The 57,671-nt window shown below is 58.7% G+C and carries 51 protein-coding genes, 1 tRNA gene and 1 pseudogene (2 of these 53 running past the window's edge); 31 read left to right on the top strand and 22 right to left on the bottom strand.

Annotation, left to right across the window (positions count from 1 at the left end):
* From K5D32_RS03425 to K5D32_RS03410, 4 genes are all read left to right on the top strand, one after another.
* Positions 1-452: the 3' portion of a D-isomer specific 2-hydroxyacid dehydrogenase family protein gene (locus K5D32_RS03425; protein WP_221599245.1), read on the top strand. 508 nt of this gene lie to the left of the window's left edge; only the last 452 of its 960 coding nucleotides appear in the window; its start codon lies beyond the left edge, outside the window; its stop codon occupies positions 450-452.
* 174 nt (positions 453-626) lie between these two features.
* Complete coding sequence (locus K5D32_RS03420; RefSeq protein ID WP_221599244.1) at positions 627-2,774, top strand: TonB-dependent receptor; 2,148 nt, start codon at positions 627-629, stop codon at positions 2,772-2,774.
* Positions 2,775-2,940: 166 nt separating this feature from the next.
* Complete coding sequence (locus K5D32_RS03415) at positions 2,941-3,105, top strand: hypothetical protein (RefSeq protein ID WP_221575775.1); 165 nt, start codon at positions 2,941-2,943, stop codon at positions 3,103-3,105.
* A 4-nt stretch (positions 3,106-3,109) separates the two neighbouring features.
* Positions 3,110-3,754, top strand: coding sequence for a helix-turn-helix domain-containing protein (locus K5D32_RS03410; RefSeq protein ID WP_221593067.1), 645 nt, complete (start codon positions 3,110-3,112; stop codon positions 3,752-3,754).
* A 23-nt stretch (positions 3,755-3,777) separates the two neighbouring features.
* Here K5D32_RS03410 and K5D32_RS25865 read toward each other — a convergent pair whose 3' ends face one another.
* Positions 3,778-4,281, bottom strand: coding sequence for a hypothetical protein (locus K5D32_RS25865; RefSeq protein ID WP_260407161.1), 504 nt, complete (start codon positions 4,279-4,281; stop codon positions 3,778-3,780).
* Positions 4,282-4,678: 397 nt separating this feature from the next.
* On the opposite strand from K5D32_RS25865, the gene K5D32_RS03400 reads away from it, so the two are divergent.
* Positions 4,679-5,488, top strand: coding sequence for an IclR family transcriptional regulator (locus K5D32_RS03400; protein WP_260407160.1), 810 nt, complete (start codon positions 4,679-4,681; stop codon positions 5,486-5,488).
* Here the strand turns inward: K5D32_RS03400 and K5D32_RS03395 are convergent.
* Together K5D32_RS03395 and K5D32_RS03390 are read right to left on the bottom strand one after the other, a co-directional pair.
* Positions 5,485-6,978, bottom strand: a complete 1,494-nt coding sequence (locus K5D32_RS03395; protein WP_221599243.1) for a class I adenylate-forming enzyme family protein — start codon at positions 6,976-6,978, stop codon at positions 5,485-5,487. The genes K5D32_RS03400 and K5D32_RS03395 overlap by 4 nt on opposite strands.
* Before the next feature lie 2 nt (positions 6,979-6,980).
* On the bottom strand, positions 6,981-8,003 hold the full coding sequence (locus tag K5D32_RS03390) for an alcohol dehydrogenase catalytic domain-containing protein (protein ID WP_221599242.1): 1,023 nt from the start codon (positions 8,001-8,003) through the stop codon (positions 6,981-6,983).
* 111 nt (positions 8,004-8,114) lie between these two features.
* Between K5D32_RS03390 and K5D32_RS03385 the strand changes: the two genes are divergently transcribed.
* The 5 genes from K5D32_RS03385 to K5D32_RS03365 all read left to right on the top strand — a co-directional run bounded on the left by K5D32_RS03385 (position 8,115) and on the right by K5D32_RS03365 (position 15,375).
* Positions 8,115-8,852: an enoyl-CoA hydratase/isomerase family protein gene (locus K5D32_RS03385; RefSeq protein WP_260407159.1), complete on the top strand. Its 738-nt coding sequence runs from the start codon at positions 8,115-8,117 to the stop codon at positions 8,850-8,852.
* Between the two features lie 90 nt (positions 8,853-8,942).
* Complete coding sequence (locus K5D32_RS03380; RefSeq protein WP_221575780.1) at positions 8,943-11,456, top strand: TonB-dependent siderophore receptor; 2,514 nt, start codon at positions 8,943-8,945, stop codon at positions 11,454-11,456.
* A 5-nt stretch (positions 11,457-11,461) separates the two neighbouring features.
* Positions 11,462-12,808: an MFS transporter gene (locus tag K5D32_RS03375; protein ID WP_260407158.1), complete on the top strand. Its 1,347-nt coding sequence runs from the start codon at positions 11,462-11,464 to the stop codon at positions 12,806-12,808.
* A 20-nt stretch (positions 12,809-12,828) separates the two neighbouring features.
* On the top strand, positions 12,829-14,013 hold the full coding sequence (locus K5D32_RS03370; RefSeq protein WP_221593063.1) for an acyl-CoA dehydrogenase family protein: 1,185 nt from the start codon (positions 12,829-12,831) through the stop codon (positions 14,011-14,013).
* Between the two features lie 15 nt (positions 14,014-14,028).
* Complete coding sequence (locus tag K5D32_RS03365) at positions 14,029-15,375, top strand: amidohydrolase (protein WP_221599241.1); 1,347 nt, start codon at positions 14,029-14,031, stop codon at positions 15,373-15,375.
* On the opposite strand, the gene K5D32_RS03360 is transcribed toward K5D32_RS03365, so the two are convergent.
* Complete coding sequence (locus K5D32_RS03360) at positions 15,357-16,613, bottom strand: MFS transporter (protein WP_221599240.1); 1,257 nt, start codon at positions 16,611-16,613, stop codon at positions 15,357-15,359. The two genes, K5D32_RS03365 and K5D32_RS03360, sit on opposite strands and share 19 nt — an antisense overlap.
* A 338-nt stretch (positions 16,614-16,951) precedes the next feature.
* Between K5D32_RS03360 and K5D32_RS03355 the strand changes: the two genes are divergently transcribed.
* The 4 genes from K5D32_RS03355 to K5D32_RS03340 all read left to right on the top strand — a co-directional run bounded on the left by K5D32_RS03355 (position 16,952) and on the right by K5D32_RS03340 (position 20,610).
* A complete protein-coding gene (locus tag K5D32_RS03355) occupies positions 16,952-17,644 on the top strand; it encodes a peroxiredoxin-like family protein (protein ID WP_221599239.1) in 693 nt (230 codons plus the stop codon).
* A gap of 42 nt (positions 17,645-17,686) precedes the next feature.
* Positions 17,687-19,036: an LLM class flavin-dependent oxidoreductase gene (locus K5D32_RS03350; protein ID WP_221599238.1), complete on the top strand. Its 1,350-nt coding sequence runs from the start codon at positions 17,687-17,689 to the stop codon at positions 19,034-19,036.
* Positions 19,037-19,211: 175 nt separating this feature from the next.
* Positions 19,212-19,706: a CesT family type III secretion system chaperone gene (locus K5D32_RS03345; protein WP_221599237.1), complete on the top strand. Its 495-nt coding sequence runs from the start codon at positions 19,212-19,214 to the stop codon at positions 19,704-19,706.
* A 10-nt stretch (positions 19,707-19,716) separates the two neighbouring features.
* Complete coding sequence (locus tag K5D32_RS03340) at positions 19,717-20,610, top strand: hypothetical protein (protein ID WP_221599236.1); 894 nt, start codon at positions 19,717-19,719, stop codon at positions 20,608-20,610.
* A 36-nt stretch (positions 20,611-20,646) separates the two neighbouring features.
* On the opposite strand, the gene K5D32_RS03335 is transcribed toward K5D32_RS03340, so the two are convergent.
* The 10 genes from K5D32_RS03335 to K5D32_RS03290 form a co-directional block, all read right to left on the bottom strand.
* The gene (locus tag K5D32_RS03335; protein WP_221599235.1) at positions 20,647-21,984 is read right to left on the bottom strand and encodes an ATP-binding protein; all 1,338 of its coding nucleotides are present in this window, start codon (positions 21,982-21,984) and stop codon (positions 20,647-20,649) included.
* Positions 21,981-22,652, bottom strand: coding sequence for a response regulator (locus K5D32_RS03330; RefSeq protein WP_221599234.1), 672 nt, complete (start codon positions 22,650-22,652; stop codon positions 21,981-21,983). Before K5D32_RS03330 ends, K5D32_RS03335 begins: the two co-directional genes overlap by 4 nt.
* A gap of 94 nt (positions 22,653-22,746) precedes the next feature.
* On the bottom strand, positions 22,747-22,983 hold the full coding sequence (locus K5D32_RS03325) for a hypothetical protein (protein ID WP_221599233.1): 237 nt from the start codon (positions 22,981-22,983) through the stop codon (positions 22,747-22,749).
* A 234-nt stretch (positions 22,984-23,217) separates the two neighbouring features.
* Positions 23,218-24,057 (bottom strand): taurine dioxygenase, encoded by an 840-nt coding sequence (tauD, locus tag K5D32_RS03320; protein ID WP_221599232.1) that lies wholly within the window; start codon positions 24,055-24,057, stop codon positions 23,218-23,220.
* A gap of 15 nt (positions 24,058-24,072) precedes the next feature.
* Positions 24,073-25,056, bottom strand: a complete 984-nt coding sequence (tauA, locus tag K5D32_RS03315) for a taurine ABC transporter substrate-binding protein (protein ID WP_221593143.1) — start codon at positions 25,054-25,056, stop codon at positions 24,073-24,075.
* Between the two features lie 435 nt (positions 25,057-25,491).
* A tRNA-Gly gene (locus K5D32_RS03310) sits at positions 25,492-25,567 on the bottom strand.
* A gap of 61 nt (positions 25,568-25,628) precedes the next feature.
* Complete coding sequence (gene pgsA / locus K5D32_RS03305; protein WP_095068527.1) at positions 25,629-26,189, bottom strand: CDP-diacylglycerol--glycerol-3-phosphate 3-phosphatidyltransferase; 561 nt, start codon at positions 26,187-26,189, stop codon at positions 25,629-25,631.
* A 32-nt stretch (positions 26,190-26,221) separates the two neighbouring features.
* Complete coding sequence (gene uvrC / locus K5D32_RS03300; protein WP_221575790.1) at positions 26,222-28,045, bottom strand: excinuclease ABC subunit UvrC; 1,824 nt, start codon at positions 28,043-28,045, stop codon at positions 26,222-26,224.
* Between the two features lie 2 nt (positions 28,046-28,047).
* Positions 28,048-28,692 (bottom strand): UvrY/SirA/GacA family response regulator transcription factor, encoded by a 645-nt coding sequence (uvrY, locus tag K5D32_RS03295; protein WP_025260379.1) that lies wholly within the window; start codon positions 28,690-28,692, stop codon positions 28,048-28,050.
* A gap of 269 nt (positions 28,693-28,961) precedes the next feature.
* The gene (locus K5D32_RS03290; RefSeq protein WP_025260380.1) at positions 28,962-29,327 is read right to left on the bottom strand and encodes a helix-turn-helix domain-containing protein; all 366 of its coding nucleotides are present in this window, start codon (positions 29,325-29,327) and stop codon (positions 28,962-28,964) included.
* Between the two features lie 82 nt (positions 29,328-29,409).
* Between K5D32_RS03290 and K5D32_RS03285 the strand changes: the two genes are divergently transcribed.
* From K5D32_RS03285 to K5D32_RS03235, 11 genes are all read left to right on the top strand, one after another.
* Complete coding sequence (locus tag K5D32_RS03285) at positions 29,410-29,643, top strand: DNA-binding protein (RefSeq protein ID WP_221599231.1); 234 nt, start codon at positions 29,410-29,412, stop codon at positions 29,641-29,643.
* A 233-nt stretch (positions 29,644-29,876) separates the two neighbouring features.
* The gene (locus K5D32_RS03280) at positions 29,877-30,023 is read left to right on the top strand and encodes a hypothetical protein (RefSeq protein WP_221599230.1); all 147 of its coding nucleotides are present in this window, start codon (positions 29,877-29,879) and stop codon (positions 30,021-30,023) included.
* Positions 30,024-30,348: 325 nt separating this feature from the next.
* Positions 30,349-31,428 (top strand): 3-deoxy-7-phosphoheptulonate synthase, encoded by a 1,080-nt coding sequence (locus tag K5D32_RS03275; protein WP_221575793.1) that lies wholly within the window; start codon positions 30,349-30,351, stop codon positions 31,426-31,428.
* Between the two features lie 39 nt (positions 31,429-31,467).
* On the top strand, positions 31,468-31,794 hold the full coding sequence (locus K5D32_RS03270; RefSeq protein ID WP_338108982.1) for a peptidylprolyl isomerase: 327 nt from the start codon (positions 31,468-31,470) through the stop codon (positions 31,792-31,794).
* 181 nt (positions 31,795-31,975) lie between these two features.
* Positions 31,976-33,844 (top strand): extracellular solute-binding protein, encoded by a 1,869-nt coding sequence (locus K5D32_RS03265; RefSeq protein ID WP_221575794.1) that lies wholly within the window; start codon positions 31,976-31,978, stop codon positions 33,842-33,844.
* The gene (locus tag K5D32_RS03260) at positions 33,845-34,909 is read left to right on the top strand and encodes a microcin C ABC transporter permease YejB (protein ID WP_221593052.1); all 1,065 of its coding nucleotides are present in this window, start codon (positions 33,845-33,847) and stop codon (positions 34,907-34,909) included.
* Complete coding sequence (locus K5D32_RS03255; protein WP_221593051.1) at positions 34,909-35,931, top strand: ABC transporter permease; 1,023 nt, start codon at positions 34,909-34,911, stop codon at positions 35,929-35,931. The genes K5D32_RS03260 and K5D32_RS03255 overlap by 1 nt, the downstream gene beginning before the upstream one ends.
* Before the next feature lie 27 nt (positions 35,932-35,958).
* Positions 35,959-37,536, top strand: a complete 1,578-nt coding sequence (locus K5D32_RS03250; RefSeq protein WP_221599229.1) for an ABC transporter ATP-binding protein — start codon at positions 35,959-35,961, stop codon at positions 37,534-37,536.
* A gap of 52 nt (positions 37,537-37,588) precedes the next feature.
* Positions 37,589-39,001: a sigma-54-dependent Fis family transcriptional regulator gene (locus K5D32_RS03245; RefSeq protein WP_221599228.1), complete on the top strand. Its 1,413-nt coding sequence runs from the start codon at positions 37,589-37,591 to the stop codon at positions 38,999-39,001.
* A gap of 297 nt (positions 39,002-39,298) precedes the next feature.
* Positions 39,299-40,690 (top strand): GntP family permease, encoded by a 1,392-nt coding sequence (locus tag K5D32_RS03240; RefSeq protein WP_221575799.1) that lies wholly within the window; start codon positions 39,299-39,301, stop codon positions 40,688-40,690.
* 10 nt (positions 40,691-40,700) lie between these two features.
* Positions 40,701-41,462 carry a 3-hydroxybutyrate dehydrogenase gene (locus K5D32_RS03235; protein WP_221599227.1) on the top strand — a complete coding sequence of 254 codons (762 nt, stop codon included), beginning with the start codon at positions 40,701-40,703 and terminating at the stop codon, positions 41,460-41,462.
* 62 nt (positions 41,463-41,524) lie between these two features.
* Here K5D32_RS03235 and K5D32_RS03230 read toward each other — a convergent pair whose 3' ends face one another.
* Entirely contained in the window at positions 41,525-42,691 is a 1,167-nt protein-coding gene (locus K5D32_RS03230; protein ID WP_221599226.1) for a PilT/PilU family type 4a pilus ATPase, read from the bottom strand.
* Between the two features lie 96 nt (positions 42,692-42,787).
* On the opposite strand from K5D32_RS03230, the gene K5D32_RS03225 reads away from it, so the two are divergent.
* Entirely contained in the window at positions 42,788-43,063 is a 276-nt protein-coding gene (locus K5D32_RS03225) for a peptidylprolyl isomerase (RefSeq protein WP_025260390.1), read from the top strand.
* A 54-nt stretch (positions 43,064-43,117) separates the two neighbouring features.
* On the opposite strand, the gene pgm is transcribed toward K5D32_RS03225, so the two are convergent.
* The 5 genes from pgm to K5D32_RS03200 all read right to left on the bottom strand — a co-directional run bounded on the left by pgm (position 43,118) and on the right by K5D32_RS03200 (position 51,914).
* Positions 43,118-44,764, bottom strand: a complete 1,647-nt coding sequence (gene pgm / locus K5D32_RS03220; protein ID WP_221593047.1) for a phosphoglucomutase (alpha-D-glucose-1,6-bisphosphate-dependent) — start codon at positions 44,762-44,764, stop codon at positions 43,118-43,120.
* A 102-nt stretch (positions 44,765-44,866) separates the two neighbouring features.
* A complete protein-coding gene (locus K5D32_RS03215; protein ID WP_409339068.1) occupies positions 44,867-47,194 on the bottom strand; it encodes an ATP-dependent DNA helicase in 2,328 nt (775 codons plus the stop codon).
* A 105-nt stretch (positions 47,195-47,299) separates the two neighbouring features.
* Positions 47,300-48,706 (bottom strand): PLP-dependent aminotransferase family protein, encoded by a 1,407-nt coding sequence (locus tag K5D32_RS03210; RefSeq protein ID WP_221535874.1) that lies wholly within the window; start codon positions 48,704-48,706, stop codon positions 47,300-47,302.
* A gap of 97 nt (positions 48,707-48,803) precedes the next feature.
* The gene (locus K5D32_RS03205) at positions 48,804-50,306 is read right to left on the bottom strand and encodes a hypothetical protein (RefSeq protein WP_221599225.1); all 1,503 of its coding nucleotides are present in this window, start codon (positions 50,304-50,306) and stop codon (positions 48,804-48,806) included.
* 585 nt (positions 50,307-50,891) lie between these two features.
* Complete coding sequence (locus K5D32_RS03200) at positions 50,892-51,914, bottom strand: zinc-dependent alcohol dehydrogenase family protein (protein ID WP_221575805.1); 1,023 nt, start codon at positions 51,912-51,914, stop codon at positions 50,892-50,894.
* Positions 51,915-52,225: 311 nt separating this feature from the next.
* On the opposite strand from K5D32_RS03200, the gene K5D32_RS03195 reads away from it, so the two are divergent.
* From K5D32_RS03195 to K5D32_RS03180, 4 genes are all read left to right on the top strand, one after another.
* On the top strand, positions 52,226-53,140 hold the full coding sequence (locus K5D32_RS03195; protein WP_260407142.1) for a LysR substrate-binding domain-containing protein: 915 nt from the start codon (positions 52,226-52,228) through the stop codon (positions 53,138-53,140).
* A 311-nt stretch (positions 53,141-53,451) separates the two neighbouring features.
* Positions 53,452-53,862, top strand: coding sequence for a thiol-disulfide oxidoreductase DCC family protein (locus K5D32_RS03190; protein ID WP_221555583.1), 411 nt, complete (start codon positions 53,452-53,454; stop codon positions 53,860-53,862).
* Complete coding sequence (locus K5D32_RS03185; RefSeq protein WP_221599224.1) at positions 53,859-55,397, top strand: cryptochrome/photolyase family protein; 1,539 nt, start codon at positions 53,859-53,861, stop codon at positions 55,395-55,397. The genes K5D32_RS03190 and K5D32_RS03185 overlap by 4 nt, the downstream gene beginning before the upstream one ends.
* The gene (locus tag K5D32_RS03180) at positions 55,394-55,534 is read left to right on the top strand and encodes a DUF2256 domain-containing protein (RefSeq protein ID WP_221555580.1); all 141 of its coding nucleotides are present in this window, start codon (positions 55,394-55,396) and stop codon (positions 55,532-55,534) included. The genes K5D32_RS03185 and K5D32_RS03180 overlap by 4 nt, the downstream gene beginning before the upstream one ends.
* Before the next feature lie 135 nt (positions 55,535-55,669).
* Here the strand turns inward: K5D32_RS03180 and K5D32_RS03175 are convergent, their stop codons facing one another.
* Together K5D32_RS03175 and K5D32_RS03170 are read right to left on the bottom strand one after the other, a co-directional pair.
* Entirely contained in the window at positions 55,670-56,083 is a 414-nt protein-coding gene (locus tag K5D32_RS03175; protein WP_221575817.1) for a cyclophilin-like fold protein, read from the bottom strand.
* 218 nt (positions 56,084-56,301) lie between these two features.
* Entirely contained in the window at positions 56,302-57,531 is a 1,230-nt protein-coding gene (locus K5D32_RS03170; RefSeq protein WP_409339069.1) for an MFS transporter, read from the bottom strand.
* An 80-nt stretch (positions 57,532-57,611) separates the two neighbouring features.
* Here K5D32_RS03170 and K5D32_RS03165 point away from each other — a divergent pair.
* Positions 57,612-57,671: pseudogene (locus K5D32_RS03165) on the top strand (LysR substrate-binding domain-containing protein); its annotated part runs 132 nt beyond the window's last position; the annotation flags it as partial.

Genomic DNA, 57,671 nt, shown 5'->3' with positions numbered 1-57,671 from the left:
TTGGCCGACCAGACCAGCCGCTGACCGAGTTGCCACAGATCGAAGTGGCTGAAAACCTCCATCACCTGTTTGCCGAGTCCGACCATCTGGTGCTGGCTGCGCCCCTGACCTCACAGACCCGTGGCCTGATCAATCGTGAAGTACTGGCCAGCTCCAGGCCCGGTCTGCACTTGATCAATATTGCCCGTGGCGGGTTGCTCGATCAGCAGGCGCTGCTTGAAGCTCTTGAAGCCGGCTGGATTGGCCGCGCCACACTGGACGTGACCGAACCCGAGCCACTGCCGGCCGGCCACCCGCTGTACAGCGACCCTCGGGTGTTTATTTCACCGCATACCTGCGCGCTGTCCACCGATGGCATTCACGGCTTCGTCAACGATTTCGTCGAGAACTTCAAGCGCTACCGCCAAGGCCTGCCGCTGAACAACCTGGTGGACCACCAGCGCGGTTACTGACGTTTGCCAAAAACCAGACCACCCCATAAAAAATACTGCCCATTTACAGACTGACCGACCCCGACCCGGCGGAGGCACAGGATTCCTGCACCCTCCCCGGCTCTCGTGCGTTCCCGTGGACGGTTGCAGGTTGCACACACCAACCGAGCATGTTGACCGTCAGGAACTTTGTCCATGGCCAAACCGACCTTGCGTTACAGTATTTCCCCGCTCCTGCTGTCCTTGCCCCTGAGTGCCTTCGCCGCCAGCGACCCGCTGCCGGAAGAGCGCCTGCCCAGCGTTACCGTCACAGCCGAACACCGCCAGGAAAACCTGCAGAAGACGCCGCTGGCCATCAGCGCCTTTGATGAAAACACCCTGCGCGACCAGCAGATCAACAATATCCGCGACCTCTCCGGGCGGGTGCCGAACCTGACCCTCAGCCGTCAGTCGATCTCCTACAGCGCACAGACCTACGGCATTCGCGGCATCGGCGAAACCGATCCGATCCAGGAAGCGGCCGTCGCGGTGTATGCCGACGACCTGTATATCCCCCGAGCGATTTCCTCGATGCTCGACTTCAACGATGTCGAGCGCGTCGAAGTGTTGCGCGGCCCGCAAGGCACGCTGTATGGCCGCAACAGCGCGGCCGGTGCGATTCGGGTGATCACCCGTGATCCGACTCAGGAAACCCGTGGTTTCGTCGAACTGGGTGCCGGGACTTACAACGCTCAAAGCAGCCGACTGCTGATCAGCGGGCCGTTGGTGGACAACACCCTGTTCGGCAGTTTTTCCGCGCTGCGCCTGAGTCGCGACGGCACGGTACGCAACCGCACTCGCGATACCGATGTGAACAATGTCGATATCCAGTCCTATCGCGGCAAGCTGCGCCTGGCACCGCTGGACTCGCCCTGGGACACGCAACTGACTCTGGCGGGCACCTTCGACCGTGGCGACACCACCAGTTACACGCCCTTCGACCCGGCCACCGGCCGCTTCGACAAGTTCAAGACCTACAGCAGCCTCGATCCGAAAAACCGCCTCGATCAGGGCAGTGCCGTACTGCGGTCCATCTACACCTTTGACGATCACCTGAACTTCAAGTCGGTCACCGGCTGGTCGGCCTTCGATCAACCCGTGGACTACGACAATTCCGGCGAAGCCAACAGCGGCAATGCCGCGCCGGTGCAGAACAACCTGATCCACTACAAACAGCGCTACGCCATTCAGGAATTCCAGCTCAATGGCGATTACGAGCGCTTCAACTACACCTTGGGCGTCTACCTGTACAAAGAGCGCTTCCGTGCCGAACGCGACAGCCTGACCTATTCGGTCGCGGCTGATCGGGTCAATGCCAGCGGCCAGTACAGCACCACAGACACCGAAAGCTACGCGCTTTATGGCCAGGGCAACTACAAGCTGACCCCGCGCCTGTCGCTGACCGCCGGCCTTCGCTATACCAAGGAACACAAGAACTTCGATTACAAGAACTACCGGATCACCACCGAACGAGACATCACCGGGCTCAACTTCAGCGCAGAAACCAGCGATAGCTGGGCCTCTGTGAGCCCGAAAGTGGGTCTGGAATATGCCTGGAGCGACAGCCTGACCCAGTACGGCTATGTGGCCAAGGGCTTCAAGGCCGGTGGCTTCGACAACCGCGCACCGACCCTAGCCGCCGCCCAGCAGGGTTTCGAGCCGGAAAACGTGATCACCTATGAAACCGGCTTCAAGGGCGATTACCTCGGTGGCCGCCTGCGCAGCAACGTCGCAGTGTTCTACAACGACTACCGCGACCTGCAGACCAACGCCTGGGACCCGGCCATCAGCGCCAACCTGCGCACCAACGTCGGCAGCGCCCACAGTTACGGCATCGAGCTGGAAAACACCGCACTGCTCAACCGTGACCTGACCCTGACCGCCAACCTGGGTTACCTCAAGGCTCAGTACGACGACTTCAAGAACGCGGCGGGCGCAGGCGTGGATGCCGATGGCAACTGGATGGTCTTTGCCCCGCGCTGGAACGCGTCGCTGGGCCTGAACTGGACTGTGCCGGTGAATGTACCTGGCGCTCTGGTAGCGGGCACCGACTGGCAGTTCCAGACCAAGTCCTATGCCAACGCCGTGAATGGCGATATCTACGAAGTCCCTCAGCAGAGCTTCTGGAACGCCAACACCAGCTACAGCAGCGGCGACGGTCACTGGACCACCACCCTGGCAGTGAAGAACCTGCTCAACCGCGCCTATCCCCAAAGCATCGCCTATTCGGCGGCCAGCAGCACGGCGTACTACGCGGTCAACGACCCACGCACCCTCACCCTGAGCGTGCGCTACGACCTGTAATGGCAAGCGAGGTCAGCCTGTATCGACACAGTAAATGTCGATGCAGGCATCGGGGAAAATCTCTTATTCCAGAATCGAATCAACACATGAAAACAAAGTATTTATCGTTCTATAAAAAAGCCCTTAGTCTCAACCCATGCCCAGCTTCGCAAACAAGGATTTCCCCATGAGCCACTCCGCACAGATCGTCGACTTAAGCCTGTTCCGCAAACGCAAGCATGCACAGCAGCTGGGCCGTCTGATGTGGGCGATGTACGCGCATCAGGCAGGGATTGCGACGCAACCGGGGAGCGATGGCCTCGCGTCGCCGAAAACACCTCGCCAAGCGTAACGCCATGACGACATCGGACCGTTTTCTGGCAACATCGATTGACACCCCACTGGACCTTGCACAAGAGACGGCCACCAACGAAGACGACCTTATCGGTTCGCGCGTCGCACAGAATCTGCAACGCCTGCGCAGCAAGCGCCAGTTGTCACTGGATGCCCTGGCAAGATTGAGCGGGGTCAGCCGGGCAATGCTGGCGCAGATCGAATCCGGGCGCAGCGTGCCCTCGATCAAGGTACTGTTCAAGATCGCCAAGGGTGTCAGGGTTTCGGTTGCAGCCTTCCTGGAAAACCGCGAATGTGAAGGTGTGACCGTAATGCCGGCGCGCGACAGCAAGCGTCTGGTCAGTCCCAGCGGCGATTTTGTCAGCCGGGCGCTTTACCCGTACGACACATCACGTCACGTTGAATTCTATGAGTTGCGGATCAGCCCGCTGGGGGAGGAACATTCCGCCGAGCATGGCCCGGGCGTGCAGGAGAATCTGGTGGTCGCGCAGGGTGCGCTGGAGATCAGTGTGAACGAAGAGCGTTTCCTGCTCTCAACGGGTGATTCGATCATGTTCTATGCCGACCAGCCCCACCGCTACCGTAATCCGGTAGACAGCGAGGCTGTGGCTTATCTGGTGGTTACCCACCCCGAGCGCCGCGACTGAGGTTCGCGGCGTCCCGCATCAGATCAGCAGGTGCAGCACATCATCGGCATGCCGTTGCAGCTCATCATCATCGGCATGCTGCAATCGTTCATCATTTTCATCATCAGCATGCAGCAGTTGTTCATCATGTCCATGCTCATGCCAGCCATTGGCATCATCTTGCAGGTCATGCCGTCAGCCATCATGGTGCATTCCATCATGCACTTCATCATCGGCATGCCCATCATCGGCATCGACATCCCCATCATCGGCATGTTCATGGACATTGCCATGGCCGCTTCGGACATGCACATCATCGACATGTTGGCGCACTGCATCATGACCGGCATGCCGCAGTTCATCATCATCTGCATCATTTCGGCGTTGTTCTTGAACATGGCCATGTCCATGCCAGCCGCCGGCTTCATGGTACACATCATGCCGTCTTCGACCATTTTGCAAGTCATGGTCGCCATCATCATCGGCATGCCCATCATTGGCATCATCGGCATGTTGGCGCTCATTGGCATCTGCATCGCGTTCATCATGGTGAAATCCTCTTCAATTTGACGATAGGGTGTGGAGCTGATGGGTGCCGATTCTAGGCTCAAGCATGCGCACGGCAAGATGCTGGCAAAACAGCACCGGATGCTGCCAGGGCAAACGGTTTTGCGCCGATTACCGGCGCTTGAACTGTAGCAGCAGATAAATGAACGTCATTGCATCTGATGATTACTTTTTAACGACAGATTCCACGCAATGGATATCGCCACAGGTTCCATGCTCATAACCCAAATGCATATTTGATCTAAACGCTTCGCAAATAAATGCTCAGGCAGCACCTGGTACAAAGCCCGGTCAACGTCAGTTGGCACTTCACCCCGCTTCCGATCACAGCTAACCTTGGCGACCGGTCAGGCCAACATTTCGCGCCAGCCGATCAAAATGCTCTCGGAAAACACTGCCACGATGGATATCTCTTCGACTCACCCCGCACTCAACAGCAGCAAGGAAAACGCTGGCGGCGGGCGCGTTCAGGTCATTGACCGCTCGATTGTTCTGCTGCGCACCCTGGCTGGCCTGAAGAACGGTGCCAGCGCGCTGGACCTGGCGCGGTTGACCGGCATCGATCGCTCCACCATCCATCGTCTGCTCAAGACCCTGACCTACTGGAGCCTGATCGAATCCCAGGGCGCAACCTACCGCATCGGGCCTGAGAGCCTGATCTACTCGGCGGCCTATCTGAACCGCATGAACCTGCGCAAAATCGCCCTGCCCTATGCCATCGAGCTGCAACGGGTAATCGGCGAGCGTCAGGCAATCGTCTCGCTGTCGGTGCCGGTGGGTGACCAGGTGGTGCTGATCGAGCGGATGTGGACACCCACCACGCCGCTCAACGTCATCGTCGATCTGGCCGATCAGTACCCCATCGATGGCAGCCCCAGTGGCCGCGCCGTGTTGTCCACCTACAGTGAAGAAGCAGCGCTGAACATTCTGGGCCAGGAACGCTACGCCAACGTGTTGCCCGCACTGGAGAAGATCCGCAGCCAGCAAGACTTCGCCTTCGGTCATGGCGAGTTCAAGCCGGGTCTGTCGTCCGTGGCCTTTCCGATCCGCCTGGAAGCCGGTCTGGCCCTGGGTGCCGTGGTGGTAGCGGGCCTGGCGATGGAGGATGAAACCCATCCCGCCTCGCCATTGGCCAGCCATGTGCGTCGCGCCTGCGAAGGCATTGCCGCGCAACTCGGCAATCTTTAAACCGGCAACTGCGGCCCCAGTGCCGCAAGCAGGCGGTTCTTCTGCACCTTGCCGTAGTGGGAACGCGGCAGCTCATCGATGAAGTAGATCTGTCGCGGAACCTTGTGCCGCGACAGGCTGGCGCGACAATGCTCGGTCAGTTGCTGCAACGATGGCGGGCTCGCCGGATCGACTACCACTGCCGCGCAGACCTGCTCACCCCACTCGATATCCGCCAGACCGAACACATGGGCTTCCTTGACGCCGGGGTAGCTCAGCAGGCTTTGCTCGACTTCACCGGGCTGCACCGACTTGCCGCCGCTGCGAATGATGTCCTTGCAACGGCCAAGCACGACCAGTTGCCCGTCGTCACGAATCCGGCCCAGGTCGCCACTGCGCAACCAGCCGCTGTCCAGCACTTCGGCACTCTTGGCTTCCTGCTGCCAATAGCCGCTCATCAATTGCGGCCCGCCCAGCAGAATCTCGCCCATGCCAGTGGCATCCGGCTGGTGAATGCGGATTGCAGCAGAGAATAATGGTCGCCCCACAACGCCTTCAGCGCTTTCTCCAGCACTGCGCAGCGCAGCCATTTGCGCGGCGGCGAGGTAGCAACTCCAGGGCGCTTCGGTCATGCCGTAAAGCACACTGATTCGCCCGCTGAACACACTGAAAGAGCCTTCAAGCACTTCACCGGTCAAGGCTGCTGCGCCGATATCCAGACTCTTGAAGGCTGGCAACTGCGCGGGCTCACTGCCGTTCTCACGCAACAGCCGCAACAGTTGAGTCGGCACCAGAGAACTGAAGGCAACCCGCTGCTCGCTCAACTGCGCCAGAAAGGTCTTGCTGTCGAAACGACCACCCAGCACCACGTGCCCGCCACTGAGCAGATGCGCCAACACCGCCACCGCCGCAATCGGCCATAACGGGCGAACATTGAGCAGCACGTCGCCCAACGCCGCACCACGGCCCATCACGATGTTCTGCAAAACGGCGCAGAGGCTGGCATGCCGATGCATGACAGCCTTGGGCACGCCGGTGGTGCCGCCGGTGTAGTTCAGGGAAGCCAGGGCCTGGGCCGGTTGCGCGGCGCGTGGCGGGATATCGGCAGGCGCTGTTTCGATAACCGAATCCAGAGCACGACAGGCAATACCCGCCAGCGTCAGGCCTTCGGCAACCGCCGCGTACTGCTCGGAAAACAGCAGCATGGCCGCACCGGCATCGCGTAGCTGGGCCAACAGTTCATCGGGTGCCAATGCGGGATCGAGGGGCACACGAACGCGTCCGTTGGCCATGCAGCCGTAGTCAGCGATCAGGTAATCGATACTGGCGTCGGCCAGCAACGCCACCCGCGCACCCGGCGCGATATCGAGCCGGTCAAGCACTTGGCCGAACGCGGTAAGGGCGCGGTCGAGCTCAAGAAAACTCAGGCTGCGAGCGCTGGCCGGCTCGCTCAGTGCTGGCAGATCAGGCCATTTACAAGCTGCCTGCGCCAACAAGGTACTGATGTCCATATCTACCACCCACTCAAAACGATACGTCCATTGACCTGACGCGACTCCAGCAGCGCATGGGCCTCGCTTACTTGCTGAAACGGCAGCACCCGGTCGATCAATGGCCGCACCTGCCCGCTATGAATCAGCGCCAGAGCAACCCGCAGTTCTTCAACGGTGGCACTGCCCGAACCCTGAACCTTGAGCCGTCGACCGATCAGCAAGCCCGGCGGAATCGGCACACTCCCCGGCTGGACATTGCCCAGCACCACCACACGACCGCCAAGGGTCATGCTGCGCAAGGTGTCTTCAAGGGTGTGCCCGAGGTTTTCCATCGCCACATCCACGCCGCGCTTGCCGGTCAGTTTCCAGACTTCAGCGCTGTAGCTACCGCTGGAAACCACAACATCATGGGCACCCAGCTCGTGAAGAAAGTCGCGTTTCGAGGCGCTGCCAGTGACGGCAATCACCCGCGCCCCCAGCGCCCGCGCCAGCTGGATCTGATGCGCGCCCAGGCCACCGCTGGCACCGTTGATCAAAACAGTTTCACCCGGTTTGAGCGCCGCCTCGCCGTGCAAGGCCCGCACGCTCGTGGCAATGGGACAGGACGCCAGCGCCGCCAGGGTGTAATCCAGGCCGTCAGGCAATTCGATTGCCGAGATCGCCGGAATCCGCAGGTATTGGGCGTAGGCACCTTCGGTGTCCACCGACGGCAGGCCCAGCGCCCGGCACAAGTCCTGGCGTCCGCGCAGGCAATCGCGGCACTGGCCGCAGAAACGTCGCTGATAGATCACAACCCTTGCGCCCACCGCCAGTTGCAGGACGCCCGCACCGACTTCCACCACCTCGCCGGCCACTTCATGGCCCAGCACCACGCCGGTATGCGCACCTGGCAGATGCCCGGCACGGTGCAGCAAATCGTGATGGCAGACGCCCGCAGCGTGAACCTTGACCAGCACTTCGCCCGGACCGATCTGCGGCGTAGGCACCTCTTCGACTTGCAGTTGCTCAGGCCCGCCGAAGGCTTTCAGGACTATCGCTTTCATTTTTTATAACCATTAGTGACCCACTAAGAATATGTTCATATAACAAACATGTTGTTTGCATTATGAACATCAATTAAGTTTTCCCCACTTTGACGCGGACCTCAAGAGGCAATGCGTCTTTCTTTCACACTTAGCGAAATCGAAGTCATGACAGTCGAGTATCAACACCTTGGGGAAGGCGTCCTGCAGGTCACTCTCAATCGGCCAGAACGCCTGAACGCACTGGACAGCCAGGCCAAACGTGAACTGGGCGAGATCTGGCAACGCGCCGCAGACGATCAGGCTGTGCGGGCAATCGTGCTGCATGGCGCAGGCGAGCGAGCGTTCTGTGCCGGCTCCGATCTCAAGGAAATCGAGGCCACGGGCGAAGCCGTAAGCAGCGAACTGCTCGCCCGCGCCCTGCCCGGCGTCGGATTCGATCTGAACAAGCCGGTGATTGCCGCGCTGCACGGTCACACCCTGGGCCTGGGTATCAGCCTGGCGATTCATTGCGATTTTCGTATTGCCCGCCATGACACCCGTTTCAGTTTTCCGGAAGTGCAGCACGGCATGTTGTCGGGTTTCAGCGCCATCACTCTGCCGGGGCTGATAGGTGAGGCCGCGGCGCTGGACATCATGCTCAGCGCCCGCCCGTTCGATGCCTCCCAGGCACTGGCCATGGGGCTGGTCAACCAGCTTGCGGACGATGCCCATGCCAGCGCGCTGGAACTGGCCTCACGCCTGGCGGCTCATTCGCCCAAGGCGGTGGAATGGACCAAGACCCTGCTGCTGGCCCAGAGAAAGGCCCGTCTCAAGCAACACATGGCGCTGGTCGATCAGGCCCGCCAGGACGTCATGCTTTACCGATAACCACAATAACCAACACTTTTCGCCTCGCCAGTACTGTCAGGAACACCCACCACCAGGAATGGAAAGCGGCACCCGCATCGGAGCCTCACCATGTCTCGCCCCAACACTTTCCAGCCCAGGCTGAACCTGCTGACAGCAGCGACCCTGGGCCTTTGCGCCAACCAATTGGCATTCGCCGCCGAAAGCCCCACCGGCAATACCGATACAGCCCTGCAGACAGTGGTCGTGACCGGTGCCCGTGATGAAGGCCGCACCGTGGCCAAGAGCCTTGCGCCCATTGACGTGATCAGCGCCGACGACCTGGCCCGCTCGGGCAAGCAGAACTTGCGCGATGCCCTGGCCGCCAGCGTGCCGTCCTACACCAATGCTGCCGGCTTTACCGGCGGCACGGGTCTGTCGGTAAAATCCGCGACCCTGCGCGGCCTGGGTGGTAACCATGTGCTGGTGCTGGTCAACGGCAAACGCCGCCACAACACTTCGCTGATCTTCGTGCAGACCGCCGCCACTTCCAGTGGCCAGTCACCTGCCGATCTGGATCTGATCCCGGTCAGCGCGGTGGACCATATCGAAGTGCTGCGCGACGGTGCTGCTGCGCAATACGGCTCGGACGCCATCGCCGGGGTGATCAACATCATCCTCAAGACCAACCGCTCCGGCGGCAGCGCCAGCGCGTTGTACGGGCAATATAAAGAACGGGTCGGCGGCAAGGGCAACTTTGGCGCACGTGGCCAGGGCCAGATCAACCAGGGTTTCGAGCTGCCCAATGACGGTTTCTTCAGCCTCAGCGCCGATATCGGCATTCAGGAAAGCTCCAACGTCGCGGGCGCGGTGCCTGATCGCACGCGCATCTATTTCCCGCAGAACGGCAGTGCCGACCCACGGGAAACCAGCGAAAGCCGCTATCGCCAGCAACTCGGCCAGCCCCGCTCGCAAACCTACAACTTCGGTTACAACGCCGAACTGCCGCTCAACGACGACGTCAGCCTGTACTCGTTCTCAACCCTCAGCCACCGCAACTCCACCAGTTGGGGGACTTACCGCACCGCCAACTCGCCGCAGAACATCGTCTCGGTGTACCCGGACGGTTTCTCGCCGCGCTTTGTGGTGGAAGAAGACGACTTCCAGACCGTGTTCGGCGCACGTCATGAAAACCTGCTCGGCTGGCGCTGGGACCTGAGCACCAGCTATGGCCGCAACGATGCCAACACCCGTAACGAGCGCTCGTTGAACCCGTCGCTGGGCCCGGACAGCCCGCGCGACATGGATGGCGGCCATCTGATTGCCAGCCAGTGGACCAACAACCTGGACCTGACCCGTGGTTTCGATACCGGGCTGTTCGCCAAGCCGCTGAATGTCTCCACCGGGCTGGAATTCCGCCGCGACGGCTTTGGCATCGAAGCGGGCGAATATGCGTCCTATGCCGATGGCGGTTACATTTTCCCCGTAGGCCATCCATTGGCCGGACAACGTCCGAACCCTGGCGCGCCGGGACTGGTGGGTTTCACGCCGCAGGATGCACACAACTATTCGCGCACCAACACCGCTGGCTACATTGACCTCAGCCAGAGCCTGACCGAGCGCTGGGATGTCAGCCTGGCCGGACGTTTCGAGCACTACAGCGACTTTGGTGACACCGGCAGCGGCAAGTTCTCGACGCGCTACGCCTTCACGCCACAGTTCGCTGTACGCGGCACCATCAGCAACGGTTTCCGTGCGCCATCGCTGCAACAACAGTATTACTCCTCATCGCTCACCGCCTGGCGCACCAGCCCGCTGACCGGCCAACTGGAACAAGCGGTGACCCGCTACGTGACGGTGGACGACGCGGCCGGCCAGGCACTCGGCGCCAAGGAACTGAAACCCGAGCGCTCGACCAACTACAGCCTGGGCTTTGTCGCCACTCCAACGGAAAACCTCGACGTGACCGTCGATCTCTACCAGATCGATATCAAGGACCGAATCCTGCAGACCAGTAACCTGCAAGGCACCGCCGTCTCCAACCTGCTGGCGGCCAACGGCCTGGACCCGAACCAGATCGTGTCCTACTTCGGCAACCTGGCCGATACCCGCACCCGTGGCATCGATCTGGTGGCCGATTACCGCTATGACCTGGGCCGCTACGGCAAGACCAAATGGACCCTGTTGAGCAACCAGAGCCTGCAGACCATCGAGAAAATCAAGGAGCCCGAATCACTGGCCGGCACTGGCGTCAGCGCCGTGGGCCGTGATCGCCAGGGCAACCTGACCACGGCGTACCCGAAGAACGTCACGTCCCTGACCGCCGCCTGGCAACTGGGGGATTTCGACGTCACGCTCAAAGGCACCCGCTACTCGAAAGTCACCGGACGCAATCAGGTTTCCGCCAGCCGCGACGAGGAAATCCGTCCGGCACTCATCACCGACCTGAGTCTGGGTTACTGGCTGAGCGATGCCATCAAAGTGACCGTCGGTGGCGAGAACATCTTTGATCGCAGGCCCCAACAGCTCAACGAAGAAGCCAAGCGTTTCTACTTCTTCCCCACCGATAACCCGACCTATAGCTGGTACTCGCCCTACGGGCTGGAAGGTGCCTACTACTTCGCCAAACTTGACGTGAGCTGGTAACACCCATGAGCACTCCCGGCGCTGTACCCGCGAACACGCAACCAGCCGCAGAAAACCCGGAAGTGGTTTTCGACCAACGCCTGTACCGCAAACTGGCGTGGCGAATCATGCCGTTCCTGTTCCTGTGTTTTGTCCTGAACTGGCTGGACCGGGTCAACATCAGCTTTGCCCATTTGCAGTTCAAGACTGACCTGAACATCAGCGACGCTACGTTCGGCATCATCGTCGGGGTGTTTTCCATCGGTTATCTGCTGTTCGAGATTCCCAGCAACCTGCTGCTGGAGAAGTTCGGCGCGAAGAAAACCATGACCCGGATCATGATCCTCTGGGGCCTGGTGACCATCGCCACCGCCTTCGCCCAGACGCCCGCCCAGTTCTATGTGTTGCGCATACTGCTGGGCGCGGCCGAGGCCGGGTTCTTCCCCGGCGTGATCCTGTACCTGACGTACTGGTTTCCGGCCAGCCACAGGGCGCGGATCACCTCGCGCTTCATCATGGCGATTGCGGTCTGCGGGATCATCGGCGGTCCGTTGTCGACCTGGATCATGAGCCACTTCGGCGGCCTTGGCGGCTTTACCGGCTGGCAATGGCTGTTTGTCGTCACCGGCATTCCGCCTGTACTGGCCGGTTTTTTCGCCTGGTACTGGCTGGACGACAAACCGGCCAACGCGAAATGGTTGAGCGACGCCGAAAAACAGGCCATCGCCGACGCACTGGCCCATGAGCGCAAGCAGCGCCAACCCGGTGGCCATCAGCGTTTCGTCGAAGCGTTGAAGGACCGCAAGGTCTGGTTCATCACCCTGGCCTACTGCCTGACCATCATGTGTACCGGCAACGTCACCAATATCTGGGCACCGTCGATCATCCGCGATTCGGGGGTCAGCAACCTCGGGCATCTGGGCATGCTCTCGGCCCTGCCCTATGTGGTCGGTGTGTGCATGATGCTCTGGGCCTGCCGTCATTCGGACCTGCATCAGGAACGCCGCTGGCACTTCGCGCTGGGCGGGCTGACGGCCGCGCTGGCCATGGCGATCATGCCGCAAATGCTGTTCAGCCCGTGGTCGGCGATTGCAGTACTGACCGTGATGACCAGCGGCTATCTGGTAGCCACCTCTATTTTCTGGACCATCCCCACCTATTACCTGTCGGACGGCGCCAAGGCTGCGGGTCTGGCGCTGGTCAACTGCTGCGGACAAGTCAGCAGCCTGCTGACGCCGATCATGATCGGCTCGATCAAAACCAACACAGGCAGCATCAGCCTGGCGCTCTACATAGTCGCGGCCCTGGTGGCCAGCGGCACCCTGATCCTTTTGCTCGGCGTTTCACGCAATGCCTTGCGCGATGCACCCTGAACCCTTTTCGAGAGTTGCACATGACTGATTACCTGGCACTGGCCCATGAACTGGCCACCCACATCCAACCCGGCGCAGCGGAACGCGATGCCAACCGCACACTGCCCTACGCCCAGCTCGACCTGATCCGCGAATCAGGCCTGGGTGCTGCTCGCGTACCCACCGAGCTTGGCGGCGGCGATATCAGCCAGTTGCAAGTGGCGCAGATTTTCATCGCGCTGGGCAAGGCCGACCCTTGCGTGGCCCAGGCGCTGTTTCCGCATTTCGCCACTGTCGAGCACCTGCGCCTGATCGCCAACCCGGAACAGCAGCGCCGCTACCTCAGCGCCTTTGCCGATCGGCAATTGTCCTCTGGCGCGGTCGCCGAGCGCAGCGGCACCTTTCGTGGCGAGATCCACACACGCCTTGAGCGCCGTGGCGAACAGCTGATTCTCAATGGCAGCAAGTTCTACAGCACCGGCTGCCTGTTTGCCGACCTGCTGAAGATTCAGGCGGTGGACGAGGACGGCAATGCGCTTTACGTGATCCTGCCGGCCAACACGCCCGGCATCACCATGCTCGATGACTGGGACGGCATGGGCCAGCGCAGCACCGCCAGCGGCAGCACGCTGCTGGAGAATGTCATCGTGCAACCGGAGCAGGTGATCCCTCTGGCTCAGTGGTATCAGCGCCGTAACTACGTGGGTGCCAGCGCCCAGTTGATCCACTGTTCCATCGATATCGGCATTGGCCTGGCGGCACTGGACGACGCAGTGCAGTGGGCACGCAACGGCTCGCGCCCGGTTCGCGAAAGCGGTGTCGACAAGGCCCGCAACGATCCGTACATCCTGCACACCATCGGCGACCTTTCGGCGGCGATTCATGGTGCCGAAGCGCTGGTTGAAAAAGCGGCGCTAAGTGTCGATCTGGCGGCACGCACTCAATTACAGGGCCTGCTTGCCGGTGAAGAACTGGACGCCTTGCTGGCGCGCTCCTCGATTGCCGTGGCCGAGGCCAAAATCGCCTCGACCCGCGCCTCGCTGCATGTCTGCGAGCGGCTGTACGAAGTGGGCGGTGCTGCCACCACGCAATCGAGGTACAACTTCGACCGCCACTGGCGCAATGCCCGGACCCACACCACCCACGATGCGGTGGCCTACAAGTACAAGGCCATCGGTGACTACCTGCTCAACGGCAATTACCCGCCGATTGCCTTTACCTACTGACAGAACGGGTTTCACATGCAGCCGAATCACAAGCCCTGCGCGCCTCTGTTAGTGGGCGCTTCCTTGTTGTTGACCTTGCTGTCGAGCCAGGTCCGGGCCGCTGAACCGGCTGCCTGGGCCGACCTGGATGCACAGATCGCCCGCGCCCTGCCCGGCGTGATCGAACTGCGCCATGCCATTCACCAACACCCGGAACTGGGCAATCGAGAATTCAACACCAGCAAACGCATCGCCGAACGGCTGCGTGAGCTGGGCCTTGAGGTGCAGACCGGCATCGCCCACACCGGCGTGGTCGGCGTGCTGCGCGGCGGCAAACCGGGACCGGTGGTGGCCATTCGCGCCGAACTGGATGCCCTGCCCCTGATCGAACAGACCGGCCTGCCCTACGCCTCGACCGTGCGCGTTCAGGACCAGAGCGGCGACTTTCGCACCAGAGGCAAGGAAGTCGGCGTGATGCACGCCTGCGGTCACGATGCGCACATGGCCATGGCCCTCGGCGTGGCCGAAGTGCTGGCCGCCCATCGCAGCGAACTGCCCGGCACGCTCAAACTGATCTTCCAGCCAGCCGAAGAAGGTCCGCCGCTGGGCGAAAAAGGCGGTGCGCAACTGATGATCGAACAAGGTGTGCTGACCAACCCGGCGCCCGCTGTGATCTTCGGCCTGCATGTCACTGCCGGTACTGCGGGCACCTTTACCCTCAGCCGTACGCGCACCACTGCGGCGGCCGATACCTTCGTCGCACGCATCAAGGGTCGCCAGACCCACGCCGCATTTCCCTGGACCGGCATCGACCCGGTGCCCGTCGCCGCCCAGACCATCCTCGCCTGGCAGACCATCCCCAGTCGCCAATCGAACCTGAGCCTGCTGCCTGCTCCGGTGATTTCCGTAGGCCGGATCGAAGCCGGCGACCGCCACAACATCATCCCTGCCGAAGTACGCCTGGAAGGCTCGATCCGTACCGTCAGCGACGAACAGCGTGAAGACGTGCTGATGCGCATGCGCCGCAGCGCCGAAAAAATCGCCGAAGCCTCCGGTGCCACGGCAGAGATCGAGTACCTGCCAGGCAACTACCGCGCTGGCCATAACGACACGGCACTGGTCGACCGCTTGCTGCCGGTGTTGCAAGAAGTCTCCACCACACCGGTAAAAATCGACAACGGCACCTACGGCGCAGACGACTTCGCCGAGTACGCACGGCAGATTCCGGGAATATTCATGCGCATGGGCGTCACGCCACCGGCACTGGAAGGCAAGGCCGTGTGGCCGACCCATTCACCGGGGTTTACCGTGGATGACCCAAGCCTTGCCGTAGGGATTCGGGCGCTGAGCCGGATGACCTTGAGTTATATGGCGGGCGGATAATGTCCATCCGCTGTTGTGGTGGGCAGCTTGCTGGCGCCAAGGGTTTCAGGCACCGCCACCCACAACAGGACCAACGCTGCCGCAGCCACAGCAGCCAGGGTCAGAAATGCCGCGCTGTAACCTGCCTGTTGAACCACAAAACCCGCCAGGCTGTTACTCAATGCCGCGCCAAGGCCGAAGAGCGTCGAGAGTGCGCCAAGGCTGATATTGAAATGCCCGGTGCCATACGTGAGGTCTTTGACGATCACCGGAAACAGAGCACCGAAAATACCGGCGCCGACACCGTCCAGCAGTTGCACGGCGACCAGCCAGTAAGGGTCGTCCGACAGGGTATAAAGCGCGCCGCGCAATGGCAGGATCAGGAAGCCGATCAGCAGCAACGGCTTGCGTCCCCACAAATCGGCCTTGGCGCCCACCAGCAAGGCCGCTGGAACCATGACCAGTTGCGCCGCAACGATGCAGGCAGAAGTCAGTGGCGTGGCCATCTGTAGATTGACCTGGGCCAGTTTCTGACTCACCAGCGGCAGCATCGCGGCATTTGCCAGATGGAACAGCGCACAGCAAATGCCGAACAGCAGCAGCGGTTTGTTAGTGAACAGCACAGAAAAACCCGAAGGCGGCTCAGCATGTCTGGCACCACTGGTATCCAGACCACGTGCAAGATCATGATTGATGGCATCCGCCGAAACGAAGCTGACCGCAATCACACTGCCCAGCGCCATGACCGCCATCAGATAGAAGACTGCAACAGGACCGAACAGGTAGGCGAAACCGCCAGCCAACAAGGCCGCGCAGGCATTACCGGCATGATTGAAGGTTTCGTTGCGCCCGGTACGACGGGTAAACGCCCGAGGCCCGGTGATTCCCAGGGTAATCGCGGCAATGGCCGGAGCAAATACCGATGCGGCCACGGCACTCAGGGCCTGAGTCAGGGCGACCAGGGTAAATGAAGACACGAAAGGCAGCAGCAGACAGCTACCCGTCACCAACAGTGCCGCTATTGCAATGATTGCCCGTTTACCCCGCGAACTGTCCACCAGTGCTCCGGCGGGCGTTTGAGTAATCAGCCCGGCGATCCCGGCAATCGTCATCACCACACCAATGCTGGCGGGCTCCCAGTGGTGAACGGCCAACAGGTAAATCGCCAGATAAGGCCCAAGCCCGTCGCGTACGTCCGCGAGAAAGAAATTGAGACTATCGAGGGACATAGCGTTGCGGCGATCCGAGAGACTGGCCAAGGCTGACATCTTCAATATTTGAGGTTTTGCGACATGACCAACCTCTGCGAGGTTAATGACCGATGGCCTGCGGTTTTAGTTTCATGAAACCTCTCAAGACTCGGCAGGAGCGAATTCATTCGTGAACGCTGCCTCTTCGCGAATGAATTCGCTCCTACCGAAGCGGGCTTAAAATATATAAATATGATTTTAAAAATCATCAACATAACAAAAATACATAATTAGCTTAGACCGAAAAAGACTTTCACAGGCGTTTCTCAGGAGCCTATCGTCTATCTCAGTCCGACCCCTTTCCTGGCGGAGGCCGTCTCCCCAACGACCTTCGCCAGGAGTCTTTCATGAGCGAATCCCTCAACCATCTTTTGGCCGAACTGCATGCCGAACGCGTGCGCACCTGGGCACCCGAGGCCCTGAAGGTCAATATCGACCAGCGTCAGCGGCTGGTCGATGAAGCACGACCAGACACCTTCATCAAGACTGGCGACAGCGTTGCGCCCTTTGAACTGTTCAAGGTCGAAGGCGGCACACTCAACCTCGATCAACTGTTGGCTGACGGCCCGGCAGTGCTGGTGTTCTTCCGTTTTGCCGGTTGCCCGGCCTGCAACATTGCCATTCCCTACTACGAGCGCAACCTGCAACCGGCATTGAGCCAGCGCGGCGTGCCGCTGGTGGCGGTCAGCCCGCAGGTGCCTGAGCGTCTGGTGGAGATCAAGGACAAACACCAGTTGAGTCTGCAAGTGGCCAGCGACAAGGACAACCAGTTGGGCCAGCGCTTCGGCATTCTCTACAGCTTCGACGAAGCATCGCGTCAGGCCTCTCTGGCCAAAGGCCTGGGAATCGGCGAAATCACCGGCACCGGGACCTGGGAGCTGCCACAACCGACCGTGGTAGTGATCGGCCGCGACCGTCGCGTTCACTTCGCCGAAGTCAGCCCCGACTGGCTGGTACGAAGCGAGGCACAAATCATCATTGATGCCGTGGACGCTGCACTGGATGCCGACCTGCAACCCGCCCGACAGGCACGGACATAACGGCCACGGACTTTCTCTATTCCACCGAAAGGACTTGAACCCATGAGCAAACGCCAACTGCATTTTGGTGCCATTCTGACCGGCGTCGGTACTGACCAGCAGGAATGGTTACACCCGGATATTCCCGGCAACGCCAGCATCGATATCGACTGGTACAAGCAACAGGCCCAAGCGGCCGAGGCGGCGAATTTCGACTTTGTATTTATCGTCGACAGCCCCTACATCACCCCGGACTCGGCACCGCACTTTCTCAACCGGCTGGAACCACTGACCCTGCTCTCGGCGCTAGCCGGTGCCACTGACAAGATCGGCCTGGTCGCGACCTTGACCACTTCCTACACCGAGCCATTCAACGTGGCGCGGCAGTTCGCTTCGCTGGACCAGATCAGCCACGGTCGTGCAGGCTGGAACGTGGTCACTACAGGACTTGAAGGCGCAGCAGGCAACTTTGGCCGCGAGCAGCATATCGATCACACCGAGCGCTATCGCCGGGCCAGCGAGCACGTGGCGGTGGTTCAGGGGTTATGGGACTCCTATGAAGACGATGCCTTCCCTCGGGACAAGGCCAACAAGCGCTTTCTCGACCCGAGCAAACAACATCGCCTGGACCACCGTGGCGAGTTCTTTTCGGTCACCGGGCCACTGAACATTTCCCGCTCGGCGCAAGGTCAGCCGGTGATTTTCCAGGCCGGGGTTTCCGAGTCCGGACGCAAGCTGGCGGCGGAAATCGCCGAAGGCATCTTTGCCGGTGTCGACAATTTCGAGGATGCCCGGGAGTACTACGACGATATCAAACGCCGTGCCGCAGCCGCAGGCCGTGACCCGGCACAGGTGCTGCTGTTCCCCGGCATTACACCAATCATTGCCGACACCGATGAACAGGCTCAGGCGATTCTGCTGGGGCGCGAAGGCGAGGTAGATCTGAACAAGGCACTGGTGCAACTGGGCCGCCCGTTCAACTACCACGACTTCAGCCAGTACGACCTCGATGCGCCTTTCCCCGAGCTGGGCGAACTGGGCAGCAACGGCTATCGCGGCCATGCCGAAAAAATCAAACGCGTCGCCAGGGAACAAGGCCTGACCCTGCGCGAAACCGCCCTGCGCTTTGCACGCCCCTTCACCGGGTTCGCCGGCTCAGCACTGACTGTCGCCAACGAAATCGAACGCTGGTTCAACGAAGGCGCAGTGGACGGCTTCAACATCCACGTCGGCGCACCAGCCAGCTTCGCCCGGTTTACCGACGAAGTACTGCCGATCCTGCGTGAACGCGGGCTGTTTCGCAGTGAATATACAACCAGCACCCTGCGCGGCCATCTGGGGATTGATGTACCGCGCAATCGCCATAGCCTGCAGGTTCAGGATCATGTTTCGGCGGTTGTAGAGCTGGCGTGAGGTATTCGGGAATGCCCAGGCCTAACAAAGTCTGGGCATCATCGCAGGAATATAAGGTATCCCGACAAGACACGAGCAGAATCGGGAAGCTTTCATTGAAATATTAAGGCTTCCTGCTGGAACCGATCCGAAACTCGCGACCACTCAGTTACATGTTTTTATCAAGATCAGAGCTATGCAGTCAGATCATTTTCAGACGCTTGCACGACATGTCGTTCAAAAGTACCGAGACTCATCACAAACTCCTGACGATAGACATCATCCTGTCTATCTACTGACGTTTGGTGTTGAGGTAGATATTCATCTGATTGGCAGCCAGCCCGGTTATTTAAATCTGGTAGCTACATTTCCTGCGCCCCCTCAGTGGCTTGCACCTGAAGGTATGAGGGCTTTACTGGCGGAAAATGTCTTCAGTCTTTTCCATCCTGCACTGATGTTCGGCCTGGAGACAATGAGTGGAAATATGGTGATCTCATTGCGCCAACCGTTGGCAGAACTGAATGAAAACAACATTCTGCACCTCGTTGAAAGTTTTGCTCAACGGGCAGTTGATTTTCACTCCGGGAAAATACTTCCTCCAGCCCAAATCCCATCCAGCTCAAAGCAGGATGCCTTGAGCAAGACCAATTTCGCAACGATGACGATTCAAAGCTCATCGCTACGTAGTTAGGAGACTGTCCATGCCAAAAATCAGCAGTTTCTTTCATGGCAGCTCATCCACTCAGCATTACGACGCGACTGTCCAGAACCATGAGTCTGGCAAGACCGTGCACGATACCGTCAGACCCGACAAGTTGGGCCTGCATAATTATCAGGGCAAGACGGTAACTGTTAGCTCAGGAACTCTGAATGCACTGGCGGATGCCACTTGGGCCAACCGCGTAGCCAAAAGTGTGATCGCCTCTGGATCAGGCAATCAGCGTACGGACATCATAGAGTCTGGCGGAGAAAGCTGGGCTCGTTTGCATTTGGCCAATCAGAAATATCCAGCGGGCGGAAGTGCTGCTCAACTCAAACGCGCACAGAAATTCCAGGGTGGCAATTGTTCGATACACGCCAGCATTGCAATTGCTGCTCTTCAGAGCCGAGGAGTGGATGCTCCCATAAACCGGGTACGCATGAAGCTACCAGACGGCAACTCCCATGAATTTGTATTACTGGGAGATCCGCGAGTCCCAAAATACGGTGAGAAAAATACTGTTGTCGTCGACCCATGGCCCAGCTACCCCAGCGCCTGCACTCTGGACCAGGCAATACTGCATGACGCCACACGAAATACCCATGCTCCCATAACGCAACTGATGAACGATTACAGGCATGAGATTTATCATGCATCAGTAAGCCCGCAAGACGCACAGCGCCTGACCAAGATCGAGGTGCTCGGAACTGCAGCGCTTGAGAAAAAGCTTGAGAAAATGAAACTTCCACCTCTGGGATCCCAAGAACTGATCAATCACGCTCTAGCAGATAATCGCTATGGGCAATTCGATGTTCGTGTTGCAACAGATCCAAGTACAGGTTACAGAGATGAATCGGGAGCCATTGTACGAACATTCGATCCTCTCTTAAGGTAGTGTCTTTCCTTGACGCCTTCTGGTAATGGGTACTGTCTAGTGCTCCCGACCAGTATCTGCAGACAATGGCAGCCCCAACGTCACCACAAAATCCTGACTGGTACTATTGAAGTCAATCGTGCAACCGCAACGCTGCACAATCGCCTGAACGATTGCCAGACCCAACCCGCTACCCGTGCTTGAGCTGCTGCGCCAGAAGCGTTCGGTCATGTGACGAAGGTTATCTTCGGGTATTCCTGAGCTGGCATTTCTGACGCTGACAAACGCAAATTCCCTGTTACTTGTCACTCGAACGGCAACTTGCGTATCGGCAGGACTATGCCGCAAGGCGTTGTCCAGCAGGTTGCGAAGCGCAGCCACTGCCAGTACCGAGGGCATGTCCAGGGCTGACGAAGACGTCATTGCCTGGACACTCAGCTGGATGCGTTCCGTACTGCTGCCTGCATCCTGGATAGCCAGGGAAACAGCCTGTTCGACATTACACTGGCTGCCGTCATCAAATGACAGACTGCCTTCAACCCTGGCCAGCAACAACAATTGCTCAAGGGTGTTGTGCAACCGGTCAGTCCCCTGTTCGGCGCGAACCAATGCCAGTTCTCTGGCTTCACCGCTGGTCATCTGCGCAACCTGCAAATGGGTTTTTATCGCGGTGAGCGGGCTGCGCAGTTCATGGGCGGCATCCCCGGTCAGGCGGCGTTCACGCTCGACTGCCTGGCTGATACGCACCAACAGATGGTTTTGCGTTTCCAGCAGCGGCTGCAATTCGTTGGGCAGCATGCGAAGCTGCATGGGTTCAAGGGAATCAATGTTGCGTTTTTTCAGCTCGTCTCGCATGCGCTTGAGCGGTGACAAACCTTTTCCTATCCCCAGCCAAAGCATTGCAACGCATGCCAGCAGTGCTACCAGCACAGGAACGGATGCTGACAGCAGGACAGAATGGTTGAGGGATTCGCGCTCCTGTTCTCGATCAGCCGTCGTTATACGAACATCGCCCTGAACAAGGGTAAACGTGCGCCAATGCTCGCCGTCGATTTCCTGATCATGAAAGCCGCCATTGGCACTGGCGATGATATTGGCGACATTGCCATGACTGCTGGCCAGGATTTCGCCACGCAACGAACTCACCTCACAGGCCATGCCATCGGGAATGGCCAACTGGTTGGCGCTGAAGTGAGCACCACCCTCCTTCGTCGACAAAGGTTCGGGCAACTGATCGACCAGGGCGGCGACCATGCGCGCTGACGCCGCGAGCCGCTGATCAAGGGAGAACATCATCTGGGTGCGCAGGTCCTGATACATCCAGGTAGCCGCCAGCGTCCAGACCACGACAAAGGCAACCCCGAGAATCAGGCTCAGGCGCAGGCGCAGGCTCATGATTCTGTCACCAGCGCACCGAGCCGATAACCCGAGCCGCGCACAGTCTCGACAATGCCGTTACCCAGCTTGCGGCGCAGATGAAAGATGTGGACGTTCAAAGCGTTGCTTTCGACCTCATCACCGAAGCCATACACACTGTCTTTCAACTGCTCGATGGAGAGCACCCGGCCACGGTTGTTGAGCAGTGCCAGCAGCAATGCCTGCTCACGACGAGACAGATCGATGGCCTCACCCGCCAGCCAGGTTTCCCGGGTGCTGGGATCGTGGGTGACAGCTCCATGCTCAATGAGGTTGACCGCCCGGCCAGCAACGCGGCGCACCAGCGTATGCAGGCGAGCATAGAGTTCTCTCAGATCAAAAGGCTTGAGCAGGTAATCATCAGCACCCGCTTGCAGCCCTTTCACGCGGTCATCCACATCATCGCGTGCGGTCAGAATCAATACCGGTATCGCCTGACCCATAAGCCGCAGACGCCGCAACAGACTGATCCCGTCCTCATCGGGCAAGCCCAGATCCAGAATCATCACATCGAACTGCGCGACATCCAGCAAGGCATAAGCGGCTGATGCCGAAGCCACACGGTCGACGTTAAGACCCTGGGCGTTCAAGCCGGCGACGATGCCGCTGGCAATGAGTTCATCATCTTCACACAGCAATACGTGCATGGCCGACTCTGTTGGAGGACAGGATTTCATACTTGCCACAATAACGCGCAAGCAGCATTTCGGGATCTGAAGAAGATAGCAAAATGCCTATAACTTAACTGGCAGGCTTTTCATCCATGTCCTGAGGCTTTGCATTCTCCCGGGAAGCACTGGCGGCGGCCTGATTCTTTTCGGTCTTTTCCTGAGCCTTGGCCAGGTTTTCACGCGCCTGCTGGCGCTCAAGGGCAAACGCCTCCTGACGCTTTTGAATCATGTCGGCACCATCCTGGGCAAAGGCAGTGGCGCAGCAAAGGGTAAGAAACGAGGCCAGGATAATTTTCTTGGTAATCATCGGGTATATCTCTCAAGGGTGGCAGGCTTGCAGCGCCAAGGGCGTCTGCTTCAAGTCGCTGCACTTTGAGGGAGCCCGATTAAGGCATCGTTAACAGTGTCAGGAGTTTTAAAAAGAACACCACGCCCAAGGAGCGTGGTGTTAATTCAAATGAGTATCCGGTCCGCGACAGCGCTACCAAGCGTTTCAAGCTGTCATCGACTATCAAGTCAGGCTTGTGCCCTGTAACAATCATCAAGGCCCGAACGGTCGATCCCCGAGAATCGTCGCACGGTGCATGATGCGCCTTTGCGGTCGGTAGTCGTCGCAGGCGTAGTGCTGGGTGAGGCGGTTGTCCCAGAAGGCCAGGTCGCCCTGGCGCCATTGCCAGCGAACGCTGAATTCCGGCTTGGCGATCTGCTTGAACAGCATCTTCAACAGCACATCGCTTTCGTCGGGTTCCAGCTCAAGAATGCGGGTGGTGAAGGATTCGCTGACAAACAGCCCTTTGCGGCCTGTTTCCGGATGCACGCGCACGACGGGATGGGTCACGGGCGGGTTGGCAGCGCGAGCAGCGTTCCATTTTTCCAGTGCATCGGGCGTATTGCCAAAGCGCTCCAGGGGAAACGAAAGGGTCAGGTCATGCACAGCGGTCAGGTCATCGAGCAAATGCTGAATCCTGGCGGACAATCCCTCATAAGCAGCCGAGCAACTCGCCCACAGGGTATCTCCACCGTGAGGAGGAACATGCCGTGCGCTGAGCAGCGAGCCCATGGGTGGCGACTGGATGAAGGACACGTCGGAATGCCACAGAGCGTTGTCGCGCAGGTCGTTGAGGTCGGTATCCAGCAAGAGGATTTCCGGCTGGTCTTCGATCTTCGGATAGATTGGGTGTATATGCAGATCGCCGAACAGGGCTGCCGCGTCCCGCTGCTGGCGCGGCGTCAGCAGTTGATCACGCATAAACAGCACCTGATGCTCCATCAGCCCTTCGCGCAAAGTGGTATAGCTTTCTGCACTCAGCGGGCGACTCAGGTCGACACCGCTCACGCGCGCGCCAAGAGCCTGGCCGATGCGTTCAAATACGATGGTCATAGGTGTTTCTCTATATCACTGGGCCTGGCGTACGTACTCGGTGCTCACGTACTCCGAGTAGTCCGGCAACACGGCGGGAATGCGTTTCTGCTCCTGGAGGAATTGCGCGGTAGCGGCGATATCCTTGGCAGTGCCACCACCGAGCAGGTCGGCGCTGAGCTGTTGCTGGGCGTTCGGGTACACGGAACCGGCCAGCAGCTCGGGAACGTCAGCAGCGTTGGCACCGACCAGCCTGGCGATCTTTCTGGCTTGTTCTGAGTCAGCAGTCCACTTGGCGGCATTGGCTTGATAGTCGGCGAAGGCGCTCAGGGTCACACCCGCGAACCTGGCCAGCACTTCAGGATGCTTTTCGGCGAAATCCTTGCGGGCGACCCAGACTTCGAAAGTCGGCGCGCCCCACTTGCCCACTTCGGCAGCGTCGGTCAGCACCTTGCCGTCACGCTTGATTTCACCCAGAGCCGGCGACCAGACAAAAGCACCGTCAATATCGCCGCGCTTCCAGGCGGCATTGATTTCGGCCGGACTGAGGTTGACGATCTTCACCTGGGTGGGATCGATCTTCCAGTGCTTCAGAGCACCGAGCAGGCTGTAATGGGAGGTGGATACGAACGGCGTGGCAATAGTCTTGCCGATCAGTTGCTCGGGTTTTTCGATACCGCTGCTGTTGCGCACCACCAGCGCCTCGGCGGAGTTGATCTGCGCCGCCACCAGGAAGGTCACCAGCGGCAGTTTGCGCGAGGCGGCCGCTGCCAAAGGGCTTGAGCCTAAATTGCCTATCTGCACATCACCGGAGGCCAGTGCAGTTACCACTTCCGGGCCTGCGTTGAAACGGCGCCAGTCGAGCTTCTGGCCAATGGCTTTTTCGTAGGCACCGTCGGCCTGGGCGACCTTGGACGGGTCCACACCGGTCTGGTAGCCGATGACGATATCGGCGCAATGCGCCTGGACGGCGGTTGCTGCAGCGACAGCTAGCAGCAGAGCTTTGATGGTGCGTTTCAGAGTAGATTCCTCGCAAATGGCACGGCTGCGGTTTATTACAGGCGCCTGAGCGCCACCACTGCACTAGAGGGTAAGGAATCTATGGTTATAAAAAATATAAAACCAATAACATTTAGCGCTTAGCTTAGAGCGGTCAGCAATAGCCTTGGGCCAGAGCTGCGGCGGTTGCTCGGGGGAGCATCTCGTAAGCTGATTTCGGGATAGGTATGAGCCATCGTACAAACTCCATCTCGTTTGAACAGAGAAGGTTTGTACCAATGCCGATCAGTTAAGGCCCACACAAACTTGCAGGAGGCAGCTTGCTGGCGAAAAAGACCTGAAAACCGGCAGATATTCTGCGAATGTACGCATTGAACTTGCTAGAACGAAAAAAAGAGGCCAAAGCCTCTTTTTTCAATTTCTGCATACCTCAATTGAAGCCTGCAGAACAATATTTGGAGCGGGAAACGAGACTCGAACTCGCGACCCCGACCTTGGCAAGGTCGTGCTCTACCAACTGAGCTATTCCCGCTTGGTGATGGCCGCCATTCTATACGCTGGCGTTTATTCGTCAAGCCCTTGATTCAAAAAAGTTATTTCTTTTCTGCGGTAGCTTTCAGGTGAGGCCAGGCAGCTCTCAGGTACTGAACCATCGACCACAAAGTCAGCCCTGCCGCGACAAGCAGCAATGCATAACCGACGATAACCCAGAAAGCGAAAGCCGGAGGGTTGGCCAGGAGGATAACCAGCGCCAGCATCTGGGCGGCGGTTTTCCATTTGCCCATGTTGGACACGGCCACCTGGGCGCGAGCGCCGATTTCGGCCATCCATTCACGCAATGCCGAGATCACGATCTCGCGACCGATGATGACGGCAGCCGGCAGGGTCAGCCACAGGTTGGCGTGAGTCTGCACCAGCAGCACCAGCGCAACCGCCACCATCAGCTTGTCTGCCACCGGATCGAGAAAGGCACCAAATGGTGTGCTTTGTTCGAGACGACGCGCCAGATAGCCGTCGAGCCAGTCAGTCGCTGCGGCAAATGCGAACACGCTACTGGCCGCCATGTAGCTCCAGTGATAGGGCAAATAGAACAGCAGAATGAAGATCGGGATCAGTAAAACGCGCAGAACGGTAATCAGATTAGGGATATTCATCGGCACAACTGGCTACGAGGTGAGCGGGCATTCTACTCGCTGTGCAGGTTTGCATAAATCGACTCTGCCAGCTTTTTGCTAATTCCGGGTGCTTTTGCTATTTCATCGATGCTCGCACGGGCCAATTCCTGCAATCCACCGAAGTGTTTGAGCAGATCGCGACGCCGCGTCGGCCCAACGCCTGCCACACCTTCGAGGGTCGAGGTACGGCGTGCCTTGCCGCGTCGGGCGCGGTGGCCGGTAATGGCGAAGCGGTGAGCCTCGTCGCGAATCTGCTGGATCAGGTGCAAGGCCGGCGAGTCGCCGGGCAAGGTGAACTCGTGAGCGGCGTCATTAAGGTACAGAGTCTCGAAACCAGCCTTGCGGGTCGTGCCCTTGGCCACGCCGAGCAGAATCAGGTCAGGGACTGCCAGCTCGTTCAGTACATCGCGAGCCATGGACAATTGCCCCTTGCCGCCGTCCACCAGCAGGATATCGGGCAACTTGCCCTCGCCGTCCTTGATCTTGCTGAATCGCCGGGTCAGAGCCTGATGCATGGCGGCATAGTCATCGCCTCCCGTGACGCCTTCGATGTTATAGCGCCGGTAATCGGACTTGATCGGGCCTTCAGGGCCAAAGACCACGCAGGACGCCACGGTCGCTTCGCCGCTGGAATGGCTGATGTCGTAGCACTCCAGCCGCTGAGGCGGCTCATCGAGCTTGAGGACCTTGGCCAGCGCCTCGAATCGCGAAGCCACATGCTGACGATTGGCCAGACGTGCGCTCAGCGCCTGCTCGGCATTGGTCACCGCCAGTTGTTGCCAGCGCGCACGAGTGCCACGAACCCTGTGGCTGATGGTCATCTCGCGGCCACGGGACTCTTCGATGGCATCGATCAGCGTCGGGAAGTCCTCGTGAACCACATTGACGATAACCTCACTGGGCAGTTCACGGTCGACTCCGCCGAGAAAGTACTGCGCCAGGAAGGCCGACATCACTTCACCGACCTCCTCTTCTATACCCACTTGCGGGAAGAAGTTCTTGCTGCCCAGCACACGTCCGCCGCGCACGCTGATCAGATGAACACAGGCACCGCCTGGATTCACGAACGCTGCCACCACATCCACGTCGCCGGTTCCGCCTTCCATGCTTTGCTGATCCTGAACCCGACGCAGCAAGGCCACCTGATCACGCAGCTCGGCAGCCCGCTCGAAATCCAGGGCCATGGCGGCCTTTTCCATCGACTCGTTCAACTCATCGGTCAGGGCGTTGCTGCGCCCTTCGAGAAACATCACCGAATGACGTACGTCCTCAGCGTAGACCTGCGGCTCCACAAGCCCGACACATGGCCCCTTGCAGCGCTTGATCTGATACTGGAGGCAAGGCCGGTTGCGGTTCTTGAAGTAGCTGTCCTCGCACTGGCGAACCAGAAACGTCTTTTGCAGCAGGCTCAGGCTTTCACGAATCGCACCAGGGCTTGGGTAAGGGCCGAAGTATCGCCCCTTGGCCTTCTTGGCACCGCGATGAATGCTCAGGCGCGGAAACGCACCGTCGGACAAAAAGACATAGGGATAGGATTTATCGTCGCGCAGCAGGATGTTGTAAGGAGGCCGCCACTCCTTGATGAGGGTCTGCTCCAGCAACAGCGCTTCGGTTTCGTTGGCCGTGATGGTGGTTTCGATCTGGGCGATGCGGGCAACCAGCGCGCTGGTCTTGGGTGCAAGGCCGGTCTTGCGAAAATAGCTGGCCAGGCGTTTCTTGAGGTTCTTGGCCTTGCCGACATAAAGAAGCTGGGCATGAATATCGAACATGCGATAGACGCCGGGACGGCCACTGCATGTTGCAAGAAACGCACTTGGATCAAACGATTGGGTCATGTTCAGGCGCTGGCATCAACCATGCCGTGACGTACAGCCAGTAATGCAAGCTCGACATCGCTGCTGATCGAAAGCTTCTCGAAAATCCGGTAACGGTAGGTATTAACGGTCTTGGGTGACAAGCATAGCTTGTCGGAAATGGTCTGAACCTTCTGGCAGCCGACAATCATCAGGGCAATCTGGATTTCGCGCTCGGAAAGCAGATCGAACGGAGAATTGTTGACCTGTGGCTGAAAAGACTTCAATGCCAGTTGCTGAGCAATCTGCGGGCTTATGTAGCGCTGACCGGCAAACACAAGGCGAATGGCCTGCACCATTTCCGCAAGCCCTGCCCCTTTGGTCATGTAGCCAGCTGCGCCAGCCTGAAGCAGGCGCGTCGGGAAAGGGTCTTCCTCGCACACCGTGACGGCAACGACCTTGATCTCGGGATGGCTGCGCAGCAACTTGCGAGTCGCTTCAAGACCTCCGATGCCGGGCATCTTGACATCCATCAGCACGACGTCAGGCTTGAGTTCCCGGGCTTTCTTCAGGGACTCCTCGCCAGAGTCAGCCTGACCGACAACCTGCAAGCCATCTATGTCGGCAAGCATGCGGGTGATGCCTGTGCGGACAAGATCATGGTCATCGACAACTAGCACCCTAATCAAGCAGACACCTCACGCAACAGTCATAACGAATGCCAGCCACCATAACAAAAACCATGAGTCAGACCTAGCGCCTGTTGCCGTTTCAGTACAAAGCCGATTACCGCACCAATCCCAGCAGACCAGGAAGTGGGGGACAATCGTGCAGAAACGGCAGCACAGGACAAGATCCGCCTCACACGGATACGTGGAAAGCGTTGCCAACAAACTATCACTAACCTCTTAAGACGCCAGTGTTTTTTCGCAAAAGCGCTTGATTGGCAGATCTGCCATCAATGATCATCAGGCAACGACTTGTTGTGAATGGTGTAGGACGCCGACAGTTCGGCCAGAGTGATGGTCAATCGGCTTATTGCATCCTGATCCTCCTTGAGCAAGGTTCTGTAACTTCCCAATACTTTTTCTTCGGCGCTACTGAGATTATCGATGGGAACAGGCGTAGGCATCCCGGTCAACACGTAAAGGACATCGACACCCTTGGCCGCTACCGCTGCGAGATAATCAGCCTTTGGCGCACGATCGCCACTCTCGTATTTCCCCTGAGCATTAGCCTCCACGCCACCGATTTCACCAAAGGCGCGCTGAGAGAGCCCAAGACGCTCTCTTTCTTTTCTCAATCGATAACCGATTCCACTCATTTGAATGCATAACCTTGTTGACCCCATCCTTACGAATGGTAGAATCCAGACAGAATTAAACTTATTTGAACGGTTTTGAACTATGCCCGGAATACGTACTGCTGCACAAGCCAAGGCTTGGCTCGAACAACAGGGAAAATCGGTTCAAGAATTTGCTCGGGAAAACGACATTGACCCGGCAACTACTTACCAAGTCTTGGCTGGTCGCAAGAAAGGCCGTCGCGGAGAAGCCCATAAAGTGGCGGTTCTACTGGGTATGAAGATAGGCGTCATCCCTTCGAACAGCAGTAACCCGGCACAAGAAACTGAAAGCTGAGAATATCTCTCACTCCAACATCTGCAATTAATAACTAAACAATCCGACTGTCGGTGTCGACTTTTCTGACAGAACCTGTCCATAGAAAAAAAGCTGTTTAAACCTTGGCCACATTTCGTGGCCCCGCGCTCATTGCGATCAGCACACAGCCGCCAATTGAGTCGATTGAATTTTCCAATTGAATCAGGCCATTCGCCTACGGTAAGCTCGCGCTCAACCTATGGAGACACATCATGTTGCGATCCGCCTCATCACAGCTTCTGCACCCTGCCAGCGTTGAACGCTCGGTAGCGGTCGTTGCTGCGCGGATTGCTTCGGCTGCTGCCTGCCTGCCGGCCAACTTTTATTACGGGTACTGGTTTAGCCACTGGCGCGCCTGATACCCAAAAGGCGCCCAGATTCAGGGGACGCCAACCAGAGAATTCTCTACCCCCGGTCGGCTACCCGACCGGGGGTTTTGTTTTTTGGGGCTCTCGAAAGCCCGATTGAATCCACATGAGGAATACGACATGAACACCACTTTCTATTACCGCAACGACATCGACTTCGCCTGGCGATTTAGCAACCTCCGTTCGGGACAGCCAGCCGCCTCCGATCGGTCACTGCCAGGTGGCAACCTCACACGCACAGCCAGTCAGGCCAATTGTCGAACACCCCGATAGGGTCTTGCGCGGGAACATGCCCGCCAGCCCAGGAAACCAGATCATGAACTCGTCCGTTGCCGTAAAACCGTCCGACCTGTCCAGCAATGTCACTCTGCTCGACAACACTCCCGCTCCAACGCGCCTGCCCAGCACCATAGAGCTGAAAAGCCGCCTGCCACTGACCGCAGCCCTGAACGAACAGGTCGCAGCCCACCGTCGTGCCGTGCGCTCGATCCTGACCGGGGAAGATTCACGCCTGCTGGTGATCGTAGGCCCCTGCTCTCTTCACGACCCGCAATCGGCCCTGGAATACGCTGAACGCCTGGCCAGCCTGTCCGCCGAAGTCAGCGATCAGATGCTGCTGGTGATGCGCGCCTACGTCGAGAAACCTCGCACCACGGTCGGCTGGAAAGGCCTTGCCTACGATCCGCAGCTCGATGGCAGTGACGACATGGCCGCTGGCCTCACGCTGTCACGTCAGTTGATGCGCGAAATGCTGCTGATGGGTTTGCCGATTGCCACCGAGATCCTTCAACCCATGGCGGCAGGCTACTTCGATGATCTGCTCAGTTGGGTGGCCATTGGCGCACGCACCACCGAATCCCAGATCCACCGGGAAATGGCCAGCGGCCTGCCCATGGCGGTCGGCTTCAAGAACGGCACCGATGGCGGTGTAGCAGTGGCCAGCGACGCGATGCGCTCGGCAGCTCACCCTCATCGCCATTTCGGGATGGATCGTCACGGTCATCCGGCGATCATCGAGACTCAGGGCAATCCGGACACCCATATCGTCCTGCGCGGCGGCCATCGCGGCCCCAACTACGACAGCCAGAGCGTTGCCCAGGTACGCGCCAGCCTTGAGAAGAACCGGATTTCGCCAAGAATCATGGTCGATTGCAGCCATGCCAACAGTGGCAAAGACCCGCTGCGTCAGCCACAGGTGTTCAATGACGTGCTTGAGCAACGCTTGCAGGGCGAAAAATCGCTGATCGGCATGATGCTGGAAAGTCACCTGTTCGATGGCTGCCAGCCCTTGAGCGAAACGCTTCAGTACGGGGTTTCGGTGACCGATGGCTGCCTGGGCTGGGAAGGCAGTGAGCAGTTGCTGCGTCAGGCGGTGGACCGGTTGCGCTACAGGTAATCGGTTTGCGATGAACTTTTATCAGGAAATGCAGCCTTGATTCCGGTAGGCTCTTTCTTTTTTTTTCACAGGAGATACTTTCCCATGGCTAAAGCCACTGCCCGCCACATCCTTGTTTCGAGCGAAGAGAAATGCAACGAACTCAAGGCTCAGATCGAAGGCGGCGCTGATTTCGCTGAAATCGCCAAGGCCAACTCCAGCTGCCCGTCGAGCCGTCAGGGCGGCGACCTGGGTTCGTTCGGTCCAGGCCAGATGGTCAAGGAATTCGATACCGTCGTATTCAGCGCGCCAGTCAATACCGTACAAGGCCCGGTGAAAACCCAGTTCGGTTATCACCTGCTGGAAGTGACCAGCCGTCAGGACTGATCCTGACTCGCTGATGCACATGGAACGGCTCATCTCTGGATGGGCCGTTTTCATTTGTGCCGCTATCACAAGCTCCCGTCTTTATTGACAATTACGGTTACAAAGCCCCTTGCGATCCGGTACCTTGGCGCATGCCTTCAACCCTGATGTTCGTTTGTGAACGTCAATCAGGATTCAAGTAATGCGTTCTGTTTTCTTATCACTGATAACTGTAATGCTGGCGCTGTTCACGGGCTCTCAACAGGCGCTGGCGGCGCCGCAGCATGCCTTGACCGTCTATGGCGAGCCACCGCGCTATCCTGCCGGCTTCCAGCACTTCGACTACGTGAACCCCGATGCGCCCAAAGGCGGAAGCATGCGTCGCTCGGCGACGGACATCGGCCAGTTCGACCATCTGATTCCCTATATCGATAAAGGCATAGGGGTCACACAGATCAGCGGCATGCTGTATTCACCCCTGGCCGTCAAATCCCTGGACGAGCCCTACACGGTATACGGGCTCATCGCACAGAAAATGGAGCGCCTGGAAGACGGCATGTCCCTGCGCTTCTATCTTGACCCTCGCGCCCGCTTTGCCGACGGCACGCCGATCACCGCCAGTGACGTGAAATACACCTATGAGCTGCTGATGACTCAAGGCAGCCTGCAATACCGCACCCGCTTTGAAGCGGTAAAAGGCCTGGAAGTGGAATCCGAAAGCCGGATTCGCTTCGACTTCAAGAATAACGACAGCCGTACCCTGCCCCTGGATCTGGCCTCGTTGCCGGTGCTCCCCGAGCATTGGTGGAAAACCCGTGACTTTGCCGGTGGCGCAGGCTTCGAGGTTCCACCGGGCAGCGGCCCTTACAGGATCAGCCATGTGGATCCGGGGCGCAGCATCACCTTCGAGCGTGACCCGAACTGGTGGGGCAAGAACCTGCCGGTCAATAGAGGCATGTACAACTTCGACCGATTCAGTATCGAGTACTTTGGCGATACCGATGTAGCGCGGCAGGTGCTCAAGGGAGGCGCCTACGATTACAACCGCGAATACTCGGCCACCGGTTATTCGATTCGCTACGACAGCCCGGCGCTCAGCGAGGGCCTGTTGCAAAAGGCGCATCTGGCCAAGGGAGCGGTCCAGAGTACGCAAGGCTTCGTCTTCAACCTGAATCGCCCGATGTTTCAGGACCGCCGCGTGCGTCAGGCGCTGTCTCTGCTCTGGGACTTCGAATGGGCCAACCGGCAAATGATGCGCAATATGTACATTCGCCAGGACAGTTATTTCTCGAACTCGGAACTGGCAGCCACACAATTGCCGACTCCCGCAGAGCTGAAGATTCTCGAGCCCTTGCGCGGTTCGATTCCCGACGAAGCCTTTACGACGGTCTTCAAGAACCCGAAAACCGATGGCACGGGGTTTATCCGCGACAAACAACTGCAAGCCCTGGCGCTATTGCAGCAAGCTGGCTGGAAACCCAAGGGTGATGAATTGGTCAACGCCCGGGGCGAGCCGTTCAGCTTTACCTTCCTCAATGGCCAGCCGGGTTTCGAACGCCTGTTACTGCCTTACAAGCGCAATCTGGCGCAGATCGGTATCCACTTCGATGTGCGACGGATCGATGCGGCCCAGTACCTGAACCGTGTCATGGCCCGTGATTACGACATGATCGTGACCGGTTATTCGGTGTCGACTTCACCGGGTGCGGACCTCTATAACAGCTTTGGCTCGAAGGTGGCCAACGACCCCGGCTCCAGCAATTACATGGCGTTGCAGGACCCCGCCGTGGACACCTTGATCGAGGGGCTTATCAAGGCTGGCGACAAGGCGACCATGACCGATTACGCCCACAGCCTGGATCGGGTGTTGCAATGGAACTACTACTGGATTCCCAACTATTACCCGCCGGGCTCCTCCACTGTCTGGTGGAATCGTTTCGGTATCCCGAAAATCCAGGCCAGCAACAGCGAAGCCATCGAAACCTGGTGGGAAGTCAGCCCGACACCGTTGACCAATGAACAGTTCGCAGCAAAACGTGGCGCTTCAGCCCTTGTTTCGGAGATGCAGTGAATGCTCGGTTATGTCCTTCGCCGTTTGCTGCTGATCATTCCCACGTTGTTGTGCATTCTGCTGGTCAACTTCTTTATCGTGCAGGCCGCTCCCGGCGGGCCGGTAGAGCAAGCCATCGCCCGACTGCAAGGCATCGGCGGCGCCAGTGTGGGTGCTGGTGCAACAGAAACCGCCAGCACGGGCCAATCAAGGGCTTCGCGTGGCCTCGATCCCAAACTGATCAAGGAGATCGAGCGCCAGTACGGTTTCGACAAACCGCTGCACGAACGGCTATGGCTGATGCTGAAGAACTACGCACGCCTGGATTTCGGCAACAGTTTCTTTCGTGGAAGCACGGTCACCGACCTGATTCTGCAAAAGATGCCGGTTTCCATTTCCCTCGGGCTCTGGGCGACGCTGCTGACGTATCTGGTTTCGATTCCGCTGGGCATTCGCAAGGCGGTCAGGCACGGCAGCCAGTTCGATATCTGGAGCAGCACCGCCATTATCATCGGCTACGCCACTCCGGCCTTTCTGTTTGCCATGTTGCTGATCGTGGTGTTCTGCGGCGGCACCTCGTTGCACTGGTTTCCGGTGCGCGGCCTGGTGTCGGATGATTTCGACCAGCTATCGACATGGGCCAAGATCGCCGATTACTTCTGGCATCTGGTGCTACCGGTTTCAGCGCTGGTCATCGGCGGGTTCGCCTCCTTGACCCTGCTGACCAAGAACGCCTTTCTCAATGAAATAACCCGCCAGTACGTCACCACTGCACGGGCCAAGGGCATGAGCGAGGGTCGCGTGCTCTACGGCCATGTGTTTCGTAACGCCATGCTGTTGGTGGTGTCTGGCATTCCTCAGGCATTCATTACGGTGTTCTTCGCAGGATCGCTGCTGATCGAGGTTATTTTCTCTCTCGATGGCCTCGGGCGCATGAGCTACGAAGCGGCTGTTTCGCGGGATTATCCGGTGGTGTTCGGCTCGCTGTTCATCTTTACCCTGTTTGGCCTGCTGATAAAGCTGGCAGGCGATATCTGCTACACACTCGTCGATCCACGAATCGACTTCAGCGCGAGGAATGCCTGATGCGCAGACTTTCTCCGCTGGCACAGCGCCGCCTGGAACGCTTTCGCGCCAACCGCCGGGGCTGGTGGTCGTTGTGGCTGTTCTGTGCGCTGTTTGCGCTGACGCTGGGTGGCGAGCTTATCGCCAATGACAAGCCGCTGCTGGTGAGTTACCAGAGCGATCTCTACTTCCCGGTCTTCAAGCGTTATACCGAGCAGGAATTCGGCGGGGAACTGCCCTTCCAGCCCGATTACCGCAGCGAATACGTGCACACGCTCATCGCCAAGGGAAATGGCTGGATGGTGTTTCCACCGATTCCGTTCAGTGACGACACGCCCAATTACGACCTGGCGCTCCCGGCCCCCAGCCCGCCCTCGCCCACCAACTGGCTGGGCACCGACGATCAGGCTCGGGATGTGCTGGCGCGGGTCATCTTCGGGGCGCGGGTGTCGATCCTGTTTGCCTTGATCCTGACCGCCATCAGTGCCCTGATCGGCATCGCAGCCGGGGCCTTGCAGGGTTATTACGGCGGCTGGGTCGACCTGATCGGTCAGCGTCTGCTGGAAGTCTGGTCAGGCCTGCCGGTGCTGTACCTGCTGATCATCCTTTCAGGCTTCGTCGAGCCCGGTTTCTGGTGGCTGCTGGGCATCATGGCGCTGTTTTCCTGGCTGACCCTGGTGGATGTGGTGCGCGCCGAGTTCCTGCGCGGGCGCAATCTGGAATACGTCAAGGCGGCCCGCGCCCTTGGGCTGGGTGATCGCAAGGTGATTGTGCGGCATATCCTGCCCAACGCCATGACTGCAACCCTGAGCTACCTGCCGTTTATCCTGACCGGTGCTATTTCGACCCTGACCGCGCTGGATTTCCTGGGCTTCGGCATGCCGGCCGGCAGTGCGTCGCTGGGCGAACTGATCGCTCAGGGCAAGCAGAACCTGCAAGCGCCGTGGCTCGGGCTGACAGCCTTTTTCGCCCTGGCGTTGATCCTGACGCTGTTGGTGTTCATTGGTGAAGCCTTGCGTGATGCGTTTGATCCCCGATCTTGATCCCCCGATTTGATTCGAGACCCTGAAATGTCAGAAAAGCTGATCGAAATACGCAACCTGAACATCGCCTTCGGTGAGCAGAAGGTCGTCAGCAACCTGAGCCTCGATATCTGCGCGGGGGAATGCCTGGCACTGGTGGGCGAATCCGGATCGGGTAAATCCGTCACGGCCCACTCGATCCTGCAATTGCTACCCAAAAAAGGCACGACCTGCACCGGCAGCATTACCTATCGCGGCCAGGAACTGATCGGTGCCAGCGACCGGACCTTGCGTGAATTGCGGGGCAATCGGATTGCCATGATTTTTCAGGAGCCCATGACGTCCCTGAACCCGTTGCACACCGTTGCCCGGCAGATCGGCGAGACGCTGCTCCTGCATCGCGGCATCAGTGGACGCGAGGCTGAGTCCCGGATCATCGAGTTATTGGAACTGGTGGGCATCCAGCAGCCGCAAAAGCGCCTCAAGGCCTACCCTCACGAACTGTCCGGCGGCCAGCGCCAGCGGGTCATGATCGCCATGGCCCTGGCCTGCGAGCCAGAACTGCTGATTGCCGATGAGCCGACCACCGCACTGGATGTGACCGTACAGCGCAAGATCCTGTTGCTGCTCAAGGAACTGCAACAGCGCCTGAACATGTCGCTGCTATTGATAAGCCATGATTTGAATCTGGTGCATAGCGTCGCCCAGCGGGTTTGCGTGATGCGCGCCGGTGAAATCGTCGAGCAGACCGATTGCCAGTCACTGTTCAAATCGCCACAACACCCCTACAGCCGACTGTTGCTGGATGCTGAGCCTGCGGGCGAGCCGCTGCCACGGGATACCCGGGAAAAGGTGCTTGAAGTCGAGAATCTGCGCGTCTGGTTTTCCCTCGCAGGCGGTATCCTGCGTCGGCACAAGGAGTATCTGAAGGCCGTCGATGATGTCAGCTTGAGCATCGAGCGTGGCAAGACGCTCGGGATAGTCGGCGAATCAGGCTCGGGCAAATCGACACTTGGTCAGGCAATCCTGCGCCTGCTGGAGTCTCGTGGCAGTATCCGCTTTCGGGGACAGGCTCTGGATGGCTTGAGTCAGAAGCAGATGCGCCCATGGCGTAAAGAGATGCAGGTGGTGTTTCAAGACCCTTACGGCAGTCTCAGCCCGCGCATGTCAGTGGCGCAAATCATAAGCGAAGGCCTGGAAGTCCACCGACAACTGGACGCACAGCAATGTGAGGCCGAAGTGATCCGGGCGCTGGAAGAAGTCGGCATCGACCCGCAAAGCCGCCATCGCTATCCCCATGAGTTTTCCGGCGGCCAGCGCCAGCGTATTGCAATCGCTCGGGCGCTGGTGCTCAAGCCAGCACTGATACTGCTCGACGAACCGACCTCGGCGCTGGACCGGACGGTACAGAAACAAGTGGTTGCCTTGCTGCGCGACCTGCAGGAAAAACACGGCCTGACCTATCTTTTCATCAGCCATGACCTGGCCGTCGTCAAGGCACTGGCCCATGATCTGATCGTGGTCAAGGATGGCAAGGTCGTGGAACGTGGAGCCAGTCACGATATCTTTGATTCGCCTCAGCACCCTTACACCAGGGAATTGCTGGCGGCAGCGCACCCAGGATAAAAACAGGCATTCTGTTCGGCCAGACGCCGGGGTTAAATGACGGAACATCCCCATGAAAAACAATAATCTCAGCGACTACCAACACATCCAGCGCCTTGCGACCCGCTCGCTGTTCGAGATCATCGAACAGTCCAGCGAAGGCACCGTGATCGTCGACAAAGATGCGCGCATCGTCTGGATCAATGAACGTTATGCCCGCCGCTTTGGCTTGCAGGATGCCAGTCTGGCGATCGGGCAGCCCTGCGAAAGCGTGATACCCGGCAGCCTGTTGCGTCAGGTGGCCAGCAATGGACAGCCCATTCTGCTGGACATGATGGACACGGCCAAAGATCCGTTGGTGGTCATGCGTCTGCCGATCCACGACAACGCCGGCTCGGTGATTGGTGCCATCGGTTTTGCCCTGTTCGACCAGTTGCAGACGCTGTCACCCCTGCTCAAGCGCTACCTGAGCATGCAACAGGAACTGGCCAGCACGCGCTCGCTGCTCAAGGCCCGGCAGGCAAAATACAGCTTTGCGCACTTCATCGGCATCAGTGAGGCGACGCTGGAAGTCAAACGCCGCGCCCGACGCAGTGCCAGCACCGATTCCCCGGTCTTGCTGCTGGGTGAAACCGGCACCGGCAAGGATCTGCTGGCCCATGCCATCCATAACGCCTCGCCCCGTGCCGAAAAGCCCTTCGTCAGCATCAACAGTGCAGCAATCCCGGAAGCGCTGCTGGAAGCCGAGTTCTTTGGCACGGCTCCCGGTGCCTTTACCGGTGCCGTGCGCAAAGGACGCTCAGGCAAATTGAAAATCGCCCAGGGCGGCACGTTGTTTCTCGATGAGATAGGCGACATGCCGCTGGCGCTGCAAAGCAAATTGCTGCGGGTGTTGCAGGAAAAGGAATACGAACCCGTAGGTTCCAACGAAGTGTTCCAGAGCGATGTGCGCGTGATAGCCGCCACTTCCACTGATCTGGAGGCGGCCATCAAACGGGGCGAGTTTCGCGCCGATCTCTACTACCGTTTGAACGTCCTGCCCATTCAGGTTCCGCCCTTGCGCGAGCGCCTGGAGGATTTGCCGGTCCTGAGTGAAACCATCCTCGAAGAACTGCACAGCCAGCACGAACTGGAAGGCAAAGCGCTGAAGCTGCTGGCCCAACATGCCTGGCCCGGCAATATCCGGGAATTGCGCAATGTGCTGGAGCGTGCGGCCTTGCTCAGCGACGACCTGCAACTCACGGCTCAGGACATCCACAGCGCCATCGGCACCCTGCTGCCGGTCAGCGCCAGCAACAACCGCGATAGCCAGACTCATGCCCCCGAAACCTTCAGCCAGGCCCGCCAGCGCAGTGATCGACAGTTGATCGAAAGCACGCTGTTGCAGTGTGGGGGAAATGTGGTGCAGGCAGCCAATCAACTGGGCCTGGGCCGCTCGACCCTCTACAAGAAGATGGCGCTGCTGGGGATTGTCGAGTCTCAATAGAGAGAGCCGAGTCTCCCTCAAGAGACAAGCCCCCCGTACAGGCTGTGTGAAAACTACTGCGCTCGGTCAGGCTGCGTTGAAAACAGCCTGCAAGGAGCGAATTCATTCGCGAAAGATTGGTTTTCGCGAATGAATTCGCTCCTACGGGGCGGCGGTAGTCTCTGTTGTGAGACTGCCGGCTGCATGCCTTTGAATAATTTCCTTTAATTTCAATAAGTTGAATATCTGGCACGAATCCCGCTATAGCCCTGCGGCGGCATGACCGCACCCATAAAACAATAACAACAGGAGATACCCATGAGCGTATTCATTGCTTTGGCAGCGCTCGCGTTGCTGATGCTCGCGGCTTACCGTGGTTACAGCGTTATCCTATTTGCCCCCATTGCCGCACTGGGTGCCGTGTTGCTGACCGATCCTTCGGCGGTAGCGCCTGCCTTTACCGGGCTGTTCATGGACAAGATGGTCGGCTTTATCAAGCTGTACTTTCCGGTGTTCCTGCTCGGCGCGGTGTTCGGCAAGCTGATCGAATTGTCCGGCTTTTCCCGCTCCATTGTCGCAGCCGCCATTGGCGTGCTCGGTACGCGCCAGGCCATGCTGGTGATTGTGCTGGTCTGCGCCCTGCTCACGTACGGCGGCGTATCGCTGTTCGTCGTGGTGTTCGCGGTCTATCCGTTTGCCGCCGAGATGTTTCGCCAGAGCGATATCCCCAAGCGCCTGATTCCGGCGACCATCGCACTGGGCGCGTTTTCATTCACCATGGATGCATTGCCCGGCACCCCGCAAATCCAGAACATCATCCCCACGACTTTCTTCAACACCACTGCCTGGGCAGCGCCGTGGCTGGGCCTGATCGGCACGGTGTTCGTATTCAGCGTCGGCATGCTGTATCTGCAGCGTCAGCGCAACAAGGCTGCACGTACCGGCGAGGGTTATGGTCATGACCTGCGCAACGAGCCGGAGACGGCAGCAGACCTGAAGCTGCCCAACCCATGGATCGCACTGTCGCCGCTGATACTGGTGGGAGTCATGAACCTGCTATTCACCTGGTGGATTCCCCAGTGGTATGGCAAGACTCACACCCTGGCTTTGCCGGGCATGGCGGCGCCGATTCAGACCGAAGTCGCCAGGCTGACAGCGATCTGGGCGGTTGAAGCCGCACTGCTCACCGGCATTGTGATGGTACTGATATTCGGCTTAAGCGCCATTCGTTCCAGACTGGCCGAAGGCAGTAAAAGCGCAGTCAATGGCGCGTTGCTGGCGGCCATGAACACTGCATCCGAATACGGCTTTGGTGCTGTCATCGCTTCATTGCCAGGGTTTCTGGTGCTGGCCAACGCCCTGAAAAGCATTCCAGACCCGCTGGTCAATGAAGCAATCACCGTGACCTTGCTGGCCGGGATAACAGGCTCGGCTTCGGGTGGCATGAGCATCGCCCTGGCGGCCATGTCGGACAGTTTCATAGCAGCCGCCAATGCCGCGAATATTCCACTGGAAGTTCTGCACCGGGTGGCCGCCATGGCCAGCGGCGGCATGGACACCCTGCCCCACAACGGCGCTGTCATCACGCTGCTGGCCGTGACCGGGCTGACCCACCGCGAAGCTTATCTGGACATTTTCGGCATCACTATCATCAAGACACTGGCGGTTTTCGTCGTGATCGCAGCGTTCTACGCCACTGGCATCGTTTAAGGAATCGATTATGAATCTGCAAGGAAAAACCGCACTGGTCACCGGCTCCACCAGCGGCATCGGTCTGGGTATTGCTCTGGTGCTGGCAAAAGCCGGTGCGAACCTGATCCTCAACGGTTTCGGTGACGTTTCGGCGGTGACCGCCCAGGTGCAGCAGTCTGGCGGCCGCGTTGGCCATCACCCTGCGGACGTCAGCGACCCGGCCCAGATTGCCGATATGATCGCCTATGCCGAACGCGAATTCGGCGGTGTCGACATTCTGGTCAATAACGCTGGCATTCAGCACGTGGATGCGGTGGAGGACTTTGCCGTCGAGCGCTGGGACTCGATCATCGCCATCAACCTGTCATCGGTATTCCACACCACCCGCCTGTGCCTGCCCGGTATGCGCAGCAAGGACTGGGGACGCATCATCAATATCGCCTCGGTTCACGGGCTGGTGGGCTCGACCGGCAAGTCGGCCTATGTCGCAGCCAAACATGGCGTGATCGGTCTGACCAAAGTGGTGGGCCTGGAAACAGCCCGCAGTAATATCACCTGTAACGCCATCTGCCCCGGCTGGGTCCTGACGCCGCTGGTGCAACAACAGATCGACAATCGCCAGGGCGACCCGGATCAGGCACGGCGTGACCTGCTGGCCGAAAAACAGCCTTCGCTGGGTTTTGTCACGCCCGAGCAATTGGGCGAGCTGGTGTTGTTTCTGTGCAACGAGGCGGCGGTTCAGGTGCGCGGTGCGGCCTGGAATGTGGATGGTGGGTGGCTGGCACAATAACGCTGCGTGCGAATTCATTCGCATCATTCGCGGATAAATCCGCTCCCACACAGTTTGTGCAGTCAGGACCGGGGTTCTTCGTTCTCGTCCACCAGCCCCCAATCGGACATCTTTACCGAACCTGTCCCGACAGGTGCAGGCGGAGGTGTTGTGAGGTTGCTGACCCCGCCCTCGCCATGCAACTTGAGGCGCAGGCGCACGTTGTTTTGCGAGTCGGCGTTTTTCAGGGCTTCCTCTTCGCTGATGACACCTTCTGCCGCCAGATTGAACAGCGCGGTATCGAAGGTCTGCATGCCCAGGCTGCCGGACTTCTCCATGATGCCCTTGAGTTCCGTCAACTGGTTGCGCTGGATGAGATCACGAATGGTTGGCGTGCCCATCATCACTTCAACAGCCGCACGTCGTTTGCCATCCGGTGTCTTGACCAGACGCTGGGAGACAAACGCCTTGAGGTTGTTGCCCAGATCATGCAGCAGTTGCTCGCGACGTTCTTCCGGGAAGAAGTTGATGATCCGGTCCAGGGCCTGGTTGGCGTTATTGGCATGCAGGGTCGAAATGGCCAGGTGGCCGGTATCGGCAAAGGCCAGCGCATGCTCCATGGTTTCCCGGTCACGAATCTCGCCGATCAGGATCACATCCGGTGCCTGACGCAGGGTGTTTTTCAGGGCTGCACGGAAACTGCGAGTATCGACCCCCACTTCACGCTGGTTGACGATGGACTTCTTGTGGCGATGGATGAACTCCACCGGGTCTTCGATGGTGATGATATGGCCACTGGCATTGCGGTTACGGTAATCGATCAGGGCCGCCAGGGAAGTGGATTTACCCGAGCCCGTCGCGCCTACGAACAGCACCAGCCCATGTTTTTCCATGATCACATCAAGCAGGACCGGCGGCAGGTGCAGATCCTCGAAACGCGGGATATCCAGCTTGATATTGCGCGCAACGATGGAAACTTCGTTGCGTTGCATGAAGATGTTGATCCGGAAACGCCCGATACCGGCCAGAGACACCGCCAGGTTCATTTCCAGCTCACGCTGGAATTCGAGCTTCTGCTCTTCATCCATCAGGCCCTGGGCGACAGTCGCCACCTCACCGGGCTTGAGGGTTTCAGTGCCCAGCGGCTTGAGCACGCCATTGAACTTGGCGCACGGTGGCGCTCCGGTGGAAAGATAAAGGTCCGATCCGTCCTGGCTGGCCAGAATCTTCAACAACGCCGGAAAATCCATAATCAACACCGCACAAAAATAAGAGAAAACACTTGGCTGCTTAAACGCGACGACAACGACATAATGGCAGCCTTTTCTGACAGGTGATAATGCGACATGAAAGCCCAAGCCCGCCATATTCTGGTGAAGACCGCCGAAGAAGCCGAACAGCTCAAGCTGCGTATCGCCAAGGGCGAGGCCTTCGACGTACTGGCGAAGAAGCATTCCACCTGCCCGTCCGGCAAACGTGGCGGCGACTTGGGTGAAGTGCGACCCGGCCAGATGGTCGGTGCCATCGATCAGGTCATCTTCAAGAAACCGCTACGTACCGTACACGGGCCGATCAAAAGCAAGTTCGGTTATCACCTGGTTCAGGTGTTCTACCGCGACTGACCTGGCTCCAGGCTACTCAAGCCCAACGGCAAGCGTAGCCCGAAACCTGCGCTATCACTTCGGCGCAATGGCTCCATCGACCAGCACCTGAGCTTCAGCCACCAGACGCTGGAGGTGGTCCTCGCCCAGGAAACTTTCTGCATAGATCTTGTAGATGTCTTCGGTCCCGGATGGACGTGCGGCGAACCAGCCGTTCTCGGTCATCACCTTCAGACCACCGATGGCCTGATCGTTGCCCGGCGCATGGCTGAGAATGCCCTGGATCTTTTCTCCCGCCAGTTCCGTGGACGTGACCTGCTCAGGCGACAGCTTGCCCAGCAGCGCCTTCTGCTGCGGGTTGGCCTTGGCATCGACGCGAGTCGAGAACGGCTCGCCCAGCTCATCGGTCATGGTCTTGTAGCGTTCGCTTGGATCGCGCCCCGTGCGGGCCGTGATTTCGGCAGCCAGCAAGGCCGGGATCAGGCCATCCTTGTCGGTGGTCCAGACTGTACCGTCGCGACGCAGGAACGAAGCACCGGCGCTCTCTTCGCCACCAAAGCCCAGCGAACCCTCGAACAGGCCTTCGGCAAAGAACTTGAAGCCCACCGGGACTTCATACAGACGACGTCCCAGACGCGCCGCAACGCGATCAATGATGCCGCTGCTGACCACGGTCTTGCCGACGGCTGCATCGGCACGCCAGTCAGGACGGTTCTGGAACAGGTAATCGATGGACACTGCCAGATAGCTGTTGGGCGTCATCAGCCCGCCAGTCGGGGTCACGATGCCATGGCGGTCATGATCCGGATCACAGGCAAAGGCAACCTGATAGCGGTCCTTGAGGCCGATCAGGCTCTGCATCGCATGGCTGGACGATGGGTCCATGCGGATCTGGCCATCCCAGTCCACGCTCATGAAGCGGAAGGTCGGATCGACGAACTGGTTCACCACGTCCAGGTTCAGGCCGTAATGCTCGCCGATGGCCGACCAGTAGCGAACCCCGGCTCCGCCCAGCGGGTCGACGCCCAGACGCAGACCGGCATCGCGGATGGCGTCCAGGTCGATGACGCTTTTCAGGTCGGCCACGTAGGTGTTGACGTAGTCATGACGATGGGTGGTGTCGGCACGCAAGGCTTTTTCATGGCTGATGCGCAGCACGCCCTGGAGTTTATCGGCCAGCAGCTCGTTGGCCTTGTTCTCGATCCATTTGGTGATATGGCTGTCCGCCGGGCCACCATTTGGAGGGTTGTACTTGAAACCGCCACTTTGCGGCGGGTTGTGGGACGGCGTGATCACGATCCCGTCGGCCAGACCGGAAGTACGGCCACGGTTGTAGCAGATGATCGCGTGGGATACCGCCGGAGTCGGCGTGTATTCGTCACCCTCGGAGATCATCACCTGCACGCCGTTGGCAGCCAGCACTTCCAGGGCCGTTGCGCTGGCAGGCGTCGAGAGCGCGTGGGTGTCGGCGCCCAGGAACAGCGGGCCATCGATGCCGTTGGCTTTGCGGTACAGGCAGATCGCCTGGCTGATGGCTAGAACGTGCCACTCGTTGAAGCTCAGCTCGAAAGAGCTGCCACGGTGGCCGGAAGTACCGAAAGCCACGCGCTGGGTTGTGATCGAAGCGTCCGGCTGCCCGGCGTAATAGGCCGTTACCAGTCTCGGGATATCGACCAGTAACTGCGCAGGTGCCAGCTTGCCGGCGAAAGGACTGAGACTCATACAACCTCCACGTAAATGGGGACAGGAAATTCGGTTTTGGCGAAAACAGCTATGGTGCGGCAGTTTACTGGCAGTTTGACCGGAATGCTTGGCTATCGATCCCTAAGTCTCTGAGTTAGCGAGCTGCCACCAGGTCGGGAGCAGTTGTTGCACCTGACGCTCGGCAAAACGGTCATCGATCAGCATGACCACACCGCGATCGTTCTGGCTGCGGATCACTCGTCCGGCTGCCTGCACGACTTTCTGCACGCCGGGATAAAGATAGGTGTAATCGTAGCCAGCGCCGAACAAGGCAGCCATTCGTTGCTTGAATTGTTCGTTGACCGGGTTCAACTGAGGCAAGCCAAGGGTCGCGATAAAGGCGCCGATCAACCTGGCTCCCGGCAAGTCGATACCTTCGCCAAATGCACCGCCCAGTACCGCAAAACCAATGCCTCTGCTGCTCAGGGTGAAGCGGTCGAGAAAGGCCTGTCGCTCGCCTTCACTCATCCCGCGCTCCTGTTGCCATAACTCGATCTGCGGCCAGGTCTGGCGCATCAGATCAACCACTTGCTGCAGATAATCGAAGCTGCTGAAGAACGCCAGATAATTGCCCGGTTGCGCCTGGAACTGCTCTCCCATCAAAGAGACGATTGGGGCCAGCGAGGCCTGACGATGGGTGAAGCGGGTCGATATATGGCTGACGATCCGCACATCCAGCTGCTCGTGATGAAACGGCGACTCCACATCGATGCAGACTGTTTTCTCTGGCAGCCCCAACAAGTCAGCGTAGTAGCGTTGCGGCCTCAGCGTGGCGGAAAACAACACAGTACCCAGCGCTGCACTCAGGCGCGGCGCAATGAAACGGGCCGGCACCACATTGCGCAATGTCAGCCGGGAAAAACGGCGTTTTGCGCCCCACTCGCGCACGGCGATATCGAAGATGAAATGCTCGTCGAACAGCTCGGCAATCCGCACAAAACCGATGGCATCGAAATAGAAGCTTTGCAGCGCGCCATCGACGGCATGGGGATGCTCGTTGAAGTAATCGCCTATGGCCGCTACACAAAGGTTCAGGCTGCTGAGGAATTTGCCCGGCACCTCGGCGTAGGCCTGATAAGCGGCAGCCTGCTCCTTGTGCAACGCATTCCATTGGCGACTGAGCCGTTGCAGGATTTTCTGCAAGGGCTGCGGAGCCGCCTGACGAAGCGCATTGAGGCTCTGCTGATCGAGACTGGCGCTGTACATGCTGCGGGCACGCTCGACCATGTTATGGGCTTCGTCCACCAGCACCGCCACACGCCACTGATTGAACTGGGCAAGGCCGAACAACAAGGCGCTCAGGTCGAAATAGTAGTTGTAGTCCGCGACCACCACGTCGGCCCAGCGCGCCAGCTCCTGGCTGAGGTAATACGGACAGACCTGATGCTGCAAGGCGACTTCCCGCACGCCAGCCTGATCCAGCCATGGCGCATTCAGCGCGGCACTGCGAGCGGCAGGCAGACGATCATAGAAACCGTTGGCCAGCGGACAGGAATCCCCATTGCAAGCCTTGTCCAGGTGCTCGCAAGACTTGTCCCGTGCGACTAGCTCCAGCACACGCAGCGTAAGCTCAGGCGAGCTGCGACCGATCACTTGCAGGGCATCCAGCGCCAGTTTGCGGCCCGGCGTCTTGGCCGTCAGGAAAAACACTTTGTCGAGCTTTCGAGTCGGTGCGGCCTTGAGCATGGGAAACAGCGTGCCCACGGTCTTGCCGATCCCGGTCGGCGCCTGGGCCATCAGACAGGAGCCGGTGCTGACAGCCTTGTAAACCGACTCGGCCAGCATCCGCTGCCCGGTGCGGAATGCGGGATAAGGAAATACCAGCGTCTTCAGGCTCTGGTTACGCGACGAGGTGTGCGCCAGCTCCTGCTGCGCCCAGTACAGGAATATCTCGCATTGCCGCTCGAAAAACGCCTGCAACGCTTCGCGACTGAAAGGCTCGCGGATCACGGTTTCCTGTTCGCTGACGATGTTGAAATAGACCAGCGCCAGGGTGACGTCGCTCAGGTTCAGATGCTGACACAGCAGCCAGCCGTAGATCTTCGCCTGGGCCCAGTGCAATTGGCGATGATTGGCCGGCATGGCATCGAGTTCGCCGCGGTAGGTCTTCACCTCATCCAGTTGATTGAGCGCCGCATCGTAGCCATCGGCCCTGCCCCGGACCGTCAATTCCCGATAGTCGCCACTCAGGGACAGCTCGGCCTGATAACTCGCGCCACGCCGCGCCGCCACGGTGCGATGCCCGGCGATGCCTTCCTGGGCTGTGGGCGAAGGCGTGAAGCGCAGGTCAAGACTGCCAGCCTTGGCCGTAAACTCACACAACGCACGCACCGCCACGACATAGCGCAAAGGTTCTGCGCTGGTCGGTGGCGGTTTCAGGTCAGGGCTGGAAGGAATCGTCAGGGTCACTGCACAGGGGAACTGTTGATTGCCAATACTGGATAGGTATACAGATAACAGCCTTTACCCGGCTCTGGCAAATACAAATGGATCAGCGGCCTTTTGCATGAACATTCAATGCTGTCGCGCCTGCCTCAAGGCTTCGGCCAGTGCAGTCAGAAGACGGGGAATATTCTGAGTCCAGTCGATGGCGTAGCCGATGCGCAGGTGTTGCCGATGCAAGCCCTGGAGGCTGAACAGCTCGCCGGGGGTGATGATTATGCGCTGCTGCAAGAGGCTCTCGAATACCTGGCGCATGTTAACGGGATGCACACTTTGCACCCATATTCCGCAGCCGCCTTCTGGCAGGTCATAACGCAGCAATTGCCCCAGATGTCGATCCAGCAACTGCACCATCATTTTCATGCGCTCCACCAGCAAACCCCGCAACTCAACCAGATGGGCATCCAGCCGCCCGCTGCTACAGAGCCTGGCGATAGCCTTCTGGCGAATCGGCGGCAACTCGAAGGCACGCAGCAGGAAATACTGCTGCCACTGGACGTCGAAGTGCCTGCACAACAGATAGCCATAAGGAGCTTCCGGCCCCAGGGTCTTGTCGAAGCTGCCGAGTATCAGCAGGCGCTGGGGATCGATCAGATCACGCAAGCGGGTGGGTTCAGGCGTAAAGAGCAGTTCGCCGTGACTGTCGTGTTCCAGCACCCAGACCCGATAACGATTGAGCAATTGGGCGACGGCCTGGAGGTTGGCAAGCGGCAACAGGCTGCACTGCACCGGGTTCAACAGCGAGGGTAAAAACGCCAGGCCAATGTTTTCCGTCAGCAACACCTGGTCCAGCGCTGCCAGATTGATGCCGCCGGTTTCGTCCAGCGGTATCTCGATGACCCGGATGTCGAAGGATTGCAGCAGGCGCAGAAACGTCCAGGTACAAGGCGACGCCACCAGTACGGTTCCACCGCGCAGGTTCAGAACATCGATAACCGCTGTCAGCATGCCGGGCACGTCCGGCCCGATATAGACATTTTCCGGATGCCAGCAGTGCTGGGCATCACGGGTATGACGAGCCGCCAGGGCCGTGCGCAGTTCAATATCGCCAAACGGCTGAAATACGGCATTCAGCGGGCGTGGGTAATACCTGAGCAATTCGCGCTCCATGGCCAGCAGCGGGCTTTCCATGGACTGCAGCAAGGTGGGTTCGTCGTTGCCCAATACCCATCCACCCGGGCGACGGACATGCCGGTAAAACGTTTCCAGCAGGTTGTCATTCTCGAATACCGGCTCAGGAGCCTCATCGCCGACCCCGCCAGGCAAGGCGTAATAACCGGACTTGGGCATTGAACACACCCGCCCTTCCTTTTCCAGCAGCGAATAGGCGCTTTGCACCGTCGAGATCGATACTCGCAGGCGCCGGGACAACTGCCGCAAGGAGGGCATCCTGGTCGTTGAATCGGTTTGCACTTCGTCAATCAGACGAACGAGATAGCGGTAGACCGCCTGATAGGCGAAATCCGTTTTGTTTTTCATGGGGAGACAATCCGGCGCAAGGCCAAAAGATTTTCCAGGCGATAGCGACATGGCTGATACCGAGTCCACGGCAACAGCCATAGCCAGACAAGAAGGCTCAGCGTCCGGAGAGCACTTCAGCCATGACGCCGCCGGTTTCAGGATCGACCGTCACGACCCGGCACTTGTCCGGGTCAGCAGCGCGAACCTTGGCGATGATCGAGTGTTCATTGTCAAAGTTGACCCGCGACTTGCAGTACAGGCTCTGCAACCCCTTGAGACTCAGGCCGCTGATATCCACCAGCCATTGCACCACCTGCTCAGGTGCCGTGAGGCCCGAAAGCACCTTGTGCAGGTCCGGCAACGCCACCAGCATGCCCGGATGACAAGAACGCAGAAATGCTTCCAGCTCCCGCCCGCGATCCACAAAGGGCGAGAAAGTCATGCAGACCAGTTGCGACTCATTCAGGCCAAACCCATCCAGGGCGTAGCTGGCGGCCAGTTCACGCCGCGACTCGATACGCTCAGGCCCGTCATAGGCATCCATGGCCAGCTTGATCAGCCGCGCCGGCATCTGCTTCCTGCGCATCAGCATCCGGGCCAGTGCCAGGTACTCGGCAATCCCGTCGGCATAGCGGCGGCCTTGCAGGTATTGCGCCTTGAGACCCCGGATGTGGGCCATCAACAATGGATTGGCACAGTCTGACTCACTGAAAGCGAACGACAGGTCATCGAAGCGAAAGCCCAGGAACTCGGTCAGCAGGTTCCAGTGCTCCTCGACCTTGCAACTGACCAGATCACAGATGCTGATGAAGGCCGGCACAATCGCCTGATTGGGGTAAGCCACAGCCCGCGGCGACCTGGCAGCCTCATCGCCCTCTCCATAGAGCTCATGGAAATAAGCCTGGCCGATCGTGTCGATGGACCTGAGGATGCCATTGAGATTCTGGCCACCCCAGCTGACCTTGCCCTGCCCCGTTCGCTGGGCAAGACGCATCGCCCAGGTGACGTAGTGTTTCTGCTCCTTTCGGGAGTCGCCATTGACCACGGCATCCACACCGCTGCCCCAGCTAGAAGCCCGCCCCAGAAACTCCGAAAGCCCCAGATAGCAACGATTGCAGAAAGTGGTGCGGCCATCGCCGCCGGTCAGATGGCCGGCCAGCAACATGTCCGAGCGATTCTGCTCGCGCCCGGCACTGGAAAACGGCAGGTCCGGCTCGAATGTCTGGGTATATTGGTTATCGACCACGAGCATTTCCACCCGCGGGTCGTCATACAGAAACAACGCCGAGTAGGTGCGATGAATGTTATCCATCACGGCCTGGGTCAGCCCTACATGGCGCATGTTGGCCACCCGCAGATTGAAAGTGCCGGGGGATCTGCCTGCAATGCTCAGTTGCGCAGCTCTCAGGAAAGCCAGTGTATAGGCACTGTCCTTGCCGCCACCGAACGCGACCAGCACCTTGAAGCTGGAGATTCGCTCGATACCACCCGCGGCCACGATCAGTCGCTGAATCAGCAATTGCAGGGCCGTGCGCTCAGCTCTCGTGAAATAGCCCAGCAAGCGCTGCAATACTTGCTGGTACACATAATTCATGGCTTGTTCGTGAATGGAGCTCATACTTTTTCACCCACCCCGCTATCAAGACAACACATGATGTAAGGGCGGCATTTAATATCGGGCTTATACGCGATTTTATAATCGATCATGACTCATTCCCTGAGTAAGAATTACCAAACTATTATCGGTATCCCTAAAACAATTACAAGGTACAGATCGACACCAAAAGAAATACACCTCGTTTAAACAGGCGCCGATAATAAACATCCCGTTCAAACCGTAATGATCCTGCTCCCGTCACGCGCCACCCGTAGCGCATGCCAATCCGGTCAGGCCGAAGGCTCTGGAAAGGGTTTGCACATCAAGCCCCCCGAAGCAGCCGACAAAAAATGGATTTTCAACCGTAGGAAACCCTGTTCATTCAAGCCAACATCCGTCAGACACTTTAAACACAACTATTCATTATGGCTATTTTAAGAATCACGACCCCCACATAACCGTTCATCCGTAAAACCGAAAAATATCAAACAACTAACATCACCTTTCTGATGCCTGCCTTGCAGTACAAGCCCACCCACTTTCACGTATAAAAAAGCCCTCCTGAAAAGGAAGGCTTCAAGTAAGACTTAACAGACTGGTGACAAACTAGGCCTGAGTGATTTCCAGCACGGCACGTCCGCCAATCGGGCAAGCATCCATGTAGCGGTGAGCCTGGACCACTTGCTCAAACGGGAAGTTGCGCGTCTGTAGCGGCACCAGCACCCGGTCAGCCGTCAACTGGTTGATATCGCGCAAGGCACGCTGCAAGGCCTCGGTGTCAGGAACTATGCCCAACTCGGGCTTGCCGGTGAAGTTACCCAGGCAGTGCACGAAGAACTGGATGTTCTTCTGAAAAGCCGCACAGGCCGGGAACGGCGTCTGGTTGCCACCTTGCAGGCCATACAACACCAGGCTTCCACGCGGAGCCAGTACATCGCCCATCATCGACATCTGTGGGCCGCCAAGGCCGTCGAACACAGCATCGACGCCGCGATTGTCGGTGTACTTGTTGATGGCCATCAGCAAATCCTGCTCCTCGGTGACCACCACCTTGTCAGCGCCTTGAGCCAACAGATAATCACGCGCATCGTCGGTCTTGGTCGCCGCGATAACCCGAGCGCCCAGCGCCTTGCCAAGCTGGACAAAGCATGGACCGGCACAATGACTGGCATCGGTGACCAGCACGGTCTGCCCTGCCTTGACCCGCGCCAGATCGACATACGCGAAATAGGCAATCAGCAACGGCGTGTAATGCACACTGGCTTCGATAGGCGTCAATACATCGGGATAACGGGTCAATGCCGAGCGCGGCAATACGATGGACTCGCCATAGACCGGATGCCTGTTGGCATCGGCAGCCGGAAAGCTGGCGACCTTGTCGCCCAAGGCCAGATCGCTGACGCCATCACCCAGAGCGGTTACGACACCGGCCATTTCATAGCCAAGGCCAGCAGGCAGACGCGCCTGGGTGGAAGCAAGATTTTGCCGCCAGAGAACGTCATACCAACTGACACCGATTGCCTGGACACGCACTTGCACCTCACCGGGTGCAGGCAGCGCGTCGGGATGCTCTTCGACCTTGAGCACCTCGGCCGGGCCAAACTGGTGAAAACGGATCGTGCGGGACATTTAGAACCTCGCCTTGTATACCTTGATGCCGTGAACTCTATCCGGGCTCTGCCGACAACACTATCAGTGGCTATTAATAGTCGACATGCCTGTCATCGATTGTGCCTCATGGGCCGGGCGACAACGCCTGACACTCCCTGAAGGCCCATGCATTCATGGGCGGCCATTGTTGGCATGTCGACGAAACATTGCAACCTGTGTGGACATTTAAGACAGCGCCACGAAATTTTTCGATGCGCGCCATCAGCGTTTGCTCGTACTATCGCAGCCTCTCAAAGCACCAAATCGACAAATGGCCCGAGAAACTCCGCATGAATCGCAACGACCTGCGTCGCGTTGACCTCAATCTGCTCATCGTTTTCGAAACCCTGATGCATGAAAGAAGCGTGACCCGCGCGGCCGAAAAACTGTTTCTCGGGCAACCGGCAATCAGCGCAGCCCTCTCGCGCCTGCGCGGCCTGTTCGACGACCCGCTGTTCGTGCGCACCGGCCGCAGCATGGAGCCGACCGCCCGCGCCACGGAAATCTTCGCCCTCCTGTCCCCGGCGCTGGACTCGATTTCCACCGCGGTCAGCCGGGCATCGGAGTTCGACCCGGCCACCAGCACCAACGTCTTCCGCATCGGCCTGTCCGATGACGTGGAGTTCGCCCTGCTGCCGACCCTGCTCAAACGCCTGCGCTCCGAAGCACCCGGCATCGTGCTGGTGGTCCGGCGCGTCAACTACATCCTGATGCCAGCCCTGCTGGCCTCTGGCGAAATTTCCGTGGGCGTCAGCTACACCCAGGACCTGCCCGCCAACGCCAAACGCAAGGTATTGCGCAGAAGCAAGCCGCAACTGCTGCGTGCCGACTCGATCCCCGGTGCCCTTTCTCTGGACGACTTCTGCTCACGCCCTCACGCCCTGGTGTCATTTGCAGGCGACCTGAGCGGTTTCATCGATGAATATCTGGAAGCAGTAGGCCGCAAGCGCCACGTCGTCCTGGCCGTCCCGCAGTTCAACGGCCTGGCCACCCTCCTGACCGGCACCGACATCATCGCCACCGTCCCGGACTACGCCGCACAGGTGCTGACGGCGGCTGGCGGGGTTCGATCAGAGGATCTGCCCATTGAAACCCAGACGTTTGAACTGCACATGGCCTGGCGCGGGGCGCAGGATAATGATCCGGGGGAGCGGTGGTTGAGGTCGCGGATTCAGATGTTTTTTGGCGATCCTGACAGTCTCTGAATCAAACCGGAGCAGCGCAGGGCTTATCAAGCGCTGTAGCCGTCAAATCCGGTGCCTTTCTGGCCGCCGCTTCACTGACCCAGCCCTGCCAAATCTCGGGAAGTTACTTGAAAAACTGCTTGGCCAACGCTGCAGAATCGGTGCGCTCTTTGGTGTTCGTGGAATACCTTGGATAATCCAACCTGAATGCCAATCTCAGAACGGCCAAGCAGGCATTGCAAAAAAACCAGACCCACAGCCAGGATCATCGCCCGTTGCCAGTGAGGCCTTTTAAGAATATCTTGTAAAAAACTTATACAAGGTACTCGTCATTGTACAAGAAAGAACAGTGGCCACTGACGCTTTATTTTGACGGTGATTGCCCGCTCTGCGCCCGCGAAATCAAGCTTCTACGTACACGAGCCACCGCAGATCGCCTTCAATTCATTGACATCAGCGCGGATGCGTTCGACGCAAACGCTCTGGGGTTTACGCTTGAGCAGATGACGTCATCACTGCACGCCAGGTTCGACGACGGAACCTGGGTCACAGGCCTGGACGCGACGCTCTGGAGCTGGCGAGCCGCCGGTCTCGGCGTCTGGGCTGCGCCATTATCGTGGCGGCTAGCCAGGCCGCTGCTTAATCTCGGGTATCGCTTGTTTTGCCGCTCGCGTCCTTATCTGGCATGGCTGCCTCATCCCGATGGCAGCCGCCGTTGCCGCGATGACAGTTGCTCGCGATGAAGACATCCAACCGGTTGTGCCTGGTCCTGGGGGATCAGCTGTCTTTCGATCTCGCCTCACTGCAGGGCATGGATATCCATAGCGATACGGTGCTCATGGTCGAGGTCATGGAGGAAGCCAGCCATGTCCCCCATCACCCGCAAAAAATCACCCTGATCTTCAGCGCCATGCGCCATTTCGCAGAAGCCCTGCGCCAGCGCGGAATCCGAGTGCAGTACGTGGCGCTTGATGACCCGGAAAATACCGGGTCGGTGCCCAACGAGTTGCACCGTTGGCAGACACTCATGCAGCCCGATGAGATACACATCACCGAGTGCGGCGACTGGCGCCTGGAACAGTCTCTCAAAGACAGTGGCTTAGCGATCAAGTGGCATTGCGATAGTCGCTTTCTGTGCACACGCACCGAGTTTTGTAACTGGGCGCAGGGCAAAAAGCAGCTTCGCATGGAGTTCTTTTATCGAGAAATGAGGCGCAAGAGCGGGTTATTGCTCAATGGCGATGGCAGCCCGGTCGGTGGTGCCTGGAACTTTGATGCAGAAAACCGCAAGGCATTGCCCAAGGGCGTGCGGCCCCCTGCGCCAGCCCGTTTCGCGCCGGATGCAATCACTCTGGAAGTGCTTGAGTTGGTGTCCAGACACTTCGCCACACACTATGGCACCCTAGAAACGTTCGACTATCCGGTCACTCATGCGCAGGCTCAGGCGTTGTGGGAGTACTTCCTCGACTGGGGCCTGGCTGCCTTCGGCGACTATCAGGATGCCATGGCGAGCGATGAACCGTTTCTCTTCCACGCCCGTATCAGCGCTGCACTGAATATTGGCCTGCTCGACCTTCGTCAGCTATGCAGCGATGTGGAGTCAGCCTACTGGTCGGGCAGCATTGCGCTCAATGCTGCCGAAGGCTTCATTCGCCAACTGATCGGCTGGCGAGAGTACGTGCGGGGTGTCTACTGGCTGAAGATGCCTGACTATGCCGATGGCAATGTGTTCGGTAACACGAGGTCGCTGCCAGAATTCTACTGGACAGGCGAAACGAAGATGAACTGCATGCGTCAAGCTATCAGCCAAAGCCTTGAGCATGCCTACGCTCACCATATCCAGCGGCTGATGGTGACCGGTAACTTTGCGCTTCTCGCCGGTATTGCACCGAGCCAGGTCTGTGAGTGGTATCTGGCAATCTACATGGACGCCTTCGACTGGGTGGAGCTTCCCAACACACTGGGCATGGTCATGCACGCCGATGGCGGTTACCTGGGTTCCAAGCCTTACTGTGCGAGTGGCCAATACATCAAGCGGATGTCCGACTACTGCCGCGGCTGCGCCTACAAGGTGAGCGAAAGCACCACTGAGGATGCTTGTCCTTTCAACTCGCTTTATTGGCACTTTTTGATGCGTCACAGCGACCGTCTGCGCGGCAATCATCGCATGGGCATGATTTACAAAAACCTCGACCGCATGCCTGAATCCAGACAAGAGGCGCTTTGGCAGCGCGGTCAATTGCTGCTCACCCGATTAGATGAAGGGGGTTCATTTTGAACAAGAGCACGCTCCCCGTTAAAACCTGCATGACGTGCGGCCTGCCTTTCGCATGGCGCAAGAAATGGGCTCGTTGCTGGGAGGACGTGCGCTATTGCTCGGAGCGCTGCAGGCGCAGCAGACTTTCCAAGCGCTAAAAAGGACCATCAATGGCGTTTGCTCCAGCGCCGCGATTGCCGAGGAAGCCGGGCCAGTCTCCTCGTTCAATTCCAATGTGGCGCTCACTGATGCGGAACAAGGCGTCAATTTCGCACCGCAAAAACACCCGACGGCTATTTAACTCGCTCTACCAGCACCTTGATCGGGCCAGGCCTGTCAAATATCGACACATCGCCCTCGACCTTTCCAAGTATCACGATTCCAGGCAGAGGGACTCGACCGCTACGGTAGTAGATAACAAAGTGGTCTGGCCCCCAAAGCCCCAAGGTGCCTGTAGAGAAATCTCGCTGACGAGAAGATTCCGGCAGGCCAGCCGGAAGATCGCCCGTCTTCTCTTGTCGCAGGTGGTCACTCATTTCTATGGTAACGGGCAGTTGCTTTAAAAGCGCCCGCGTAGCTTCGTTGTCGTTCAGAGTGGCCGTCACATTACCCCATTCTGAGTGGATCGAAATCTGTTCCTGAGCCAAGACGGTACCTGCGGTAAATGTAAGGGCCAGCGTACCGGCAATTAAAAAAAGAGGGCCCATACAGGTTCTCCTTCAGATATGCATGAAAAACCTCAACCCACCCGTTACTTCAGATTCGTTTGCAAGAAGCAGGATGGGCTGCATTATTGAAGGCGACTATAGGGCGATAATTTAATTTTCGTATGGCTCAAGACTGAATACAGACATGAATCATGTTGAACAATTTCTTTTGATTTTCCTGGACAGCACCGGCAGCAAAAAGGCATACCGGCCCTCAATTACCGGCTCGACATGACGTCCCCATCGATACCTTCCTGCCGACTCGCCTGCCCCAACGCCGCCCACGCAAACGCTGAAGACGCGAGCAGGACCACCACCCCCAGGGCAAACGGACTCCACCAGCCCAGGCTGTCGAACAGCGTGCCTCCAAGCCCTGCCCCGGCAGTGATCGCCATTTGAATGGTAGCGACCATCAGGCCGCCTCCCGCCTCGGCATCGTCAGGCAGGGTCTTGCTCAGCCACAGCCCCCACGCCACAGGAGCCGGCGTGGCAACCAGGCCCCATACCGCGAGCAGGATTCCCACTGCCCACATTGAGCTGCCCATCTCGATCAGCAGTGCAGCGAGAACAGCCATCGCCAGTGGAATGGCGATGAGGTAGGCATACATGCGGGTTTGCAGCAGTGTGCCAATCAAGTAGGTGCCAACGACGCCGCTCGCTCCGAGCAGCAGAAGCATGAACGACAGTGTCGTGACGCTCACGCCGGTGATGACTTCCAGAAACGGGCGCAGGTAAGTGAAGACCGCGAACTGCCCCATGAACAGCAGCATGATTGCCAGCATCCCGAGCGCGACCTGGGGATTACCCAGCAGACGGAAAGGATTGCTGGAGCGAGTCGTCGCTTCACTGCGCATCGCGGGAATGCTCAGCCATTGCCAGATGAATGCAAGTACGGCCAGTGGTACCACGAGGAAAAACGAGCCTCGCCACCCGATGAATTGCCCGAGATAGCTGCCCAATGGCGCAGCAACGGTGGCGGCCAGCGCGTTGCCGCCATTGATGAGGGCCAGACCTTTTGCAACGGAGTCCTTGGGCACCAGTCGCATGACGGTCGCAGTCGACATGGACCAGAAACCGCCAATCGCGATACCCAGCAAGGCACGCCCGGTCATGAAGAGCATGCCGTTATGCGCCCAGGTAACAATTGCGCCAGAAATCACCAGCAGCAGGCTGAAGCCCAGCAGCACTTTCCTGCGATCGAATCGCCCGGTCAGCGGCGTGTTCAAAAGGCTGGTAAGAACAGCAAAAAAGCCGGAAATCGAAATCGCCTGGCCGGCCTGGCCCTGGCTGATTCCAAGGTCCTGGGCAATCGGCGTTAGAAGGCTGACCGGCATGAATTCCGATGCAATGAGTACAACGACACAGAGCGCCATTGAAAATACGGCTCCCCATGCCGGAGGATGGCCATGGAGCGTTTGCCGCTCTGAGCGGGTTTCCAGTGTATTCACGGTTTTCTACCTGTTGAGACTGATGCTTGTAACCGCAGTCAGCGACTGCGCCGGAGCGTGCTGTCGACACGCACCGAAAATCAATGGATGGCATTGGCCTGGCCTATGTTTCCGACTTCATGGCCAAGCCCTATCTGGAA

Origin of the sequence: Pseudomonas cichorii, assembly GCF_019719005.1 — a bacterium.
GTDB classification, from domain to species: Bacteria; Pseudomonadota; Gammaproteobacteria; order Pseudomonadales; family Pseudomonadaceae; genus Aquipseudomonas; species Aquipseudomonas cichorii_E.
This window is presented reverse-complemented; position numbering and strand designations above follow the sequence as displayed.

Excerpts from the sequence above, each read along its gene's own strand:
- K5D32_RS03420 (WP_221599244.1), top strand. The coding sequence starts at position 627 with ATGGCCAAACCGACCTTGCGTTACAGTATTTCCCCGCTCCTGCTGTCC.
- K5D32_RS03415 (WP_221575775.1), top strand. The coding sequence starts at position 2,941 with ATGAGCCACTCCGCACAGATCGTCGACTTAAGCCTGTTCCGCAAACGC.
- K5D32_RS03410 (WP_221593067.1), top strand. The coding sequence starts at position 3,110 with ATGACGACATCGGACCGTTTTCTGGCAACATCGATTGACACCCCACTG.
- K5D32_RS25865 (WP_260407161.1), bottom strand. The coding sequence starts at position 4,281 with ATGATGAACGCGATGCAGATGCCAATGAGCGCCAACATGCCGATGATG.
- K5D32_RS03400 (WP_260407160.1), top strand. The coding sequence starts at position 4,679 with ATGCTCTCGGAAAACACTGCCACGATGGATATCTCTTCGACTCACCCC.
- K5D32_RS03395 (WP_221599243.1), bottom strand. The coding sequence starts at position 6,978 with ATGGACATCAGTACCTTGTTGGCGCAGGCAGCTTGTAAATGGCCTGAT.
- K5D32_RS03390 (WP_221599242.1), bottom strand. The coding sequence starts at position 8,003 with ATGAAAGCGATAGTCCTGAAAGCCTTCGGCGGGCCTGAGCAACTGCAA.
- K5D32_RS03385 (WP_260407159.1), top strand. The coding sequence starts at position 8,115 with ATGCGTCTTTCTTTCACACTTAGCGAAATCGAAGTCATGACAGTCGAG.
- K5D32_RS03380 (WP_221575780.1), top strand. The coding sequence starts at position 8,943 with ATGTCTCGCCCCAACACTTTCCAGCCCAGGCTGAACCTGCTGACAGCA.
- K5D32_RS03375 (WP_260407158.1), top strand. The coding sequence starts at position 11,462 with ATGAGCACTCCCGGCGCTGTACCCGCGAACACGCAACCAGCCGCAGAA.
- K5D32_RS03370 (WP_221593063.1), top strand. The coding sequence starts at position 12,829 with ATGACTGATTACCTGGCACTGGCCCATGAACTGGCCACCCACATCCAA.
- K5D32_RS03365 (WP_221599241.1), top strand. The coding sequence starts at position 14,029 with ATGCAGCCGAATCACAAGCCCTGCGCGCCTCTGTTAGTGGGCGCTTCC.
- K5D32_RS03355 (WP_221599239.1), top strand. The coding sequence starts at position 16,952 with ATGAGCGAATCCCTCAACCATCTTTTGGCCGAACTGCATGCCGAACGC.
- K5D32_RS03350 (WP_221599238.1), top strand. The coding sequence starts at position 17,687 with ATGAGCAAACGCCAACTGCATTTTGGTGCCATTCTGACCGGCGTCGGT.
- K5D32_RS03345 (WP_221599237.1), top strand. The coding sequence starts at position 19,212 with ATGCAGTCAGATCATTTTCAGACGCTTGCACGACATGTCGTTCAAAAG.
- K5D32_RS03340 (WP_221599236.1), top strand. The coding sequence starts at position 19,717 with ATGCCAAAAATCAGCAGTTTCTTTCATGGCAGCTCATCCACTCAGCAT.
- K5D32_RS03335 (WP_221599235.1), bottom strand. The coding sequence starts at position 21,984 with ATGAGCCTGCGCCTGCGCCTGAGCCTGATTCTCGGGGTTGCCTTTGTC.
- K5D32_RS03330 (WP_221599234.1), bottom strand. The coding sequence starts at position 22,652 with ATGCACGTATTGCTGTGTGAAGATGATGAACTCATTGCCAGCGGCATC.
- K5D32_RS03325 (WP_221599233.1), bottom strand. The coding sequence starts at position 22,983 with ATGATTACCAAGAAAATTATCCTGGCCTCGTTTCTTACCCTTTGCTGC.
- tauD (WP_221599232.1), bottom strand. The coding sequence starts at position 24,057 with ATGACCATCGTATTTGAACGCATCGGCCAGGCTCTTGGCGCGCGCGTG.
- pgsA (WP_095068527.1), bottom strand. The coding sequence starts at position 26,189 with ATGAATATCCCTAATCTGATTACCGTTCTGCGCGTTTTACTGATCCCG.
- uvrC (WP_221575790.1), bottom strand. The coding sequence starts at position 28,045 with ATGACCCAATCGTTTGATCCAAGTGCGTTTCTTGCAACATGCAGTGGC.
- K5D32_RS03290 (WP_025260380.1), bottom strand. The coding sequence starts at position 29,327 with ATGAGTGGAATCGGTTATCGATTGAGAAAAGAAAGAGAGCGTCTTGGG.
- K5D32_RS03285 (WP_221599231.1), top strand. The coding sequence starts at position 29,410 with ATGCCCGGAATACGTACTGCTGCACAAGCCAAGGCTTGGCTCGAACAA.
- K5D32_RS03280 (WP_221599230.1), top strand. The coding sequence starts at position 29,877 with ATGTTGCGATCCGCCTCATCACAGCTTCTGCACCCTGCCAGCGTTGAA.
- K5D32_RS03275 (WP_221575793.1), top strand. The coding sequence starts at position 30,349 with ATGAACTCGTCCGTTGCCGTAAAACCGTCCGACCTGTCCAGCAATGTC.
- K5D32_RS03265 (WP_221575794.1), top strand. The coding sequence starts at position 31,976 with ATGCGTTCTGTTTTCTTATCACTGATAACTGTAATGCTGGCGCTGTTC.
- K5D32_RS03260 (WP_221593052.1), top strand. The coding sequence starts at position 33,845 with ATGCTCGGTTATGTCCTTCGCCGTTTGCTGCTGATCATTCCCACGTTG.
- K5D32_RS03255 (WP_221593051.1), top strand. The coding sequence starts at position 34,909 with ATGCGCAGACTTTCTCCGCTGGCACAGCGCCGCCTGGAACGCTTTCGC.
- K5D32_RS03250 (WP_221599229.1), top strand. The coding sequence starts at position 35,959 with ATGTCAGAAAAGCTGATCGAAATACGCAACCTGAACATCGCCTTCGGT.
- K5D32_RS03245 (WP_221599228.1), top strand. The coding sequence starts at position 37,589 with ATGAAAAACAATAATCTCAGCGACTACCAACACATCCAGCGCCTTGCG.
- K5D32_RS03240 (WP_221575799.1), top strand. The coding sequence starts at position 39,299 with ATGAGCGTATTCATTGCTTTGGCAGCGCTCGCGTTGCTGATGCTCGCG.
- K5D32_RS03235 (WP_221599227.1), top strand. The coding sequence starts at position 40,701 with ATGAATCTGCAAGGAAAAACCGCACTGGTCACCGGCTCCACCAGCGGC.
- K5D32_RS03230 (WP_221599226.1), bottom strand. The coding sequence starts at position 42,691 with ATGGATTTTCCGGCGTTGTTGAAGATTCTGGCCAGCCAGGACGGATCG.
- K5D32_RS03225 (WP_025260390.1), top strand. The coding sequence starts at position 42,788 with ATGAAAGCCCAAGCCCGCCATATTCTGGTGAAGACCGCCGAAGAAGCC.
- pgm (WP_221593047.1), bottom strand. The coding sequence starts at position 44,764 with ATGAGTCTCAGTCCTTTCGCCGGCAAGCTGGCACCTGCGCAGTTACTG.
- K5D32_RS03210 (WP_221535874.1), bottom strand. The coding sequence starts at position 48,706 with ATGAAAAACAAAACGGATTTCGCCTATCAGGCGGTCTACCGCTATCTC.
- K5D32_RS03205 (WP_221599225.1), bottom strand. The coding sequence starts at position 50,306 with ATGAGCTCCATTCACGAACAAGCCATGAATTATGTGTACCAGCAAGTA.
- K5D32_RS03200 (WP_221575805.1), bottom strand. The coding sequence starts at position 51,914 with ATGTCCCGCACGATCCGTTTTCACCAGTTTGGCCCGGCCGAGGTGCTC.
- K5D32_RS03195 (WP_260407142.1), top strand. The coding sequence starts at position 52,226 with ATGAATCGCAACGACCTGCGTCGCGTTGACCTCAATCTGCTCATCGTT.
- K5D32_RS03185 (WP_221599224.1), top strand. The coding sequence starts at position 53,859 with ATGAAGACATCCAACCGGTTGTGCCTGGTCCTGGGGGATCAGCTGTCT.
- K5D32_RS03175 (WP_221575817.1), bottom strand. The coding sequence starts at position 56,083 with ATGGGCCCTCTTTTTTTAATTGCCGGTACGCTGGCCCTTACATTTACC.